Origin of the sequence: Streptomyces sp. NPDC086835 (assembly GCF_044745705.1) — a bacterium.
Taxonomy (GTDB): Bacteria; Actinomycetota; Actinomycetes; order Streptomycetales; family Streptomycetaceae; genus Streptomyces.
This window is the reverse complement of the sequence record NZ_JBIVAU010000004.1, coordinates 348,070-405,740: the sequence shown is the minus strand read 5'-3', so window position 1 is coordinate 405,740 and position 57,671 is coordinate 348,070. Positions and strand designations below refer to the sequence as shown.

Here is a 57,671-nt window from a genome sequence, read left to right as displayed (position 1 = left end):
CGGCACCGGCTCCCAGCTGTCGCCGGTCACGGGGCCGCGCTGGCGCTGCTGGTCCACCCATTCCGCGTGATCGGTCTGCTCGACCAGCGCACGGCGGCCCGCCTCCTGCGGGGAGAGCTTCGGCGCGGGCTCGGGCTCGGCGTCCTCGGCCTGCTCCATGGGCCCGTCCCCCGGCTCGGCCTCGGCCGGCGTCGGCTGGTGGCGGCGCGGGCGGTTCTCGCGCAGCCGCTGCGCCGCGGCCTCCGCCCGCCGCCGGTCCATGGTGAACGCGAAGCGACGCCGCTCCTGGGCCCGCATCTGCATGATGTAGGCGCTGAGGAGCACGGCCGGCAGGGCGGGCGCCCACAGGAGCGCCAGTCCGCCGACCGCGGCGACCACCGCGCCGAGGGTGAAGGCGAGGAACAGGACGGTGGTCGTCCGTCTGCGCCGGGCAAGGACCTTGCTGCGCCGCGCGCGCTCGGCGGCCGCGGCACGGTCGGACCGGCGGCGTGGGGCGGGGCGCCGGGCGGGGGTCCGGCCGGCGGGCCGGTCCGTCTCCTGCTCGGTGTCCTCGGGCACGTCCCGGCGGACTTCGGTGCGGGGCGCGGCGAAGGCCCGGACGTCCACGGAACTCAAACGGTCCGTGTCAGCTTCCGGGTCCACGTCGTGCTCGGGCTGCTCAGCGGTGCGTTCCCGCAGCTCCTTGGCGTACCGGCGCTCCATCGCCGCTCGTCCGGACAGCAGCCGGATGGCGGTGGAGAAGCGTTCCGTCGGACGGGCTTCGTTCAGCTCGTCCTGCCTGCGGAGCCACATCGGCACCAAGTAGGCGGCCCAGGCCCCGACGATGACTGCGTAGATGAGGCCGCTGCTGCTCACGCAACACACCGTAGAGGGATTTGCACAAGGGCATCCGCCAATTGGCCCGGTGTGTCGCACGATCTGGCTGATATCACGGACTTTTTTTGTGATTGTTCAGATCGGTTCACGGCTACCACTGACCAATTTCGAACACCTATTTTATTTCCCGGGCGGTTCCGGGTCGTGCCTGGTGCCAGCGGTTGAGCAGCCCGTCCGGCACCTCCTCGGCCGTCAGGGCGAACACCAGGTGGTCCCGCCAGGCGCCGTCGATGTGGAGATAACGGGGCCGCAGGCCCTCTTCGCGGAATCCGAGTTTCTCCACCACGCGGCGGCTCGGTCCGTTCTCGGGCCGAATGCAGACCTCGATGCGGTGCAGACCGACCGAGCGGAAACAGTGGTCCACGGCCAGGGCGACAGCCGTCGGCATGACCCCGCGGCCGGCGATGCTCCGATCGACCCAGTAGCCGACATGACCGGAGCACATCGAGCCCCAGGTGATCCCGGCCACGGTCAGCTGCCCGACGAGCCTGCCCTGGTACTCGATCACGAACGGCAGCATCCGGCCCGCGTTCGCCTCCGCGCGCAGATGGCGGACCATCTGCCGGTACGTCGGCCGCTGGATGAGCGGCCCGCCCGGCGCCGGGGGCGGGATCGTCGCCTCCCAGGGACGCAGCCAGTCGCGGTTGCGCCGGTTGACCTCACGCCAGGTGCGCTGGTCACGCAGCTTTATGGGGCGGAGGGTGATGTCACCGTCCACCAGGACGACCGGCCAGCTGACGCTCATGACGGGCTGGGATGGTCGCCGCCGCGCAACTGGTCGACGGCATGGCGCAGGATCTGCTCCAGCACCGCGAGCCCGTCCCGCACGCCCCCGGTGGAGCCGGGGAGGTTGACGATCAGGGTGCGGCCGGCGACTCCGGCGACACCGCGCGAGAGCACGGCGGTGGGCACCTTCTCGCGCCCGTACGCGCGGATCGCCTCCGGGATGCCGGGGACCTCGTGGTCGAGGAGGGCGCGGGTCACCTCGGGCGTGCGGTCGGTGGGCGAGACGCCCGTGCCGCCCGTGGTGACGATGACGTCGTACCGGTCGGCCACTCCGTCGCGCAGCGCCTCGCCGACCGGGTCTCCGTCGGGGACGACCCGGGGGCCGTCCACGGCGAAGCCCATCGCGGTGAGCTTCTCGGCGATGAGCGGGCCGCCGGTGTCCTCGTACACCCCGGCCGCCGCCCGGTTGGAGGCGGTGACCACGAGCGCGCGGTACGGGGCCGTGGCGTGGGAGGCGGTCATGCCTGCGCTCCTTCTGCTCGCTCGTGTCCTCCGCGGGTCCAGTCGCCGGACTTGCCGCCCGTCTTCTCCTCGACGCGGATGTCGGTGATCACCGCCGCCTTGTCGACGGCCTTGACCATGTCCACGACCGTGAGAGCAGCGACGGAGACCGCCGTGAGCGCCTCCATCTCCACGCCCGTGCGGTCCGTCGTCTTCACGGTGGCGGCGATCTCGACCGCGTCGTCGGCGACCGACAGATCGAGCTTCACGCCGGAGACGGCGAGGGGGTGGCAGAGCGGGATCAGGTCGGGCGTGCGCTTCGCGCCCATGATCCCGGCGATCCGCGCCGTGGCGAGCGCGTCGCCCTTGGGGACACCCTCGCCGCGCAGCAGCTCCACGACGTACGGCGAGACCAGGACGCGGCCGGTGGCGCGCGCGGTGCGGGCGGTGACGTCCTTCCCGGATACGTCGACCATGCGGGCCGCCCCCGCCTCGTCGATGTGCGTCAGCCTGCCTTGCGTACTCATGTGCGCCTGTGCTCCCGGTCCGGTCCCGTGAGGGCCTGTGTGGTCAGACACGGTACCGCCACAGGGGCCCGGTCAGCCCAGGAGGACCACGCCGACCTCCGTGCCGGGCTCCACCGAGGTGTCGGACTCCGGGACGACGATCAGGCAGTCGGCATGGGCGAGCGCCGCGATCAGATGGGACCCCGAGCCGCCGACGGGGGTGACGCTGCCGGCCTCCGCGTCATACCTGCCGCGGAGGAACTGGCGCTTCCCGGCCGGGGAGCCGATCGCCTTGTCCGCCTTGAGCACGGCCCGTGCGGTGGGGCGGTGCACGTCCGGCAGACCCATGAGCGCGCGGATCGCGGGCCGGACGAACAACTCGAAGGAGACATAGGACGACACCGGGTTGCCGGGCAGGGCCAGCAGCGGCGTGTGCTCGGGGCCGATGGAGCCGAAGCCCTGCGGCTTGCCGGGCTGCATCGCGAGCTTGCGGAAGTCGATCCCGCTGCCGGGCTCGTCCTCGTCGCCGACCGAGGAGAGCGCCTCCTTGACCACGTCGTACGCTCCGACGCTGACGCCGCCCGTGGTGACCAGCAGATCGGCGCGGATGAGCTGGTCCTCGATGGTGGCGCGCAGGGTCTCCGCGTCGTCGGTGACCGCGCCCACACGGTAGGAGATCGCGCCCGCGTCCCGCGCGGCGGCGGCGAGCGCGAAGCTGTTGGAGTCGTAGATCCTGCCCTCGGTCAACTCCTCGCCGGGCTGGACCAGTTCGCTGCCGGTGGACAGGACCACCACGCGGGGCCGGGGGCGGACCCGCACGGTGCCGCGGCCGATCGCGGCGAGCAGGCCGATCTGGGGCGGGCCGAGGACCGTGCCCGCCGCGAGGGCCAGGTCACCGGCCTGCACGTCGCTGCCCCGGGCGCGCACATGCGCACGCTCCTCGACGGACCGGTGGACGCGGACCTCGCCGCTCGCGCCCGCCGGGTCCTCGCCGGCGGGGCGCATCGTCTTGGCCGCTCCCCCGCCGGTGCCGCCGTCGGTCCACTCCACGGGGACCACGGCCTGCGCGCCGGGCGGCAGCGGGGCTCCGGTCATGATGCGGGCGGCCTGGCCGGGGCCGACGGTGGGCAGGCCGCCGCTGCCGGCGGCCACGTCCCCGATGACGGTCAGGACGGAGGGGAACTCCTCCGTCGCGCCCGCGACATCGGCGACGCGGACCGCGTACCCGTCCATGGAGCTGTTGTCGAACGGTGGCAGCGCGACGGGGACGGTGACGTCCTCCACGAGGACACAGCCCTGGGCGTCCGGCAGCTGAAGCTCGATCGGGTCGAGCGGGCGGATCGCGGCGAGGATGTCCTCAAGGTGGTCGTCCACCGACCAGGTCGTGCTGCTCACGGTCCTACATCTCCTCGGTCACAAAACTGCGAAGCCAGTCCCGGAACTCCGGGCCCAGGTCCTCACGTTCGCACGCGAGTCTGACAATGGCACGCAGATAGTCGCCCCGGTCACCGGTGTCGTAGCGGCGGCCCTTGAAGATCACTCCGTGGACCGGGCCGCCGGAGCTCCCCTCCGTGGCGGCGGCCGACTGGTCCGCCTCCGTGAGCTTCTGGAGAGCGTCGGTGAGCTGGATCTCGCCGCCGCGGCCCGGCTCCGTCTCCCGCAGTACGCCGAAGACGGCGGGGTCGAGGACGTAGCGGCCGATGATCGCCAGGTTGCTGGGCGCGTCCGCGGTCTCCGGCTTCTCCACCAGGTCGGTGATCTTGACGACATCGCTGTCGCCGGTGGGCTTCACGGCGGCGCAGCCGTAGAGGTGGATCTGGGACGGGTCGACCTCCATCAGCGCGATGACGCTGCCGCCCTCGCGCTCCTGCACCTCGACCATGCGGGCGAGCAGGGGGTCGCGCGGGTCGATCAGGTCGTCGCCGAGAAGGACCGCGAAGGGCTGGTCGCCGACGTGCGGCTCGGCGCACAGCACGGCGTGGCCGAGCCCGCGCGGGTCGCCCTGGCGCACGTAGTGCATGGTCGCGAGGTCGCTGGACTCCTGGACCTTCGCGAGCCTGCCGGCGTCACCCTTGCGGGAGAGCGCCTCCTCGAGCTCGTAGTTGCGGTCGAAGTGGTCCTCGAGCGGGCGCTTGTTGCGTCCCGTGATCATCAGTACGTCGGAGAGGCCGGCCGCGACGGCCTCCTCGACCACGTACTGGATCGCCGGCTTGTCGACCACAGGCAGCATCTCTTTGGGCGTGGCTTTCGTGGCAGGCAGGAACCGGGTGCCGAGGCCTGCGGCTGGGATGACAGCCTTGCTGATCCTGGGGTGCGACTGAGTCATGCGGAGCACCATATCCGCTGAGTATGGGCGGAAGATGATACTCCGGTTAACTTCGTCCTCACAAAGACGTGTACAACACATTTACGGGTGGGCAATGAACGCCGACATGTCGGAAAAGAGCGTGCTGCGGGCCGAATTGCTCGGCGCACGACGGCTCCTGTCCACGAAGGACGTGACAGAGACCGCCGCGGTTCTCGCACGGCACGCTCTGCGTCTCCCCGAGCTCGCGGACGCCGGCACCATCGCCGCCTACGTGTCCGTCGGGCGCGAGCCCGGCACACGCGCGCTGCTCGACGCGCTGCTCTCCAGAGGAGTACGTGTCCTGCTGCCCGTGCTGCTGGGCGACAACGACCTGGACTGGGGGGTGTACCGGGGAGCGGACCACCTGGAGCGCGCCGGACGCGGACTCCTGGAGCCGGACGGGGAACGGCTCGGTCCGGAGGCGGTCCTCACGGCCGACGCCGTGCTGCTGCCCGGACTGGCCGTGGACGCCCGGGGCATGCGGCTCGGGCGCGGCGGCGGTTCGTACGACCGCGTCCTCGCCCGTCTCGCCGCCGCTGGCGCGGACCCGGCGCTCGTGGTGCTCCTGCACGCGAACGAGGTGGTCGAGCAGGTCCCGGTGGAACCGCACGACCACCCCGTTCACGCGGTGGTGACGCCCGACGGCGTCACCCGGTTCACGGCACGGAGAAGCCCGGAGGAACGAGGGTGAGCGTGTCGGCGGTGCCGGCCGACACCGCCTTCGGGCTGTAGGCCCAGTCCAGCAGCTCGCCGTCGGCCCACATGTCGGTCTGGTCGGTGTAGTGCGCGTTGTACGCGTGGCCCGAGGCGCCGGTGAGGTTGATCCACCGGGACTCGTCCCACTCGCCGACGTTGACCACCATCCGCATGGAGGGCACCCAGACGACCTCGTACCCGCCTGCCGCGTTCCAGCCTGTGGCGTTCACCGCGGCCTCGCCGCCGCCGAGGTTCCACGGGCCGCGGTTGAGCATGGTCTGCAGGAAGCCCGGGCCGTCCGTGCCCAGCGTCTGGTTCTTCAAGGTGAGCTGGTGCAGGCGGCCCCAGCTCCAGCTGGAGGCGTCCTTGCCGAGCCTGGCCGTCAGCTCCCAGCGGGCGTCCGCCATCGCACGGCCGAGCAGCTCGTCGCGGGTGTCGGTCGCCTGCTCCGTACGGGTCCTGGGCGACTGCCACCAGGTGTTGTCCTCGTCCTTCAGCAGCCGTCGCACCACCTCGAACCAGCGGTCGCCACCGTCGGGCTGGGCCGAGTCGGCGTCACGCCGGCCGCACTCGCGCACCCGCTCCTCGAGGTCGTCGTCCGGGGCCGTGCTGTCGGCGGGGCGGACGCTGAGGCACTCGCCCTCGACGCGCAGCTCCTTGGGGAGCTTGTTGCCGAACGCCAGCTTGAGGACGTTCCGCCACACCGCGTTGAAGTACGCGGCGGCGCCGGAGTCCGGTTCCTGGGTGTAGTCCCAGCCCTCGAGCAGCTTCTGTGCCTCGCGGACGTACGGGTCAGAGATGTCGATCTTCAGCAGGTAGGGCGTGAGCAGCTTCGCGATCTCGCTGCTGTTGTCCGTCTGCATGGTGCGCATGTCTTCGGTCGAGATCTTGCCGCCGCCCTGGATCTTCGACTCGATGAGGTCGTTGATCCGCTGGCTACGGGCGCCGTAGCCGTAGTCCTTGGTGATCAGGTACGGGTACTTCTCCGCGTCGATGACGGCCTGGTTGGCGGTGACGATGTAGCCGCGCTCGGGGTTGTACTCGTACGGCAGCTCGTCGAAGGGGATGTAGTCGGTCCACTTGTACGCCGGGTCCCAGCCGGGCGCGGGGGTGGAGCCGTCACCCTGGGCGCGGACCGGGATCCGGCCCGGGGCCTGGTAGCCGATGTTGCCCTTGGTGTCGGCGTAGACCAGGTTCTGCGAGGGGACCTCGAACTTCTGCGAGGCCTTGCGGAAGCTCTGGAAGTCCTTGGCCCGGTTGAGCTCGAAGACGGCGTCCATGGTCCTGCCCGGCTGGAGGGCGGTCCACTGCAGGGCGACTCCGTAGCCGGAGGCGCGGTCGGGCGCGGCGTTGGACACGGGCGCCTTCTGGCCGACCTTCTCCAGCTCTTCGCTGCGGTCGGAGACCAGGGGGCCGTGCCCGGTGGAGCGGACCGTGATCGTCTTGCTGGCGCCGCCCGCGACCTTGATGACCTCCTTGCGGGTGGTCAGCTGCTTCTCCTCGTCGCCGACGATGTAGCTGTCGCCGGTGAGCTTCTCCAGGTAGAGGTCGGTGACGTCGGCGCCGAGGTTGGTGAAGCCCCACGCGATGTCCTGGTTGTGGCCGATTATCACACCGGGCATGCCGGAGAAGGTGTAGCCCGCGACGTCGTAGCGGCACTTCGCGGAGGTCTCACGGCAGTGCAGGCCCATCTGGTACCAGAGCGAGGGCAGCTGGGGCGCGAGGTGCGGGTCGTTGGCCAGCAGGGGCTTGCCGGTGGTCGTGTACTTGCCGTCGACCACCCAGGAGTTGGACCCGATGCCGTTGCCGCTGGGGCCCAGAAGAGCGGGGACCGCGTCGAGGGCGTCGGAGAGCGCTGCCAGCTGAGAGCTCGCTCCGGAGGCCGCGTCCCCGGCACCGCCGGCGCTGCCGGTTCCCGTGCCGGTGCCGTCGCCGGTTCCGGTGCCGTCACCGAAGCCCGTGCCGTCGCCCGTGTTTCCGCCGGTGGAGCCGTCCTCGAGGTCGGAGGGCTTGGCCGCCGGGTCGAACTTCCCGGTGGCCTGGCTGATGCCGCCCTCCTGCACGATCGGCTTGTTGCGCTCGAACGGATAGGACGGGTAGAGGTCCTTGATCTGCTTCTCGCTCAGCCTGCTGGTCAGCAGGGAGCGGTCGATCTCGTCCTCCATGTTCCCGCGCAGGTCCCAGGCCATCGCCTTGAGCCAGGCCACCGAGTCGACCGGCGACCACGGCTCGGGCTTGTAGTTGTTGGTGAAGGACAGCGCCGCGTACTCGACCGAGATCTCCTCGGCGGAGCGCCCCTTGAGGTAGGCGTTGACGCCTTCCGAATAGGCCTGGAGGAACTTCTTCGTCTCCGCGGAGAGCTTGGTGTCGTACTCCTGCTGCGCGACGTGGCGCCAGCCGAGCGTGCGGAGGAAGGCGTCCGTCCCGACCTGTCCGGAGCCGAACATCTCCGAGAGCCGGCCGGAGGTCATGTGCCGGCGGACGTCCATCTCCCAGAAGCGGTCCTGCGCCTGGACGAATCCCTGGGCGCGGAAGAGGTCCTCGTCGGTGTCCGCGTAGATCTGCGGGATGCCGTGGTCGTCCCGCTTGACCTCGACCTTGCCGCCGAGCCCTTCGAGTTGGATCGACCCGGTGGTCTGCGGGAAGGAGGCACGCACCGTACTGATGCTCCAGTACGCCCCGTAGCCGACGCCCGCCACGAGGGCCAGCACCAGGACGAGCACGAGCAGACGGGCGCGTCGCCCCTTCTTCTTCTTGGGGGAAGAGGCGGTTGTGTTGGCGGGCATCGCTGTCCTTCGAGGGGCAGGGTGGTCCTGGGAATGCTGAGGCAACTCTAGGCGCAGCGCCCGACCCGCCCGGACGCGGTATCCACAAGGCACCCTCGTCCACAGACAAACAGATCATCCCACCGTCAAGGAAGCGTTAAAGATTAGGTAAGGTAACGAAGTGTCGCCCGCCGGTACGAAGAGCCGGCCGCGAGGCGCGAGGGGAAGGATCGGCCACTGACTGTCCACCAGCTCAACGAACTCCTGCTCATCTGCTCGCTCGTCCTGCTCGTCGCCGTGGCGGCTGTGCGCGTGTCCTCGCGCAGCGGGCTTCCCAGCCTGCTGCTGTATCTCGGCATCGGGATCGCCATCGGCCAGGACGGCCTGCTCGACGTCCAGTTCGACGACGCCGAACTGACGCAGGTGATCGGCTACGGCGCCCTCGTGGTGATCCTCGCCGAAGGTGGACTCGGCACGAAGTGGAAAGAGATCAGGCCCGCGCTGCCCGCGGCCGCCGCACTGGCGACGGTCGGTGTCGCGGTGAGCGTGGGCGTCACGGCCGCCGCCGCCCACTATCTGGTGGGGCTCCCGTGGCAGCAGGCCCTGATCGTCGGCGCGGTCGTCTCGTCGACCGACGCCGCCGCGGTCTTCTCGGTGCTGCGCAAGGTGCCGCTGCCTTCCCGGGTGACCGGAGCGCTCGAGGCGGAATCCGGCTTCAACGACGCCCCCGTCGTGATCCTGGTGGTGGCGTTCTCCACGACCGGGCCGATCGACGCCTGGTACATGCTAGTCGGTGAGATCGCGCTGGAGCTGGCGATCGGCGCGGTCGTCGGACTCGCGACCGGCTGGCTCGGCGCGTACGCCCTACGGCATGTGGCCCTGCCCGCCTCCGGCCTCTACCCGATCGCCGTCATGGCGATCGCGGTCATGGCGTACGCGGCCGGCGCCATGGCGCACGGCAGCGGCTTCCTCGCCGTCTATCTCGCCTCGATGGTCCTCGGCAACGCCAAACTGCCGCACTCCCCGGCCAATCGCGGTTTCGCCGAAGGGCTCGGCTGGCTGGCCCAGATCGGCATGTTCGTCCTGCTCGGCCTGCTGGTGACGCCGCACGAGCTGCTCCGCGACTTCTGGCCGGCGGTGATCGTCGGCCTGATGCTGACCGTGGTCGCGCGCCCGGTCGGAGTCTTCGTCAGCCTTCTGCCCTTCCGCATCCCGTGGCAGGAACAGGTGCTGATGTCGTGGGCCGGCCTCCGCGGCGCGGTGCCCATTATTTTCGCGACCATCCCCATGGTCTCGGGAGTCGAGGGCAACGACCGGATCTTCAACATCGTCTTCGTCCTGGTGGTCGTCTACACCCTGGTGCAGGGGCCCACCCTCCCCTGGCTCGCGAGGCGGCTGCGGCTCGGCGACACCTCGGAGGCCGCCGACCTCGGCATCGAGTCCGCGCCTCTGGAGCGGCTGCGCGGGCACCTGCTCTCGGTCGAGGTCCCCGAAGGATCCAAGATGCACGGCGTGGAGGTCGCGGAGCTGCGGCTGCCGTCCGGCTCCGCCGTCACCCTGGTCGTCCGCGACGGCAAGAGCTTCGTACCGCTGCCCTCGACGGTGCTGCGGCACGGCGACGAGCTTCTCGTGGTGGCGACCGACCCCGTGCGGGACGCCGCCGAGCGACGCCTGCGGGCGGTCGCCCAGGGCGGAAAGCTCGCGGGCTGGCTGGGCACAGGGGGCGGCACACGTCGCCGGCACCTGTGACCGGCGGGCCGGATCAGCGGGTCCAGCCGTTGATCGCTCCGTGAATCACAGGAATACATGAGGTGATCCCTGTCATTTCCCAGGACGTGACAGGGAAAGTCCCTGTACCATGAAGGCACACTGATCGACCAACTCTGCCTGACGCAGAGCTGGCGCGACCGTATGGCGGCCGCGGAGTCCCTCGCTGTGGGCCCCGGTATCTACCGCAGTTCCGCGCAAGAGGACAGCTCTCGGCGGCTCCCGACACCCAGGGGAGCGCTACCAGGCGGCAGAAAGGCAAGGACCGTGGAGTCCACGGTCGCTTCTGGCAAGCGTCCTGGTTACGGGCAACTGCTCCGTACCGCAGGGGCTTGGACATTCCTGCTTCCCGGGTTCGCCGCCCGGCAGCCCTTCGCGATGCTCACCATCGGCATCGTCCTGCTCGTCCAGCACACCACCGGCTCGTACGGCAGCGCAGGCGCCGTCGCAGCCGTCACCGGCGTATCCATGGCGCTGTTCGCGCCGCAGAGCGGCAAGCTCGCCGACCGCTTCGGCCAGCGCGCCGTGCTGGTGCCGGGCGTGCTCGTGCACACGGTTTCAGGCGCCGCGCTCACCACGCTGGCCCTCACCGGCGCCCCCCTGTGGGCGCTGTTCGCCGCGGCCGTGCCGACCGGCGCCTCCGTTCCTCAGGTCGGCCCGATGGTGCGGGCCCGCTGGGCGGCGCGCCTCCAGGGCTCGCCGCTGATGTCGACCGCCGCGGCCTTCGAGTCCGTGACGGACGAGTTCACGTTCGTGGTGGGACCTGTCCTCGCCACCGCGCTGTGCACCGGCGTCCACCCGGCGGCCGGTCTGATCGCCGAGTCCGCGCTCACCCTGGTCGGCGGACTGCTGTTCGCCGCCCAGCACCGCACCCAGCCGGCCCACGGCAACTCCCTCGCCGACGCCCAGGTCAAGCGCATCTCCGCGCTGTCCGTGCCCGGCGTGCGGGTCCTGGCGGTGGCCTTCCTCGGCATCGGTTCCGTCTTCGGGGGCATGCAGGTCTCGCTGACCGCGTTCACCGAGGAGATCGGGCAGCCCGGTATGAACGGGCTGCTGTACGGCCTCTTCGCCGCCGGCAACATGCTGGCCGGCGTCGCCGTCGGCGCCATCGCCTGGAAGACCGGGCCGCGCCGCAGGCTGGTGCTCGGTTACGCGGGCCTCACCCTCGCCGCGTCCGTCCTGTGGACGGCTCATTCCGTGGTGCTGCTCGGGGCGCTGGGCCTGATCGTCGGCCTCTTCATCGCCCCCGCGCTGATCACCGGCTATACCCTCGTCGACTCGCTCGTACCGGCCTCCGCCCGCACCGAGGCCTTCACCTGGCTGACGGGCGCGGTGGCGCTGGGCCAGGCGGCCGCCGTGACGGTGGCCGGACAGCTGGCCGACGAGTACGGCTCAAGCGCCGGATTCGCCGTGCCGCTGGTGGGCACCGCGCTCGCGCTGATCACCCTGGTGACACTGCGTTCGCGTCTCACGCCGCGTACCTCCGGACGGGTCGCGGCGCGTGGGATCGGTCACCGAGTGCCGGTGACAGTGGACTGATTCCGCGGAATACGTCACTATGGATCGTCGTTAGCACTCATCGAGTGAGAGTGCCAGGAGGAAGACAAGTGCCGACCTACCAGTACCAGTGCACCGAATGCGGCGAGGGCCTCGAGGCGGTGCAGAAGTTCACCGATGACGCCCTGACCGTATGCCCCAGCTGTGACGGACGCCTGAAGAAGGTGTTCTCAGCGGTCGGCATCGTCTTCAAGGGTTCTGGCTTCTACCGCAACGACAGCCGCGGCTCGTCGTCGAGCAGCTCGCCCGCGTCGACCTCCTCGTCGTCGACGGGCACGAAGTCCTCGTCGGACACGAAGGCGTCGTCCCCGGCCGCCTCCTCGACGGCTTCCTCCTCGTCCTCGAGCACGTCGAGCGCATCCGGCTCCGCAGCCTGATTCCTACGTTTCCGAGACCCCGCCCGGCACATGACCACGGCGGGGTTCTTGGCATGTGCGCCTGCGGCTACTGTGATCGTCATGGCGACCAAGTCGAACGCAAGCGAAGCGGCCGGACCGGCGGAGATCGGTGTGATCGGCGGCTCGGGTTTCTACTCCTTCCTGGAGGACGTCACCGAGATCGAGGTCGAGACCCCCTACGGTCCGCCCAGCGACTCCCTGTTCATCGGTGACGTCGCGGGCCGGCGGGTCGCCTTCCTTCCCCGTCACGGGCGCGGCCACCACCTGCCGCCGCACCGCATCAACTACCGCGCCAACCTCTGGGCGCTGCGTTCCGTCGGCGTCCGCCAGGTGCTCGCCCCGTGCGCGGTCGGGGGCCTGGTGCCCGAGTACGGCCCCGGCACGCTGCTCGTGCCCGACCAGTTCGTGGACCGGACGAAGGCGCGGGCGCAGACCTACTTCGACGGCCTGCCGCTTCCCGACCGGACCGTCCCCAACGTGGTGCACGTGTCGCCTGCCGATCCGTACTGCCCGCGGGGGCGCAGGACCGCGCTGGACGCGGCGCGCGGACGCGACTGGGAGCCGGTGGACGGCGGGACGCTGGTGGTCGTCGAGGGGCCCCGCTTCTCGACCCGGGCCGAGTCCCGGTGGCACGCGGCGATGGGCTGGTCGGTGGTCGGCATGACCGGGCACCCCGAGGCCGTACTCGCCCGGGAGCTCGAGCTCTGCTACACCTCGATCGCGCTGGTCACCGACCTGGACGCCGGCGCCGAAGCGGGCGAGGGCGTCTCGCACGAAGAGGTGCTGAAGGTGTTCGCGGCCAATGTCGACCGGCTGCGGACGGTCCTGTTCGACGCGGTCGCCGGTCTGCCGTCGAACGACGAGCGCGACTGCGCGTGCGGCAACGCGCTGGCGGGGATGGACCCGGGCATCACCCTGCCGTAGCGGGGCGGGGTCGCGGGGCGGGGCGCCCCCGTCGCCGGGCTGCGAGGTCGTGCCGCGGTGGCGGGCTGCGAGGTCGTGCCGCGGTGGCGGGCTGCGAAATCGCGTCGCCGGGGCGAGGCTGCTTGGTCGCAGGGCGGGTCGCTCGCGCTTGAGCACTCTTTCCGGTGAGCGACTTGTCCACATACGTCGCTCTGTCCACAGGCTTCGGCAGGCCTGCGCCGGAACGTGGATCGTGATGAGCGGTCGGTCACGGGCGCAGGGCCCGGGCCACTCCTCGCGACAGGCGGTGCGACATGTCCTTCGTGCACTCCTCCCCTCCCCCTTCTCCCGCGCCGGAGCCGTTGGGCGTGCCGCCCTTCGCCCCGCTTCGGGTCCGCGGCGGGGCGCAGCGGCTTCGCCGAGCGCTGTGGCGGCAGCGGCGAACCATGGCCGCGGGCCTGGCGGTGACGGCCGCGGCGCTCGCCGCGTCGACGGCCCGGGGAGCCGACGTCGCGGGCGGGCCGGGGCATCAGACGCAAGGCGGTCCGGGCACCGGTGTGCCGGCTGCCGCGTCCCCGGCACGCGAACCGCGTCCTGCCACCGAGCTCGTGTCCGCGCCCGTGCGCATCGCGGACGCGGCTACGGTGCGGCTCCTGCGGCCCGGGGACCGCGTCGACGTCATCGCGGCCGCCGACCCTCCCGCGGCAGGAAGCGAAGGGGCGGTTGCGGCGAAGGTCGTGGCATCCGGGGTCCGGGTGACCGAGGTCCCCGTCGGGAGCGAGGACTCCGGGGACGGCGGCGCCCTCGTCGTGCTGTCCGTACCGCGCGCCACGGCGGCGGAGCTGGCCGGCGCGGGGGCGACCTCCCGGCTGGTGGTGACGGTGTGCTGACTCGCACTGGCGTGGCCCCGGGTAACTCCATAGCGACTGTGGATTGGACAAGGAGGCCGGACGCTGCCGTAAGTTGCCGAGCCGTCCCCCTCCTGCACTACATGTATGAAGAGAGGCTCATTCGTGAGCGAGAAGAAGCCGAGCGTCCTCGAAGGCTTCAAAGCCTTCCTGCTCCGTGGCAACGTGATCGACCTGGCGGTCGCCGTCGTCATCGGTGCCGCTTTCACCAACATCGTGAACGCTGTGGTGAAGGGCGTGATCAACCCGCTGGTCGGGGCGTTCGGAACGAAGGACCTGGATGCCTACAGCTCCTGCCTGAAGGCGCCGTGCAAGGTCGGCCCCGACGGCGAGATGCAGGGCATCCAGATCATGTGGGGATCGGTGCTCGGCGCGACGCTGCAGTTCCTGATCACCGCTGCCGTCGTCTACTTCCTCATGGTGCTGCCCATGTCGAAGTACCTCGCCCGCCGCGTGGCGGCGCAGAAGGCGAAGGAGGGGGTGCAGGAGACCCGCGAGGTGACCGAGCTGGAGGTGCTGGAGCAGATCCGCGACGCCCTGGTGACACAGCGCCGTGCCGGCTCGACTGCCACCAGCAACGACTCCGGTCCTGCCGGCGCACCGGAACCCGGCGCCGGTCGCTGACGACGGCCCCTCGGGACTTGTCCGGCTCGGATGTCTCGTACGGCTCAGATGTGGTGCGGCGGCTTCTCGTCGAGGAAGCGCGCGAGATCAGCGGCGCTGTCACTGCTCGCGGGAGGCCGCTCGCCCCACCCACGGTCCGTATCGTCCGCCGATTGCTGGTCCAGCGGATCGTCGAAGATCAGCCTCGGCTCGGGTCGTTGCTGTCCGGGCTGCTTCGCATCACGCGGTCCGGGGGCGGGGGCGGTCCTCATACCTCCAGGGTACGGCCGAGGTACCCCCTGTCGTCACCTGATCGGCACCGGAATCGCGGAGACCGGGCGCCGGATTCGAGACCGGCTGGAGCCCCGGTCGAGTCTGCGCCGCGCGGCTGCGCGACCGCCGCCGCGCACGGCCCGCCCAACTAATCTGGCAGACATGGTCGTTATGAAGAGGACTGACGGGCCGACCGACGGCCTCACGGATGTGGCGGGTCTGCGGGTCGGTCACGCACAGGTCGCCGGAGACGGGGCGCTCAGCGGCACGACCGTCGTCCTCGCGCCGGAGGGCGGAGTGGTCGCGGCCGTGGACGTCAGGGGCGGTGGGCCCGGTACGCGGGAGACCGACGCGCTCGATCCGCGCAATGTCGTCCAGCGCATCGAGGCGGTCGTCCTGACCGGCGGCAGCGCGTTCGGGCTCGAGTCGGCCGCGGGGGTGATGGCGTGGCTCGAGGAACAGGGCCGGGGCGTACGGGTCGGCCCTGACCCCTCGCAGGTCGTGCCCGTCGTGCCGGCGGCGTGCGTCTTCGACCTGGGCCGCGGCGGCGACTGGTCCGCGCGGCCGGACGCCTCCACAGGCCGGGCCGCGGTGGAGGCGGCTGCCGCCACCGCGGAGGGCGTGCCGGTGGAGGCAGGTGCGGTCGGTGCCGGTACCGGCGCGGTGATCGGCCACTTCAAGGGCGGTGTCGGCACGGCGAGCACTGTCCTCGAGTCCGGCATCACCGTGGCGGCACTGGTCGTGGCGAACGCGGTGGGCTCGGCCGTCGACCCCGGGACCGGCGCACTGTACGGCGAATTGATCACTGAAGGCGTGGACCGCGCGGCGATTCCCTCCACCGCTGTGCACACCGCGGCGCAGCTGCGTCTGACCGAGGCGCGCGAGAAGAACGGGCCCCCGCCCCTGAACACCACCCTCGCCGTCGTGGCCACCGACGCCGACCTCACCCGCGCACAGGCGCACAAGCTCGCGGGGACGGCGCACGACGGCATCGCGCGCGCCGTGCGGCCCGTGCACCTCCTCAACGACGGCGACACGGTGTTCGCGCTGGCCACGGGCTCGGTGGCGCTCGCCGCAGGCAATCCGCTCGCGCTGAACGACGTTCTCGCCGCGGGCGCCGACATGGTGACGCGGGCGATCGTGCACGCCGTGAGATCCGCCGCGAGCGTCGACGGACCGGGCGGCAGCTTTCCGTCGTACGGGGAGTTGTACGGCATCGACTGACGTATCGGACAGCCGAGTTGGGGGCGCGCGGGAACTTCTGCCACGCGCCCCTTCGTTTTACCCAACCCTGAAGCGCACTGTCCGACCGAAGCGCTACTTTTAGCAATCACCAAGTGACTTGTGGCGACGGCCTGGAGACCCCTCTTGAACGATCCGAACGATCCCTACGAGACAACCGAGACGCACCTCGAGCGACTCCTGGGTCGGGCGCTCAACTCCTTCGAGCTGCCCGACGCCACGGTCGAGCGGCTCGGCTGCGCACTGGCGCACGCCAGTTCACTCCACTCCTCGCACCACAGCGCGTCGCTGCACCGGACCACGTACCGCCACGCCTATCTGCTCGGTGACGGCAGTTCGCTCGTGCTGTGGGAGCTCGTGCACAACACCGGCCGCGACGGCACGGAGCAGCACGAGCTCTACACGGAGGAGTCCGAGGCACGGCTGGCGGCGTCGCGACTGCCCGCCGGCTTCCCCGGGTTCGCCGGTACGGGGGGCGCCGCCGGGCCGGGCAGCGCGCTCGAGCAGGAGCTCGGTATCGACCTGGACGCAGATCTGGAGCTGCTCGCCGCCCTGATGGCGCCGCCGCCTGCCCCGCTGCCCCCGATGTACGTTCCGGACGACTCGGCCGACCACGCCCGCCGGGTGCTGCGCCGCGCGGAGAACGCCGACCGGCCGGGTGACGAGACGGCCCGTCTGCTGCGCAGCGCCTTCGCCCACCACATCACCCAGGTCTTCGGGCGCCAGTTCCGGGTCGCCGGCAAGGACGCGGGCTTCACGCTCTACGAGCACGCCTTCCTGCTGCTCGACGGCACGGAGCGGAGCCTGTGGGAGGTCGAGCACACGGCGACGCCGGACGGGCGCCACATGTGCGAGGTCTACGAGGCGGAGCAGGACGCCCGCGAGGCCATGGAGCTCCGGGCGCGCGTCCGCTAGCCGTCTTCGGTCCGGGCGGCCTGTGCCCGGCCGTGCTGCGCGCGAACGCCGGGTGCCCGCGCCGCGGTGATCGCGGCGCGGGCACCCGGCGGGCCCGTCAGCGTGAGAGAACCGGTTCCGTCTCCGGCTTCGCGAGCGGTCCCGTCGCGTCTTCCGCCAAAACTCCGGCCCCGTCGTCCGTCACGACGCCCTCCGTCAGGACCTCCTCCGCGGCGACGTCCTCCGTCGCGCCGCCCTCCACGTGCTGCTTCGGCCGGGCCGGCAGGGCGAACATCACCAGGAAGATGACGCCGAGCACTGCCGCGACCCACCACAGCGAGTTCTCGAAGGCCTGGGCGAAGGCGCTGCCGACGGGGACGGGCGCGAGCTGCTCCTCGTCTATCGAGCCGAAGAAGACCAGCGACACGAGGCCGAGGCCGAGCGCGGTGCCCATCTGCCCGGTCGTGTTGATCAGCCCGGACGCCGATCCGGCGTGCTCGCGCGGGACTTCGGAGAGCACCGCGTCGGTCAGCGGCGCGACGATCAGGCCCATGCCGACACCCATGACGACCAGCGGCAGGATCATCTGCCAGGGCTGGACGGCCATGCCGTAACGGTCGGCCTCCCAGATGTAGACGAGCAGCCCGGCGGCCATGGTGGCCGCGCCCGCCTGAAGCACCTTGCGGCCGAAGCGCGGCACCAGCAGCTGAACGGACATACCGGCTGCCGCGGAGACGGCGATGGAGAACGGAACTCCGGTCAGGCCGGCCTTCAGCGGGCTCCAGCCGAGCCCGGTCTGCATGTACAGCGTCCAGACGAGGAAGAAGATGCCCATCACGATGCCGAAGGTGAGCTGTACGGCGATACCGGCGGCGAAGCTCTTCACCTTGAACAGCGAGAGTTCGACCAGCGGCGAGCCGTCCTTGCGCGTCTTGTACTTCTCGTACGCCATGAAGGCGGCGAAGACGAGCAGGCTGCCGGCCATGCAGAGGTGGCCCCACAGCGGCCAGTTGAGCTCGCGGCCCCGCGTGAGCGGGTAGATCAGCATCAGCAGAGCGAGCGTGACCAGCACGACGCCGACGAGGTCGAGCTTGAGGGCCTTCGGCGCACGGGACTCGAGGATGTACTTCCGCCCGAGGATCAGTCCCGCGATGCCGACCGGCAGGTTGATCAGGAAGATCGGCCGCCATTCGAGGCCGAACAGGTTCCACTGCGTGAGCAGTGCGCCGAGCAGCGGGCCGGACACCGCGCCCAGTCCGACGACGGCGCCGAACAGACCGAAGACCTTGCCGCGTTCGTGCGCCGGGAAGGTGACGTGCACGATCGCGAGCACCTGCGGCACCATCATCGCGGCGGCCGAGCCCTGCAGCAGCCGTGAGGCGACGAGCATCTCCTCGTTGGCGGCGAACCCGCAGAGGGCGGAGGCGAGCGTGAAGCCGGTGATGCCGATGAGGAACAGCCGCTTGCGGCCGTAGATGTCACCGAGCCGACCGCCCGTGATCAGGCCGGCGGCGAAGGCCAGCGCGTATCCGGCGGTGATCCACTGGATCGCTCCGAACGACGCGCCGAGATCCCGCTCGATGCTGGGGATCGCGATGTTGACGATGGTGACGTCGACCAGATCCATGAAGGCGGCGGTCATGACGATCGCCAGCGCGATCCAGCGGCGGCGGTCATGGCGATCGTCCGACGCGACCTCGGTTACGGCTGCCGTTTCGGCTACGGCGGGCTGCTGTGAACTCATGAGGAGGAATCTAGGGGGGATATAGGTCAGAACATGTCCTAGATGGCGGGCATCCTGAGAAACATGACGGACACTCCGGCACGACTTCTGAATCTGCTGTCGCTCCTCCAGACGCCGCGGGAATGGCCCGGCAGCGAGCTGGCCGAGCGCCTCGACGTCAGCGCGCGCACGATCCGGCGCGACATCGACCGGCTGCGTGACCTCGGATACCCGGTCGAGGCCACCAAGGGCGCGGTCGGCGGATACCGGCTGGTCGCCGGCGCTGCGATGCCGCCGTTGCTGCTGGACGACGAGGAGGCCGTGGCGATCGCGGTGGGGCTGCGGGCCGGGGCGGGCCACGCGATCGAAGGCATCGAGGAGGCGTCCGTACGGGCGCTGGCCAAGCTCGAGCAGGTGCTGCCGTCCCGGCTGCGCCACCGGGTCACCACACTCCAGGCGGCGACCCTGCCCCTCACCAGGGGCGACGGCGCGACGATCGATCCGCAGACCCTGACGGTCATCGCGGGCACAGTCACCGCGCGCGAGCGGCTCCGCTTCTGCTACCGGGCAGGGGACGGCGCCGAGACGCGGCGGCAGGTGGAGCCGTACCGCCTCGTCTCGACGGGCCGGCGGTGGTACCTGGTGGCGTACGACATCGGGCGGGACGACTGGCGGACGTTCCGCGTCGACCGGGTGACGGAGCCGTTCGCGACAGGGGCCCGGTTCACGCCGCGCGAGATGCCCGCCGGGGACGCGGCGGAGCTGCTGAGCCACTCGATGTCGCGCCACCAGCAGGAGCACGAGGTCGATGTGAGTTTCGAGGCCCCGGCGTCGTTCGTGGCGGCCCGGTTGCCGGAGCACCTTGGCGCGCCCTCGCCGACGGGCGAGAGCACATGCCGGCTGCGGGCGAGGTCGGCGGACTCGGTCGAGTGGATGGCACTGCGTCTGGCGCTCGTGGACTGCGAGTTCACCGTCCACGGCCCGCAACCGCTGCGCGAGTACATGACGGACCTGGCGACGCGGCTCGCCCGGGCCACAGGCTGAGGGGCACCGCCAACCCGGCGCGCCGCTTGCGCGCACCGGTCATGGGCGGGGCCGGCCCGGGGGCGGGCCGTCTCTCAGCCCCCGGGCCCCTAGGCGGCCGGCTCGAAGCCCGTGTCGCGGGCCATCCGCTTGAGCTCGAGCAGCGCGTGCTTCTCGATCTGGCGGATCCGCTCCCGCGTCAGGCCGTGTTCCTTGCCGACCTCGGTCAGGGTCCGCTCCCTGCCGTCCTCGATCCCGTACCGCATACGGATGATCGACGCGGTGCGGTGGTCCAGCTTGCCGATCAGGTCTTCCAGCTCCTCGCTGCGCAGCAGAGTGAGCACCGACTGCTCCGGCGACACGGCGGACGTGTCCTCCAGCAGGTCACCGAACTGGGTCTCGCCGGCGTCGTCCACCGACATGTTCAGGCTGACCGGGTCACGGGCCCAGTCGAGGACGTCGATGACCCGCTCGGACGTCGAGCCGAGCTCCTCGGCGATCTCCGACGGCTCGGGGTCCCGGCCGTTCTCCCGGTTGAACTCGCGCTGGACGCGACGGATGCGGCCCAGTTCCTCGACCAGGTGGACGGGGAGCCGGATGGTGCGGGACTGATCGGCTATGGACCGGGTGATCGCCTGACGGATCCACCAGGTCGCGTACGTGGAGAACTTGAATCCCTTGGCGTAGTCGAACTTCTCGACAGCGCGGACCAGGCCTGCGTTCCCTTCCTGGATCAGGTCGAGCAGCGGCAGCCCGCTGCGGGGATAACGCCGGGCGACGGCCACGACGAGACGCAGATTCGAGCGGATGAAGATGTCCTTGGCACGCTCACCGGCCTCGGCCAGCGCCTCCAGCTCCTCCCGCGTGGCTCCGCCTGCTTCGCTGTCTACTTCCTTGTCGAGGATCTGACGGGCGTAGACGCCCGCCTCGATGGTCTGGGACAGCTCGACTTCCTTGGCGGCGTCGAGCAGCGGCGTACGCGCAATCTCGTCGAGGTACATGCCGACCAGGTCGCGATCGGCGATCTCCCCGCCCACGGCGCGAACACTGCTTGCCCTGTCGGTCGCCCCGCCGGAGTCGGACTGACGACGGGCGACGGCACGGGTTGCCATGCGAGCTCCCTTGCTGAGTTGGTCGCGACACCCTCCCGGGTGCCCTGCATCCGAAGGAAACAACGACTGGAATCCGGACAGAATTCCCATCAGGTGCATCGATTTCCGCGATCATGCAGTACCCTGTCGGGCCGACTGAGGAGGACGGATGCTGCCGGAACAGGCGGAGGTGCAGGTCAGGGCGGGCGCGGAAGCCGACCTCAAGGCCCTCACAGACATCTACAACCATTACGTCCGTGAGACCTCGATCACGTTCGACACCGCGGTTTTCACCCCTGAGCAGCGCCGCTCATGGCTGCACTCCCACCCTGAAGACGGCCCGCACCGCCTTCTGGTTGCTCAGGATGTCCGGTTTGCCGGACCGAATCCTCCGGACGACCCGACGGACGGGATCCTGGGCTACGCCACCAGCAGCCCCTTCCGCCCCAAGGCGGCCTACTCCACGTCGGTCGAGGTCAGCGTCTACTGCGCACCGCAGGCCGCCGGACGCGGTATCGGCACCCTGCTCTACAAGGCGCTCTTCGAGGCCCTGGCGGAGGAGGACGTGCACCGTGCCTACGCGGGCGTCGCCCTGCCGAACGACGCGTCCGTCCGGCTGCACACCCGTTTCGGGTTCCGACACATCGGCACGTACGGAGAGGTCGGGCGGAAGTTCGGCCGGTACTGGGACGTGGCCTGGTTCGAGAAGCACCTGGACTGAGCCCGGCCGGCCTGGAGCAGACGTCAGCCGAACTGCACGGACCGCTTCGCCAGCCCCATCCAGAAGCCGTCGATCACGCTCCGGCCGTTGCCGATCTCCGCCTCCGACGCCCCGATGGTGACGAAAAGTGGCGCGAAGTGCTCGGTCCGCGGGTGGGCCAGCCGCCCGGCGGGGGCCTTGTTCTCGAAGTCGAGCAGCGCGTCGACGTCGGCGTCCGCCAGGGCCCGCCGCCCCCAGTCGTCGAACTCTGTGGACCAGCCGGGCGTTCCGTCGTGCCGCAGCGCCGCGAGGTTGTGTGTGAAGAAGCCGCTGCCGACGATCAACACACCCTCGTCCCGCAGCGGGGCGAGCCTGCGCCCGATCTCGAGCAGCTTCTGCGGGTCGAGCGTGGGCATGGAGATCTGCAGCACGGGGATGTCCGCGTCCGGATACATCTCCACCAGCGGGACGTACGCGCCGTGATCCAGCCCCCGGTCGGGGATGTCCTGCACCGGCGTACCGGCGCGGCGGAGCAGTTTGCGTACGGAGTCGGCGAGTTCGGGAGCGCCGGGCGCGTCGTAGCGGACGCGGTAGTAGTGCTCGGGGAAGCCCCAGAAGTCGTAGACCAGGGGCATCGTCCGGGTCGCGCCGAGGGCGAGGGGCGCCTCCTCCCAGTGGGCGGAGACCATCAGGATCGCCTCGGGCCTGGGCAGCGCGTCGGACCAGGCGGCGAGCTGGCCCGGCCACAGCGGGTCGTCGGCCAGGGGCGGGGCGCCGTGGGAGAGGTAGAGCGCGGGCATGCGCGGCGCGCCGGAGGTGAGGGGTGCGGGGGTGGCGTTCATGACTGGCGGCTCCCGGTCGACTGAACCCGGTCTGCTGACCCGGCGTACTGGAAGCTTGAACTTTCAAGCTGATTCCACCCTAGACCCAGTTAGTTCAACTTTCAAGAACCGGGTCGTAGAGTGGATACATGAACAGGGCACTCAATGGTGAGGGCGGTCAGGAACCACGCTGGCTGAGCGACGAGGAGCAGCGAGTGTGGCGCTCCTACCTCCATGCCACCACCCTCCTCGAGGACCACCTCGACCGCCAGCTGCAGCGCGACGCGGGCATGCCGCACATCTACTACGGACTGCTCGTCCAGCTCTCCCAGGCGCCTCGCCGCCGCAAGCGGATGACCCAGCTGGCCATCGACGCCAAGATCACCCGGTCCCGGCTCTCGCACGCGATAGCCCGGCTGGAGAAGAACGGCTGGGTCCGGCGGGAGGACTGCCCCTCGGACAAGCGCGGGCAGAACGCCGTACTGACGGAGGAAGGCTTCGAGGTCCTCCGGCGTACCGCGCCGGGCCACGTCGAAGCCGTGCGCCAGGCGATGTTCGACCGGCTCACACCGGAACAGGTGGAGCAGCTGGGCGACATCATGCAGGTCATGGCGGAGGGGCTGCAGCCCCAGGACACCGGAGCTGACCTGCCCTGGCTCAGATGACCGACGCGGCGCAGGGCCCCGCCCGACGCCCTGCCCGGATCCGCGCGGCGCAGGGCCCCGCCCGACTCCGGTGACCCCGCACAGCGCAGGGCCCCGTCCGGGTGCATCGCACCCGGACGGGGCCCTTCTTCACGCGCGTACCGCCTGGTCCTCCCGCGGCCCGGCTCCGTGACTCAGTGCGCGATGACGGGAACCTTGAGCTCGTCGTCCGCGCCGGTGCCCTCACCGGAGCCCGCCGCGACCGGACCGGCCCCGGGACGCCCGCTGTTGATGAGCGTGAACGCGATCGCCGCGGCGACCGCCAGGATGCCGACCGCCCACCAGATCGCCGACGAGAAGCCGTGCACCATGCCCTGGAGCTCCAGCAGCTTCGGGTCCCTCGCGCCGGCGGCGTGCGAGGCGATGTACGAGGTCGTGGCGGAGGCCGCGATGGTGTTCAGCAGAGCCGTACCGATCGCGCCGCCCACCTGCTGGGAGGTGTTGACCATCGCAGAGGCGACGCCGGCGTCCGCCGGGTCCACACCGTGCGTGGACAGGGACATCGCCGGCATGAACGCCGTACCCATGCCGAGGCCGAGCAGCAGCTGGGCCGGCAGGATCAGGCCCGCGTAGGAGCTGTCGATCTCCAGCTGCGTCAGGAGCAGCATGCCGATCGCCGCCATGACGAAACCGGGGCCCATCAGCAGGCGCGGCGCCACCCGGGTCATCAGCCGGGCGCCGATCTGGGTCGAGCCGGTGATCATGCCCGCGATCATCGGCAGGAAGGCGAAGCCCGTCATGACGGGCGAGTAGCCCTTCACGACCTGCAGGTAGAACGTCAGGAAGAGGAAGAGCCCGAACATCGCGATGATGGCGAGGCCCAGCGACAGGTAGACACCGCCGCGGTTGCGCTCGGTCAGGACCCGCAGGGGCAGCAGCGGCGACTTGACCTTCGCCTCGGTGGCGACGAACGCGGCGAGCAGCACGACGGAGGCGACGAACATGCCCACGGTCAGGCCGTCGGCCCAGCCGGCGGACTCGGCGCGGGTGAAGCCGTACACGAGCGCCACCAGACCGAGCGTGGACAGCACGACACCGGGGATGTCCAGCGGCGAGCGGTTGCGCGCACCCGCCGGCTCACGGATCACCAGGTACGCGCCGACGGCGGCGACGATCGCGAAGGGGATGTTGACGTAGAACGTCCAGCGCCAGTTCAGGTACTCGGTGAGGAAGCCGCCGAGGATCAGGCCGACGGCGCCACCGCCACCGGCGATCGCACCGTAGATGCCGAAGGCCTTGGCGCGCTCCTTGGCGTCGGTGAACATCACGGCGAGCAGCGACAGCGCGGCGGGCGCGAGCAGCGCGCCGAACACGCCCTGCAGGGCGCGGGCGCCGAGCATCATCGCCTCACCGGTCGCCGCGCCGCCGAGCGCGGAGGCGGCGGCGAAGCCGAGCAGTCCGACGATGAAGGTGCGCCTGCGTCCCCACAGGTCGGCGATGCGTCCGCCGAAGAGCAGCAGTCCGCCGAAGGCGAGGGCGTAGGCCGTGATGACCCACTGCCGGTTGGCGTCGGAGATCCCGAGGTCCTGCTGGGCGGTGGGGAGCGCGATGTTCACGATCGTCGCGTCGAGCACCACCATCAGCTGGGCGAGGGCTATGAAGACCAGAGCTTTCCAGCGGCTCGGGTCGGAGAGTCCCGGGCCGGACAGTCTCGGCTCGGAGGATGAAATGTCGGCTGTTTTCGGCATGCGTCTGGCCACCTAATGGGTAACGGGAGGTGACGCGCGGCCGGGTGACGGAAGGTCACCCGGTGCGCGAAAAAGGGCTCAGGAGTGCGGGAGGGCAGAGGAACTCACGGCGTCACGTGGTGCGCAGGTCCTCCAGGGTCGCGGGCGTCCCGGGCAGTTCGGAGCGCGCGGGCGCCTCGAGTCCGTCCAGGAACAGCTGAAGATGACGATGGACGAACCGGTCCATGTTCGGGCACGCGGTGCCCGGCAGTGGCCGGGTGAGCTGGGAGAGCGCCACCATCAGGTCGCCCACGGCGACGTCGGTGCGCATCCGGCCGGCCGCCTGTGCCGCCTCGACGAGGCCGCGCACGGCCGCGTCGAGTCGTTCGCGGCCGGCGTGCAGGTCGGGGTGGTCGGCGTCGAAGGCGCCGGAGAGCATGGGGCACAGGGCCCCGATCCGTTCGTCGGCCGCCACGTGGACGAAGCGGCGCAGCGCCGCGAAGGCGTCGGCCTCCTCGGCCGCCGCGGCGTCCGCCTGCTCCGTGGTGCGGGACAGGACGAGGAGGACGACCTCGCGGATCAGCACCGCGCGGTCGGGGAAGTGGCGGTAGAGCGTGGCGTTTCCGATGCCCGCACGGCGGGCGATCTCGTCGAGCGGGACTTCCGGCCCGAACTCGACGAACATCTCGCGCGCGGCCGACACGATCCGCTCACGATTGCGCAGGGCGTCCGCCCGGGGGCGCGACGTGCGGCGCGTTTCGGCGGCGATGCTCACGACTCCACTTCCTTCCGTGTTCCTCGTCCGCGGGACCGGCGGGGTTGCCGGGTGCCGGGGTCGGGGCCTGTCAGCCTCTGCCGGCGGTCCGGACTTCGGCGCTGAAGTCCCGTGGCGCCCAGTGGCCCCCAACCGGGGACCGCGTCCCCGTTTCGGCGGAGACACGGGTTCAAACGGGGAAACGATCCCCGGTTATTTCCCCTCCGCACTGTGACCTGAGCCACATATGCCTTCCGCTGGGAAAACCCCACGATCGGACCACCCGGCGCGCGCCCCGCCACCGCCCGACACAGGCTGTTCGAAGTGAGCGCAGCCAGGGCCCGGCCTGCTGCCGCGGACCCCGAAGGCGATCGCATGGAGCAGACCCGCCACCGGATACGCAGACGCGGCAGGCTCGCCGGACTCGCCGCCTTCGCGGCCCTGACGCTGGCCGCCCTCACCACGGCGAGCTCGACGGTCCCGCGCCCCGACCGGGTGTATGCCGGGCCGAGCTCGGCGCCCGACGCCGTGGGCCTCGGACCCTGCCGTATCCCGTCGGGCATCGGCGTCCAGATGTCCGAGGGCCTGCCCACCCCCGCGGGCTACACCCGCTCCACCGGCGTGGTCCGCGCGCTCAACCTGATGATCGACTTCCCGGACGCGAAGGGCAGCGGTTCCGCCCTCGACCGGCTCGCGGAGTTCTTCCCGCAGACCTCGCAGTGGTTCGCCACCAGCTCGTACGGCCGGCTGAGCTACCGGCCCCACGCCCCCGTGACCGACTGGCTGCGGATGCCGATGTCGTTCGCCGCCTACGGGATAGAGCGCGGCTCACCGTACGAACCGGGGTACCGGCAGCTGGTCGAGGACCTGGTCTCCGTCGCCGACCCGAAGGTGGACTTCACCCAGTACGACCTCGTCAACGTCCTGGTGACCCCCAACGCCGGCCCGTCCGCGCTGGACACCGTGCTCTCGGTGACCTTCTCGGGCAACGAGGCGGCACCGGTCGCCGACGGCGTGCCGCTCGCCAACACGTCCTTCGTCTACAGCCGCCAGGACGACGGTTCCGGGTCGTACTCGGAGACCGGCTACCGCGTCCTGCCGCACGAGAACGGCCATGTCTTCGGGCTGCCCGACCTCTACACCGCGAGCGGCGGCGGCGCGGTCGGCCACTGGGACATCATGTCCGAGGACTGGGGTGCCAACAACGACCTGCTCGGCTGGCACAAGTGGAAGCTCGGCTGGCTGGACAACAGCCAGATCGGGTGCGCCGCCACTCCCGGCACGACCGAGTACACCCTCACCCCGCTCGCCACCCGCGGCGGCTCCAAAATGGTGGTCGTGCCGCTGGACGAGAGCAGCGGCTACGCGGCCGAGGTGCGCACCCGGGCCGGGAACGACGACCACGTGTGCGAGCCGGGCGTGCTCATCTATCGCGTCAAGTCCGACGTCGACACCGGGCAGGGCCCGGTGACCGTCTCCGACAGCGACCGCGACAGCGGCGGCTGCACCCGGGGCGCCAACATCCACGCCGAACTGTCCGACGCCCCCTACCGGCCGGGCCAGACCTTCACCGACCGCGAGAACGGCATACGCATCTCGGTGGTCGACGAGGACGAGAACGGTGTGTACCGGGTGCGGATCACCCGCTCCGGAGCGACTCCCTGAGAACCCTCTTGAGAATCTTGCCCGTCGGGTTGCGCGGGATCGGCTCGTCCCGCAGCAGGACATGCGCGGGAACCTTGAAGGCGGCCAGCTTCCGGCCGACATGCTCCCTCAGCTCCTCGGCGGTGACCGTGGCGCCTGTACGCAACCGGACCACGGCCGCGACCTCCTCCCCCAGCACCGGGTGCGGCACGCCCAGCACAGCCGCGTCGGCGACCTCGGGGTGGCCGTGCAGCACGGCCTCGATTTCGACGCAGTACACGTTCTCGCCGCCCCGGACCACCATGTCCTTGATCCGGTCGACGATGCTGACGCGGCCCTCGCGCACCGTCGCGAGGTCCCCGGTCCTCAACCAGCCGTCCTGGAAGGCGGCCGCGCCCGCCGGCTCGTCGCGCCAGTAGCCGCGTACGAGCGACTGCCCGCGCAGCCACAGCTCGCCGACCTCACCCTCCGGCAGCGGCTCGCCGTCCGCTCCGGCGATCCGCACCTCGGTCGCGGGCGAGGGCCTTCCCACACTGGTCGGGTCGCCGCGGTAGCCGTCCCCGGAGTTGGCGAGCACACCGCCGCAGGTCTCGGTCAGTCCGTAACCGCTGCGGGGCTCGATCCGGTGCCCGTAGCGGGCGGTCAGCCGGGTGACCAGGTCGGGCGGGGCGGCCGCGCCGCCCGTGCTGAGGTGGCTGAGCGTCGCCAGGTCCGAGCCGGTGCGTTCGGCGGCGTCGAGAAGCTGGAGCGCCGTCGTCGGCACGCCGGAGTAATGCGTGACGCCGTGCTCCTCGATCAGCGTGAGCGCCTTCTCCGCGTCCCACTTCCGCATCAGTACGAGCGTGCCGCCGACGCCCATCATCGAGTACAGCGTGGTGAACGCGGCCACATGGAAGAACGGGAAGGTCATCAGGACGACCGGCGCGGGCCCCTGCCCGGGCAGCACACCGCGCGCCAGCAACGCGGCCGCCGCGTGGTAGCGGGGGTGCAGGGCCGCGCCGGCCTGCGCGAGGTGCGTGGCGACGGCGCCCTTGGGGCGGCCGGTGGTTCCCGACGTGTAGATGATCGTCGCGTCGTCCTCAGCGGCGACGTCGACGGCGGGCGGCGCGGCGAACGGGTCCGGCGCCGGCAGGTCCTCGTACCGCTCGACGCCTGAGGCACCCGCGCCGGCCGGCCCGTCGCGGTGCTCGTCGTCGTGACCGTCCTGAGGTCCGTCGTCGCGACCGTCGCGGGGCCCGTCCTGGTGGAAGACGACGCAGCGCGCGCCGTTCCGCTTCCGCCACTCCTCGACGCGCGGCAGCCGCTCGCCGTCCACGAGCAGTACGCGCGGCGTGCAGTCGTCCAGCGCGTAGGTCAGCTCCTCCTCGGTCCACCAGGCGTTGAGCGGGACGGCGACGAGGCCGGCGAGCTGCGCCGCCCAGAAGGCGATCTGCCACTCCGGATGGTTGCGCATCGCGACGGCCGCCCGGTCCCCGGGCCGCAGCCCGTAGACGTCCACGAACCGCCGGGCCAGGGCGGAGGCGGCGGCGAAGAACTCGCCGTACGTGTACGTCCCGCTCTCCGCCACGAGGAACGGCCGGTCCCCGAACGCCCACGTCGCCTCGACGAACTCCAGCAAGGTGCGGGGCCCGTTCGCGTAGATCAGTCCGCCGTCCTCGCCCCGTACGACTTCGAAGGGAGCACCGGGAGCGGTGAGGGCGGCTTCGGGGTACGAGTGCGACACGGGCGGCCTTCCTAAGCGCATGCTCAGTACGCCCGCGACGCTATGCCGCTCCTCGGACCCCGTCAAGCGCCGGCCGCCTGCCCGGCCCACCCCCCCTGACCGACCCCGCCCGGTCCTTGACCGACCCCGCCCGGTCCCGCCGCCGACCGGCTTTCCACCTCCCGACGTACTGTCGTAACCCGGTCTTAATCGTGCATGCGAGCGAGCGGGGTCAAGACCCTAGGCAGCCACGTGAATGGCCGGTACTTTGCGCCCCTGCCCGCCGCGACATGCGGCGCGGCGGTGGCTCATCGAGGGGGTACTTTGCGCGACTTCAGCCTTCCGCCGCTGGTGGAGACCCTGGCGACGGGAAGCCTTGCCGACTCGGTGTACGACGTGGCCGAGCGCACCCCGAAGCTGTTACAGCTGTCCCGGCGCGTCAGCGGCCCCGGCGGCGACGAGTGGGTCCCGGTGACCGCGTCCGAATTCCGCGACGAGGTGGTGGGGTTGGCGAAAGGCCTGCTGGCCGAGGGCATACGGTTCGGTGAGCGGGTCGCCGTGATGTCCCGGACCCGCTACGAGTGGACCCTGTTCAGCTATGCGCTGTGGTCGATAGGCGCCCAGGTCGTACCCGTCTACCCCACGTCCTCGGCGGACCAGGTTCGTTGGATCCTGTCGAACACACAGGTGGTGGCCATCGTGGTCGAGCACGAGGACCACGCCATGACGGTGGGAGCGGCCTGCGACGGACTGCCGCTGCTCCGCTCGATGTGGCAGCTGGACGCGGGCTGCGTCGAGCGGCTGACCGAGCGGGGCCGGCAGGTGCCGGCGGCCATGGTGCACCGTCACCGCCGGGCGGTGGGACCGCGGTCGGTCGCCGCCATCACGTACACGTCGGGCACCACCGGCCGGCCCAGGGGCTGTGTGATCACCCACGCCAACCTCGCGGCCGAGTGCGACACCCTGTACACGGGCTGGAAAAGCATCCTCGCCGAGCCGGGCGAGCAGCCGAGCATCCTCGCCTTCCTGCCGCTGGCGCACATCTACGGGCTGATGGTGCAGGTGGCCTGCATGCGCAGCGGCGTCCGGATGGGACACCAGCCCGACCTCTCGCCCGACGCGCTGCTGCCCGCCCTCGCGTCCTTCCGGCCGACCTACGTCTTCGCCGTGCCGTACATCTTCGAGAAGATCTTCGACAAGGCTCGCCGGGCGGCCGAGCAGGCCGGGCGGGGGGAACTGTTCGACAAGGCCGTCGACACGGCGGTGCGCTACGCCGAGGAGGTGCAGCGGCGGGACACCGGAGAGGGGCCCGGGCCGGGACGGACGCTCAAGGCCAGGCGCGCGCTCTACGACCACCTGGTGTACCGGCGGCTGCGGGCCGTACTGGGTGGCCGCGTCCGGCACGCCACATCCGGCGGCTCGACCCTCGACCGGGAACTCGGCCTGTTCTTCGACGGTGCCGGGATCACCCTCCACGACGGGTACGGGCTCACGGAGACCACCGCCGCGGTGACCAGCCAGCCACCGGGCCGCCCCCGGTTCGGCACCGTGGGCAGGCCGCTGCCCGGCTGCTCCGTGCACATCGCCGAGGACGGGGAGATCTGGGTCCGCGGCGACGTCGTCTTCGCCGGCTACCACAACGACCCGGTGGCCACCGGGTCCGTCCTGCGCGACGGCTGGCTCGCGACGGGCGACGTGGGCCGGCTCGACGACGGCTACCTCGTGATCACGGGACGCAAGAAGGACATCATCGTCACCAGCGGCGGGAAGAGCGTCAGCCCCCGGATCCTGGAGGACCGGCTGCGCCGGCACCCCCTGATCTCCCAGTGCCTCGTGGTCGGCGACAACCGGCCCTTCATCGCGGCCCTGATCACCCTGGACCCGGAGGCGTCGATGCACTGGTACCAACTGCGCGGGAAACAGCTGACGTTCCCCCACGGCGCAACGGTCGACAAGGAACTGCACGCGGAGATCCAGCGGGCCGTGACCATGGCGAACAGCGCGGTGTCCCGGGCCGAGTCGATCCGCGCGTTCCGGATCCTCCCGCACGAGTTCACCATCGACGACGGCCTGATGACACCATCGCTCAAGCTGCGACGTGGCGCGATCGTGAAGGCGTACGCGGCGGACATCGAGGAGCTGTACTCGTCAGGCTGATCCCGGGGTGGTCGCGGGGGCGGGGCGGGGGCTGCCTCACAGCCGACCCCGGGGCGGGCGGGGGCGCGGGTTGCTTTCTGTCCGGCCCGCCTCCGGGGGCGGACCCGCCATGCTCCCGTGGCACGCCGGAACGCCGCTGACCTGCGGAAACGAGAATGTTGCCAGTGCGTATCCCTTATCCGCTAGGCTAGTCGCCGGATCTCTGCTGAGATCCATGCCTTCGTAGCTCAGGGGATAGAGCACCGCTCTCCTAAAGCGGGTGTCGCAGGTTCGAATCCTGCCGGGGGCACAGCACTAAGGGCCAGTTCAGAGGGTTGATCCCCTCGAACTGGCCCTTTGCCATGATCGCGGCCGTGCCACACACGTGCCACTAGGACTCCGCGCCGTCCTGTCTAGAGCGGATCATGACTCCCAGCCGATCGGCAATGGCACGGTCCCGGTCGGCGGTCATGTGCTGATAGATCAGCGCGGCCCGCGCGGTGCTGTGGCCCACTCGGACACATTGCGGGCAGGGGACACACCTGCCCAAGTAGCCGGCAAGCGTACGGCCCCCTGATCACGCACGACCCCAGACCAGGCAGGACACCGGCCAAAGCCCCTCCACCGACCTGACGTCGCGCACTCCTCCCACGGCTGGGCGCCGATCAACGGGTCCGCCATAGCGACGATCTGTGAGCCGGAGGGCCGAGGAGCGGCGCCGAGGGCAGGATCAGGCTGCGCGCGATAGTGCGCCAATAGGTTGATGTTTCCGCAAGGCTGCCAGGGCTGGCGCTTCTGCGCACCGATGATGCCGAGGGGAAACCCGAAACGCTTCCCATCAGTTCATCGGTTCCAAGGAGCAGCGTATGAGCCATAGGAACAAGACAAAGTCGGCGCTGGGCCCGCTTCCCCGACTGCGGACAGCCATCGGCGCAATGGCGTCGCTCGCCCTCGTGCTCGCGGGGATGTCGACCCCTGCATTGGCTGCGGCACAGAGCCTTGAGAAGAACACGGACCAGAGCGTCGCCACCGCCTCGGATGGATACGGGTACGGGTGCAAGGACAAGTTGGGCAAGCCGAACAAACAGATGCCCCATCTCCAGTGGCTGGACCGCGGCTACGGCGAGGACGAGTGCAAGCAAGGCCCTCCCGGGCCTCCCGGTCCTCCCGGTCCTCCCGGCCCCCCTGGCCCGCAGGGCGACCCCGGCCCCCAAGGTGATCCCGGCCCCCCCGGCGGCTTGAGTGGGGTGGAGGTCATTACTGTGTCAGAGGAAATTCAACCAGGGACGAACATTCAATTCATCGAAATCCCTTGCCCTATGGGGAAGGTTGCAACCGGCGGAGGGTACTTTCTAGGACTGGAGACAACCTGGACGGTCTGGAGCGATGGTCCGGGCTCTGCCAATCCCCCAATTCGCTGGATCGTGGAGGTCCAAAACACCGGTGCGGCAGCTGGCACTGTTACGGGCCAGGTCATCTGCGCCAACCCCGCCTAGGTGGGGGCGTACAGCAGCGGAGTACAGCAACGCCGCCGCCCGCAGCTGACCATCAGCGCACCCGAGAAGACGACTGACCACCCCAGGACACCTCAGCGACCACCCCGCCGATAGTTCGCATCAAGGGGATCAGTCCGTGCCACAGCCGTGCCAGAAGGAGCGGGGAACCACGGGGAATCGGGGTGGCTGACGGCTGCTCAGGCCGCCAACAGCCGTCGCAAGGTCTCGCAGGTCAGCAGCACGCGGCCCCACCTCGCTCCTGAAGCGGGTGTCGCAGGTTCGAATCCTGCCGGGGGCACCAGCTCAAAGGGGCCTCACCTACCAATTTTGGTAGGTGAGGCCCCTTTGACATCCACGCCTGACATCAACGGCAGCGGTCACTCACGGCTCGGCCGCCTCTTGAGCAGCCGGTCCATGTGGCTGATCGCCTCGCGCTGTGTGTCCTGGACGACGTGCGTGTAGACGTCCATGGTGATGCTGATCTGGCTGTGCCCGAGGATCTCCATCACGACGCGAGGAGCGACGCCTGCCGCCGTGAGCAGGGTGGCGCAGCCGTGCCGGGCATCGTGCAGCCGGATGATGCGGAGGCCGGCGGACTGGGCGACGCGGCTGAAGGAGCGGTATAGGTTGCGTGGCTCGACCGGCCGGCCGGTCCGGGTGGCGAAGACGTAGCCGCCCGGGATCGGGCTGCCCGACGAAGGCGCTGAGAGGCCTCTGCGTCACTCTTGGCCTATTGCCTGTTCCGGTCGTATTCCGGTTGCCCTTCTACCATTCCGTGGCGATCGAGTGACACGGGCTTCGCGGCCGTGATCAAGCCGCCCCTCGACGCGTTTCTGTGTGCGCAGGCATCCCGCGTGAGCCGAGCTCCCCGTCCTTCGCGGCCGGAGCCGTATCACGGCAGACCTACACCACAGGAGAACCTACCTTGGCCATCCACACGCTCAGGCGGCGCTTCGCCGCCGTCGGCACCGTCCTGGGGCTGGGCGTCGTCCTGCCGTTCGCCGTAGGGGTCACCCCCGCCTACGCGCAGGCCCAGCTGAGCATCACGAAGACCCACGTGGGGGACTTCCCCCGAGGCGGGCAGGGGATCTTCACCATCACGGTGAGCAACCCCGGCGACGAGCCGACCAACCCTGCCGGGACGCGGATGACGGACACCTTCCCCGCAGGGCTTACAGCCACATCGATCGAGATCACCCAGAACACCACCGGCAGCGCGGTTGGGTGTTTTCTGAACGATCCACGCACCAGGCTTGAGTGCGAAACCACGGGCCCCATCGACCCTGGAGGCGCCTACACGGTCGAAGTGACCATGAGCGTGGCCCAGGACGCTCCCTGCACGGTCACCAACACCGCCACCGTGATCGATATCCAAGGCGGCCTCAGCGCCTCAGCAAGTGACACCGTCAACATCCCCGGCCCCAACTGCAACGGCGGGAACGGCGGGAACGGCGGCGGAGTGTCCATCCTCCCCATCAACATCATCAACAACACCAACAGCAACAACATCAACAACAACACCAACAACAACAAAATCATCAAGAGCCCCGGCGCCAGCAACAACAACATCAACACCAACACCAACACCAACACCAACAGCCAGAACCTCCCGGTCAACGCGCCCTGAGAGACCGCCCGCCCCTGCCTCCACCGCCGGTCGGGGGCAGGAGCCTGCAGCGGCCGCCTCTCCGGCGAAGCCGGTGACCTTGCTCGGGGCCACCCAGCCACACCCCCGAGGTGTCCGGGCAGCCGTCGTGCCCGGCCCGCGTACTCCTGAGGGCGCACCGGCCGCTGCCCTGCCCTGAGTCGAGGGCCTGGGCCTGTCGGGCTGACATCACCAGGTGACATCAACGGCTGCGAACGAAGGTGCACCGAAGCGGCCACGGCCGGATCGGCGAGCGGCCTGCGGTCCCCGTTTCTGCGCGCCGCGCCGCGCTGCGATCGAACTCCTGAAGCGGGTGTCGCAGGTTCGAATCCTGCCGGGGACACCTGTCAAAGGCCCCGGACCGATCATGGTCCGGGGCCTTTGACGTCACCATCCCACGACTCCTCCGCGCGCAGCTCGGCAGCGGCCTGGCGCATCCGGTGCCGGCGAAGCGGCGCGATGCACATCGCCGGGATCGGCACGGCCCGACGACGGCGGCCCTTGGGGTCGTCGTCGTAGAGGACGCCGCGCCGACGCTGAGTCTGCCGGCGGACGTAGAGCACGCGCTTGTCCAGGTCGACGTCGACCCGGCGGAGACCGACGATCTCCCCCCGCCGGAGGCCCATGGTGAGCGGCTCGCTCCGCTCGCCGCGCGACGATCCGTAGGGTGCTGGATCTGTGCGGGGTGGCCAACGGGGAGCGGGATAACGGGAGTTCGACTCTCAGCGGCGCCGGAAAAGTTAATATCGCCTGAGCCTCGGCGGGGGAGGGCATTGTGGCAGGCGCATCCGATGATCATTCCACTGCCAAGTTATTGGCGCTCATCGGCGGAATCGCATCCGTGCTGTCGATCCTGACCTGGCTGGGCGTGAGCAACGCGACGGAGCTGAAGGACCTGTTGGCCGACTCGCCCTCATCCAGTTCCAGCCCAGCCCCGTCCACGTCTTCGCCGACCGTCGACATCCCCGATGACCCTGACATCAGTGAGGGGGACGCTGAGGAGGCCGACCCCGAGCCGTCGGCACCCACTCCGGATCCCACCGAAGAGGCGTTCAAAGCCATCTCGGCCGGCGACTGCCTGGCGGTCTACGACACGGGCCGCGGGGGCACCACGAGCATCGACTGGAGCGTCGATGTGCCGCCGGACCCCGTGTCCTGCGCCGGCGCGCAGGCGCAGGTCCAGGTGACCGCCACCGACACGGCATGCCCCACCAGCCACGGGAAGTCGTACTGGAGCTACCGGTCCGCCACCACCGGCAACACCACGAAGCTCTGCCTCACCCGCATCTACCACGCCGCCTACTGCATGCTCGGCCAGCAGTCCGGCTACTCGATCTCCCTCGGCATGATGACGGCCGTGGCCTGCCGACGCGAGCCGGTGCCCGCCCCGTACAACCAGATCATGCACATCACAGGCGTCTACCGCGCCCCGGCGGGCGCCGACGCGAACAACTGCCGCCGGGCGGCAGGCGACCAGACGCGCTACTGGGCCTACCTGGTGGACGACGGCGCCACGCTGCTGTGCACCACGATCTACCAGGGCGGCTGACCGACGACTCAGCTTCGGCAAACCACCTCGAAGATCGCCCTGGAGTGCGGAACCCTCACCTCGACCTGATCCGGGGCCCAGGCTCCTGGCGGGGGCCGTCTCTGGGCCGTCCGAGGCCGATCGAGACCGGTCAACGATGACCAATGACGACCGGTCATGGGCCGTCGCGCCAGCCCCGCACCAGCGAAAACGTAGGTCGCCAAGTTCCTTGGCAAGACCCAGGGCAAGAAGAAGGAAGCTCGCACCCACAGGCCCCCTGTCCGCAGTTCTTCCGCCGGCAGGGGACCTGTCGCCGTACCGGAGCTCCCAGCGCCCGCAGCCTGTGGTCAGCTGATCACCTCCCGGACGCCGCAGCTCTGCACCACTACCGCACCAGATCGAGCGGGCAACAGCGGGGAATCACGGTGAAAGCCGACGGCACCTGCGAGAGTGCAGGTCAGTTATCAACGCAGGTCAGCGCCCGATTCAGCCTCGAATGACCGCAGCTTCCCAAGCTCAGAGCACACCGCACGCCTTGACGCTCTTGGCCCCTCCTGATCGGCTGTACCTATGGCCACGGACCCGAGCGAGTACGACAAGGTGATGCCGATCGTGGCAGCCCATCTGGCGAAGGTCGAGCGGGCAGTCGGCCGGACCCGCACCTCTCACGCGCGGCAGCCGTATGCGACGGTCCGGCAAGCTCTCATCGAAGCGCTGCGCGTTGAAGATGCCCAACCCGTCCCGCCTCAGGTCGTGGACGAGTTCGCTCGGCGGATCTCTGAGGACCCGGGCATGCTCCCGTTCTGACATCCACATCTGCCATCAACGACGGTGGACAGCGGCAGGCCGGGAGGGCCTAACAACCACCAGGACTCCGCGCCGCCCTGTCTCCGGCGGATCGCGACTCCTGGCCGATCGGCGATGGCACGGTCCCGGAGGGCCGGACGCGCCGCCGCCCCGCGGGTTCTCCTGGTGGAGGACCGGCGGGGCGGGGGTGTGAGGCGTTGATGGGTCAGGAGACGTGGTTGTACGCGGGGCCTTCGGTCAGGGCCGGGCTGGAGACCCGGCCGGCGAAGGGCTTCCTGTAGTCGCCGGTTCCGGCGTAGAAGTAACCGGTGTTGCCCGGGCCGTACGCGTACAGGTCGGGGCGGCCGTCATTGTTGGCGTCGCCGATGCCGATGGTGTCGGTGTACGCGTTCCAGCCGCCGCCGATCTGCTTGCGGGCAGCGAAGGTGCCGTCGCCCTTGCCGAGGTAGAGCCAGAGCACACCGGCCTTGTCCCGGGCGACGAGGTCACCGGCGGCGGCACCACCGATGTTGCCGGTGGCGGTGATCTGGTTGTAGACGCCCCAGCCGCCGTTGCCGATCTTCTGCCGCTTGGCGAAGGGGGCGCTGAGGTTGCCGGTGTTCTTGTAGAGCCACAGGGCACCGGCCTTGTCGGTGGCGACCAGGTCGGCCCGGCCGTCACCGTTCAGGTCGCTGCCGCCGGTGATCTGGGTGTACGTGTTCCAGCCGCCGCCTATGGACTTCCGGGCCGCGAACGACGCCCCGTGGCCGTTGCCGGTCACGTCGTACAGCCAGAGGACGCCGCCCTTGTCCCGGGCGACGAAGTCGGCGGAACCGGCGCCGATGCCGCCGACGGTCTCGATCCGGTCGTAGGCCTGCCAGCCGCCACCGATCCGGTTGGGCTCGTAGAACGCCACGAGGGTCTTCTTGGTGGCGTCGTACTTGGTGTCTGCCCGCCACAGCACGCCCTGGGCATCACGGGCCAGCAGGTCGGGGGTGCCGTTCCAGTTGACGTCGTGCGGGGTGGAGAGGCCCTTGGCGGCCGTGAAACTGCCGGAGGCCTCCACGGCCGGGCCGACGCCGTTCTGCGGAGTGGCCGTGAACGACCAGTCGTACGTCCCGACCTCGGCGTCCTTGCCCATCTGGGATTCGGCCGCGATCTGAGCCCAGGTGATGCCGAAGACGTTGTCGCCGTAGTAGTAGGGGCTGCCGGCGGACTCGCTGTGGAGGTGCAGCTTCTTCGAGAAGGACTTGCCGGTCGCGCGGTGGGTGATCCTCAGGTCGACGTCGGCGTTCTCCCGGGACAGCTGCCACTTGAGGGGGATCGGGGCGACGAGGTCGAACGTGTGCGGGATCTGCGGACCGAGGTGGAGGAGCTTCGTCGGCTGCCCGGTGGAGGCGACCAGTTCGGCGGCCGGCTTGCCGTCCGCGCCGAGTGCGATCCGGTAGAGACCCTCACCCTGCTCGACGGTGCCACCGCGCACGAGCAGCGTGCCGTCGGGGCCCGGCTTTACCGTGTTCACGTAGTCGAGGAGCTTGAACGACTCGCCCGAGGTCAGGGACTTCGTCGTGAAGGGGATCAGTGGTCGCGTGTCACCCGTGCCGTCTCCCGCGAGGGTCGCCGGAGTCCCGTACATCGCCCACGAGCCCAGCAGGCCGACGGCCATGCGCTCGCCCTCGTAGAGATCGAAGTCGAGCACGGACTCGACGCCGGTGGCACGGTCGACGGTGTAGTACTTCCCCTCGTCCCCCGTCCAGGCCAGGTGCGTGGCGGAGAGCGCGCTGTACTCCCCTTGGCCGCTGTAGGAGCCGGCGGTCTCGTGGGTGGAGACCACCTTGGCGGCGGCGAGGTCCACCACGGCGTACTCGGTCCGCCACGTCGCGGGGGTCCCGCTCCGCAGGTAGTAGTCCACGAGGGCCGAGCCGTCACGCGCAGGGGTGGAGGTGATGGTCGAAGCCCCGGACGGGATGCCGTCGACCTTCCGCTGCGTGACGGTGTCGCCGGCGCGGGTGACGAGACGCAGCTCCACGGAACCGTCCGCCTTCGTCACCTCCGCCAGGACCGTGTCCCGGGAAACGGCCCTCACATAGACGCCGTTCAGCGGGCGGAGGTCGATCGTGACGGTCCTGCCGCCGTCGGCCATGTCGTGGAGCTTCACGACCAGGGAACGGCGGAGGGTCTGCCCCTGTCCGGTCATGACCACGTCCGACGCGGTGGAATCGGCCACCGCGGCGTCGATCGTGGTGGCCGAACCATCCGCGAACCGGGTCCACTTGAAGACCGGACGCGTGCCGCCCTCCCACCCCTGGGTCAGGAATCCGGTCTTTCCGGCCGCGCGGAACGAGAACGCGTTCGTCGGGTACGCGACAGGAGCGTTCTGCGTTCCCGCCTCGGCCGCCACGGCGGCGGACAGGGGGGCGGCGGCGGCCGGGAGGGACAGGGCGCCCGCACCGAGCGTGACAGCGAGGACGGTGGTGATCGCGGCGGATACACCCCGACGGGTCGTGCTTGCGGAGCTCAAGGATTCCTCCTGGGAAATCGAATCGACGCGTGATCCTGCTGGCGCCGTCCCATGAGACTTCCGTTCGGACGGGAGGGTTGTAGGCGTGCGAAGGCCTGCACAGAACTCACCGAGCTGCACGGGGACCCGGGTCAGCAACTCCTGACATCAACGGCATCGGTCAGGGATGGCCGGGCAGTCAACAGCGTCGTGACGCCTGCAGAGACAACAGGCGAGCTCCCGTACAACCCTGAGTTCAGATCAGGAGTCCAAGAGGTCGGTGCCCGCCGGGGTGCGTACCGCCCGGCTTCGTTCCAGCGGGCCTTCAGCCGCGGGCACAAAGTCCTCGTTGCAGAACATTCATCGCATCGGGCGTACAACCGTCCGATCTCTCACAGGTCTTACGGGTGTGGCGTTCGCCGCCGTACCGACACGTCCTTCTCCGAGGAGGCCCCACCCCATGTCACGCGCCCGCGTCCGCACCTCCCGGTTCCGGCTGACCGCCGGCGTCGCCGTCGCCCTGGCCGCCACGCTCGCCGGCCCGGCCACCGTCGCGACGGCAGCCCCCGCCGGTGCGGCCGCGGTCGCGCAGCAGGGGGCCGGGGACGCGGTCTTCCCGTTCCCCACCGGCGTCGTCACGACCGCCGGGCCCACCGGGTTCCTCGCCGACCGGACGGACGACGTCGTCTGGACGCGGTACGCGGACGGCTCCGGCACCACGTTCCCGAAGAGTGCCGCGGTCACCTACCGAGGCGCCGCCGGAGCCGACATCGTCGTGGCGAGCGAAGGAACCCGCCACACCGTCCACGACATGGCCAACGGCGGCGACCCGGTCGTCATCGACGTCCCCTACAAGCTGCACGAGGTCAACGGCTCGACGCTCGTGATGGTCGACACGGCCACCGACGAGCTCCACCTCGTCAGCCGGACGCCCGGCGGCGAGGTCGTCGACCGCAAGGTGACCGGGATGCCGGCCGGAGTCCCCTGGGAGTTCTACGGCTCCACCCCCGGCACGGTCGCCGTGCAGACCTCAGCGCCGGACCACGGCTTCCGTCTCGCCGTGGTCGACGTGGCCACGGCCGCCGCCGTCGAGACGTACGACGTCGGCAACTACAGCGGCTTCGCGCAGGTCACGCCCGACCGCGTGCTCTGGGAGTCGCCGTACGGCCAGACCACGATCGTGGACCGGAAGACCAAGCAGGCCGAGACCCTCCCCTACCGGGCGCAGATCGCCCTGGGCGGCGACTGGCTGGCGATCACGGGCGGCGACAAGGTCGTGGTCGACGGGGTCACGTACCCGAACAAGCCGATCGTCCTCAAGTCGCTGAAGGACGGCCGGAAGGTCCCGCTCCTCGACCTCGCGAGTCGCGTGGCCCCGGTCGGCGACGGCACGCTCCTGGTGTCCGGCGGCACCTTCGCACAGGGCCGAGGCCTCTTCCGTATCTCGCTCGACGCGAGCGGCACCCCGGTGGCCACCATGATCGGGGACGGGCAGAGCCCCCTGGAAATGGTCCTGGAGCGGGTGAACATTCCGAGCGTGTACCGCTTCGACGGCACAGACAAGCACGTGACCTGGGAGGCCAACCAGCAGGACCTGGGCGTCGCGCTGGACCTGACGCACGTGGCCACCGGCCGCAACGTGTCGCTCTGGAGCTACTACGACACCTTCATCCGCTGGGACGGATACCTCGACCAGGTGATCGGCGCCTACAACGGCGCGTACACGTGGAAGATGACCGCCTACCCTGGGTCCGGGGTCGGCCCCGCCGCCGTGAAGACCGGTACGACCACGGTGGACCGTGGCACCGCGCCACGCGACTTCAACGACAACGCCCACGCGGACGCGCTCGTCCGCGACAGCTCGGGCAACCTCTCCGCCTACGACCTCAGCCAGCTACGCGCCATGGGCAACAGCCCCGACTGCCATGAAGAGGGCTGTCCGCCGGTCGTCCGCGACCCGAAGCCGGACGTGCTGGGCACCGGCTGGAACACGTACACGCTGATGGCTTCCCCCGGAAACGCGGCAGGTTCGGCCTCGGACGACGTCGTCGGCCGGGACCGCGACGGTGTGCTGTGGCTCCACCGGAGCGACAAGCAGAAGCTCCTGCCCCGCACGAAGGTCGGCGGCGGCTGGAACATCTACAACAAGATCACCGGTGGGTCCGACCTGAACGGCGACGGCCGGGGCGACCTTCTCGCCACCGACAAGGCCGGCGTGCTGTGGTTCTACGCCTCGACCGGCAACGCCACGGCCCCCTTCAAGGCCCGCACGAAGATCGGCGGCGGCTGGGGCGTCTACAACCTCCTCACCGCCCCGGGCAACATCGCGGGCGCCTTTGGCGGCGACCTCCTCGCCCGCGACACCGCCGGCACCCTGTGGCTCTACCTGGGCAAGGGCGACGGCACCTTCACCGCCCGCCGCAAGATCGGCGGCGGCTGGCAGAAGTACAGCCACGTCATCCCGGCGGGCAGGAACGGCAAGGGCGTGGCCGACCTCTACGCCGTCGGACCTTCCGGCTCCGCGCTCTACTACGGCCGCGACAGCACGACCCGGCCCTTCGAAGCGGCCTACGCGCTGCCCCTGCGCAGCGACTCCACCCGCTTCAGGACCTTCTTCTGATCGCCGGCATGGGGCGGTGTCGAGCGCACTGTCCCCACTGATGCGCCGCCGCGGCGACCAACGGGGCCTGGCGAGGGCCGCGGTGTCGCGGATCGAGCGGTGCAGCGAGCGTACGGAGTGGAGCCTGCTGGGAAGTTGAGGGGACAGCAGCTCGGGGCGGGCGTTCGCGCACCGCGTGCAGATCGATGTCCGGCTTCTTGGCGATCGTCCTCGCCGACCTCCAGCAACGGCACCAGCACCAGCAGTTGAAACGTCGACAACCCCGCGAGGATCACCAGGTCGGGCCGGCTGCCGGGCGAGGGCGGCCGACCCGACCTGCGTGGCGCGCGGCCGGGCCCGGGTCGTCGGATACTGAGAGGTAGGAAGGCGGGGAGTCCCACACGCCTCCTCGCTCGTCGCACCCTGCCAGGGGGTAACCATGAGTGACCATCATGGAAATGGCGATCACGCCGGTCACGGCAACGGCCACGGCGACCCGACCGGCACGACCGGCGGTCACGGAATGCTGGTGTTCGGACACGACGTGATCTACTTTTCACATCTGCCGATGTTCGACAAACCGCACAACTACCAGGCGCTGCTCGAAGTGGGTCTGGACGAGGACGTGCGTGAGGCACTTCGATCGCACCGCCACGTGTTCCCCGAGGAGCCGTACGACACGTTCGATCCCGTCCCCTTCCCCATGGCCGAGCTCGATCCGGCGGGAAGCGGCCCGAGGCTGACCTCCATCACGGGAAAGATCTTCTGCGGCCACTTCGAGCGCAGGGCGAAGGGAACGCGACCGCTCGCCGAGAACGTCGACGTGCGCATCGAACGCTTCGTGCGGTTCAGCGAGTTCGATGTGGACGCGCGTGCGACCGGCGACGGCACGCTGGAATACCTGTGCTTCGGACACGGCAGCCAGCTGTACCTCGCGCACGCGATCAGCGCCTCGCCCAGCTTCGACCAGCTTCTCGAGGTCCATGCCGTTCCCGGTACGGCGACGAGCCGTATGGGTGAGCCGCTGCCGGACGACACGGCCACGATGGACAAGTTCTTCAGGGAGCACTTCACCACGGCCGCCCCGTGCCACATCGGCGGGCGGAGCGACGACCCGGACCGCCGGCTGGCTGCCCAGGAGGTGGCCGACGGATCGTTCTTCGCCACGTCCCCGCCCAGCGGTTTCCGCGGCTTCGACGTTCAGCTCGAAGCCGATCGGGAGGTCTATCTCGAAGTCCGCGAACTGGCGGGCCCGATGCACTGACCGCACCCGCCGGGCCAGCGACCGGCACGGCCGCCTCTTGGGGAACGGCGAGTTCGTCGTACCGCGTCGCCACCGCCCTGCGCAAAGGCCCCGGACCGATCAGGGTCCGGGGCCTTTGGCTGCACGGTTCGCCGCAGTCACCCCCCGTCGGACCGGGGCTGAAACGCGGTCAGTCGTTCGAACCGACCTGTCAGACGACGGCCGTGTGCGTCAGCGCGGCGTCGGGCAGGCTGGACCCCTCCCGAGCGCCGAACGGGGTGGTCGAGCTTCCCGTGCCCTTGTACAGATACGTGCCGTTGGAACCGTACGCGAACAGGTCCGGGCGCCCGTCGCGGTTCGCGTCCCCGACGCCGACGAGGTACTTGTACGTGTTCCAGCCGCCGCCGATCCTCACGCGGCCGGAGAAGGTGCCGTCGCCCTTGCCCTGGTAGAGCCACAGGACGCCGTCCTTGTCGCGCGCGACGAGGTCTCCGGCCGCGCCGCCGGCGATGTTGCCGGTGGCCTCGATGACGGTGAACTGCTGCCAGCCGCTGAGGCCGATCTTCTTCCGGGCGTCAAACGGTGCGCTGGTGCTGCCGGTTCCCTTGTAGAGCCACAGCGCACCGGCGGTGTCCGTGGCCACGAGGTCGGGCCTGCCGTCGCCGGTGAGGTCGCTGCCGCCGGCGAGGTGCCGGTAGACCTGCCAGCCGGACCCGATCCTGGTCCGGGTGGCGAAGGTGCCGTCACCGCGCCCCTGGTAGAGCCACAGGACACCGTCCTTGTCGCGCGCGACCAGGTCCCCGGCCGCGCCGCCGGCCAGGTTCCCGGCGGCCTCGATCTGGTTGTGCATGTTCCAGCCGCTGCCGATGACCTTCTGCTCCGCTGCCGACAGCTGGCCGTCGTTGATCCAGGGGTTGTAGTAGCTGTCGGCACGCATCAACTGACCGGCGCTGTCACGCAGGAGCAGGTCCGGGGAGCCGTTGTCGTTGTAGTCGTGCGGGGCGGCCTTGCGCGTGACCTTGAACGTGCCGCCCTGCTTCATCTCCGGCCCGATGCCGTTGAGGGGCTTGGCGCTGATCTCCCAGGTGTAGTCGCCGTTGTAGGCGCTCTCGGAGATGGAGCCGTCGTTGTTGAGGTCGCCCAGCCAGTCGTAGCGCACGACTGCGTTCTCCGGCTGGATGAAGCCCGCGACCGTGGTCCTGCCGGTCCGTACGTGCCGCAGGGTGACCGTGGCCGTCGCGTTGTACCGGGACAGCGTCCACTCGAGCGGCGCCCGGCCGCGGTTCTGGTCGAGGTCGATCACGGCGGGGATCTTGCTGCCGACCAGGGCGACCTTGGTGGACTCCCCGCTGCTCGCGACGAGCGTGGCGGTCGGGGCGGCGCCGTCGGCCCCGGGAGCGATCCGGTAGAGGCCTTCGCCGTCCGCGACCGTGCCGCCGCGGACGACCTGGGTGCCGTCGGGTGCGACGGCGGCCGTGAGGGTGTGGTCCAGGAGCTTGTGGGTGGTGGTCCCGTCCTTGAGGCTGCGCGCGGTGAGGGCGTACAGCGGATCCACCTCGAGGTCGGTGAGGCCGCTGCGCGTGCCGTACGTCACCCAGTCGCCGACCAGACCGACCTCGACGTCGCGCCGCCACGCGTCGCCGACCTGGAAGCGCTGGGAAGCCTTGGTGGCGCGGTCGACGGCCACGACCGTGACGTTGTAGTCCGCGTCGTACTCGACCCAGGCGAGGTGGGTCGCCGAGACGGCGATGTCGCCCTTCGCGGCGGCCGCGGGAAGCTCGTACGTCTCCGTCACGGCGTTCGTGGCGAGGTCGAGCATGGCCACGTACTTCTTGGCCGTCGCACCCGTGCCGGTGGAGTAGGTCAGCAGGGCGTGCTCGGCCGTGCCTGCCTTGACGATGACGCTCGTGGCGTCCCCCGGAAGACCGGCCGTCATCTTGGCCGCCCCGCTGGTCGTGGTGTGCATGTGGAGGAGCCTGGCCCCCTCCACGTTGAGCGTGGTGGTGAACAGGGCCTTGCCGGCGGCTCCGGCATACGCGGTGTCACCGCCGACGGTGATCGAGCGCAGGTTCACTCCGGTCGCCATGTCGGTGAGCCTGGCCCCGGAGGCCCAGCCGAAGGCCACGACGTCCCCCGAGCCGGTGCTCTCGATCCTGGCAGCCCAGTCGATGTCCGTGGCGGGGGAGCCGTCCGCCCGGACCCAGTGCGCGGTGTACGTGGGGCCGCCCTCGTCCATGGGCGGGACCTCGGTGGAGGTGAGGAAGCCCGTGGCGGTCGCGCCGAAGATGGTGCTCTTGGCCGGGAACGGGACGACGCCCGTCGTGGACGCCGCCTCCGCCCCGATCGTGCCCTCGGCGGCCGGGACTGCGTTCGCCGGAACGGTCAGCGCGGTCGCGCCGACGGTGACGGCGAGCACAGTGACGACAGCGGCGGCGAGCCGCCGACGGGCGGGACGTGCGTGGATCAAGGTGGGTTCCTCCAGACCAGGCGCAACAGGCGTTGCCGATGGTCGGACTGTTGATCGCTGAAGAAGGTTGTACGGGCCCCGGTGCCGGTACGAGGCCCGAAGGAGCGGCGGGCCGGCCCTGACGCGTGTCGCGAGGGGTGCGCCCGGTACGCATCGGGCTGCGGTCGGCTGGGCCCGGGCTTTGAGATCCTCGGGTTCATGAGCACACCTCCCGACGGTCTGCCCGTCTATCGCGTTCTGACCGGTCCCGACGACGCGGCGTTCTGCCGGCGTGTCAGTGAGGCCCTCGCCCTTGGGTACCGGCTGCATGAAGGGCCGGCCGTCACGTTCGACGGGGACCGGGTCGTCGTGGCGCAGGCCGTGGTCTGGCCGACCGAGCCGTAGGAGGGGCGTAGGCCCGGGCGAACGGCCGCGGCGTAAAGCCGGGGCGAGGGGGCGCGGGAAGGCCCCGTCACCACTCGCACTCGTCGCGGTCCCAGCGCCCCCCGCCCGGATGGTCGCGGTCGTCGCGGCAGTCGTCGCGGTCGCGCCAGGTCTCGGACGGGCTGGGGGTGGGGGTGGAGGTGGGCGTCGGCGTGGCGGCCGTGGTGGTGCGGGACGACGGCGACGAGGAGAACAGGACCGACGCCGGGGCCGGGGAGGAGACCGGCGAAGAGGCCGGGGAGGAGGCGGGGGACGAGGCAGGGCGCGCCCCCGCGGCGGACGAAGGGTCCGGGGCGCTCGGGGTGGACGACGTGACGTCCGTCGGGGTGATCAGGTTGGGGCGTCCGCCGACCTCGATGTCGGCCACGGGCGCGGGCTCCCCCACGGTTTCGCCGCTGTCGTCCCCGACCATCAGCGCCGCGCCGCCGAGCAGCGCGCCCGCCCCGAGTACGGCGCAGAGGCCGAGCAGCACCTTGGGGCGTGACGGGGCCCGGTGACGGCCTGGTGTCCGAGCGCCGGGCAACGCGCACGCTTCGCACGCGCGTCCGTCGGGTCTGCATCCCTCACAAAGCATGACGGACACTATGCAGCACTGCTGTACCCGCCCGCAGGCAAGGGGTCTCTTCGTTCCGCGAGGGGCTCACGCGCGGCACTCCGCCCGCATCTGCGCCGCCGCGTGGTGCGCTCCGCCGCCGTCGTCGTCGCCTTGGTCCTCGCCTCTGTCGACGAGTTGGACGGTCAGCTTCTGGTCGTGGACCGGCACCTTCTCGACGACGAGGCCACTGCCCCGCAGTTCGGTCTGGTCGATCTCGAAGACCTTGACCACACTGCCCGGATCGTCCGGGTCGGACAGCACGTTGTACGTGGTGGGCCGGCCCGCCACGTCCCGGTCGCGTCCGCTGTCGGGTACGACGACGGCGACCGAGCAGGTGTCGTAGCCGCTGCCGACGTACCAGGACCAGGTCGCCCGCCCGCCACCGTCCTTGGTGCTCCTGCCGGACATGGGGACCGCCGTGAATCGGCCGTCGCAGCCGTCGCCGCGGTGGCCTCCGGAGCTGACGGTGTACCAGCCGTCGTCGCCGTCGCTGAAGCGGTTCTCCTCGCGGTAGAGGCCGCCTCCCGTGCAACCGGGCCCGGCCCAGGCGGAGTACGCGGGCCCTCGGGCCTCCTCGGGCGGCCGGACCTTCGTGGGTGGTTTCGGGGTGGCACGCACGGGCGGCGGGGAGGAAGCGTCACTCGGCGGGTCCGCCGGGGCGATGCGCTGCGGTGCGCCGCCCAGATCGCCGATGTCGTCGCCCGCGCCTCCGGCCGGGCCGTCGCCGGGTGCCTCCGAGGCCTGCGAGGTGTTCCCGTACAGATCCGCGGCAGAGACGGTCAGGGCGGCCACCGCCACCACGACGGCCCCTGTCAGCAGGAGTTTGTTCCTGCGGGAGAGCAGAAGCAGGCGTCCCCGCAGGGCCCGTCCCGTCGACCGTCCGGGGCGGGGATCCCCGGCCCACTCGTGCCTGGCCGTCCCACCGGCCGTCCCGCACTCCCGGCAGGTCGTACCGGGGAGCGCCTGTGTGCCGTCGCCACCGCATTGTTCGCACGCCATGTATTCGCACCTGCACCAGTGGACCGACCGATCGGTATGCCGAGCGCGTCCACTATGCACGAGCAGCGGAAGGTGAGGTAGGTGTTAACGCGGGTAAGGGCGAAAGGATCTAGCGGAGTTCCTCAGGGCACGGGGTCCCGCGGGGAAGCTGGTACGGGGCGGCGAGCCGATAGGTGCCCGGCCGCGGGGCGAGGAGCTCGGTCCACTCGTCGCCCTCCGTGTCCTCCTCCGCCTTCAGCAGACAGCCGTTGGTGTTGACGAAAGTTCTGGGTCCGTCCTCGCGCGCCTTTGACTCCGGCGTCTCCTGCGGGCCTTCGACACCCTTGCCCTCGTCGTCCACGAGGCTCAGCCACGGCGAGTAGGGGACGCGGATCAGCACCCGGCCCGCGTTCTTCACATGGATGGTCAGCTCGCCCGCACCCGCGTGGTCCACGGTCGCCGGCGGTTCCGCCATCGGCGTCGGGTTCTCGACCGCGAACAGCTGCCAGTTGGCGTCGCCCCAGATACGGGTCAGATACGGCTGGCCCGCGCGTACGAGCTCCGCCTCCTGCTTGGCCCCGCTCGAGTCCGGCGCCCCCTTAGGCAGCACCACGTAGTGCACGGCCCACCGGTCGAGCCACGCGCGGTAGTTCGCGGAGGTGAGGACGTTCTCCTTGTCGTAGAAGAGCGGGTTGCGCTTCATGTCGGCCTGGCGGTTCCAGCCGCGGGCCAGGTTGACGTACGGGGCGAGGGCCGACGCCTCCCGGTGGCTGCTCGCCGGCACGACCTCGACCCGGCCGCGCTCGGCGTTCACCTCCTGGAGCCGGTTGACCAGCGGCGCCAGCTCGCGGTTCCAGGAAGCCGTCGGGGCCGTACGGACGATGTCGTCCACGCCCTTGTAACCGATCCAGGCGTTCAGTCCGACGACGGCGATGACGACGGCGTACCACTTACGGGAACGCGGCACGGTGTACGGCAGGGCGGCGAGCAGCACCACGCCCGCGAAGAGCATCGGCAGCCTGGAGACGTTGGACCCGATCTGCGAGTCGATCGCCCAGGTCAGCAGCGTGCCGACGGCGTAGACCGCGGCGCCGGTGCGGACGGTGCGCCACTCCTTCGGTACGAGCAGGAACACGAGGACGCCGTAGACGAACGGGAGCGACGTCGACCAGATCGACATGGGCTGTGTGCCGGAGAACGGGAACAGCCACGCGGACAGCGCCACGACGAGCACCGGCGTGAGGCCGATCGCGTAGGCCCCGGGACGGCGGCCGCCCAGGAACAGCGCCGCGGCCACCACGCCGAGGAACAGGCCCGCGACGGGGCTTGCCGCGGTGGCGAGACCGGCGAGCGGCGCGGCGACGGCGGCCTTCGCCCAGCGGTTGTGACGCAGGCGGTGCGGCCAGCAGAAGACGGCGCCGACCGCGCCGAGCGCGAACATCATGCCGAGGCCGAAGGTGACCCGGCCGGACAGCGCGTTGCACAGGAACGCGAAGACGCCCACGAGGGAACACGCCACCGGATTGCGCACGGCACGCACCCGGACCAGCATCAGCGCGGTCAGGGTGGCCGACACGGTACCGGCGAGCATCATGGTCGTCCGCACGCCGAGGAGTGACATCAGGTACGGGGAGACCACGCTGTACGAGACGGGGTGCATGCCGCCGTACCAGGCGAGGTTGTACGCCGAGTCGGGGTGGCGGCCGACGAACTCGGCCCAGGCGTCCTGGGCCGCGATGTCGCCGCCGCTGTTGGCGAAGAAGAAGAACCAGAGCAGGTGCACGAAGGCGGCCGCGGCCGTCGCGAGGGCGACGGGATGACGTGAGAGGCGGTCGCGTACGCCCGCGAACCGCGTGGGAGCGGAGGCAGGTGCGGGGGCAGGGGCGGGTGCGGGTGCGGAGGTGAAGGTGGCGGTGGAGCCCGACGCGAGGCGGGGCTCCGGCAACTTCGACTGCGACCGCGGACGGAGCGGTATTCGCGGACCGGTGCCGAGGGTGGTGCCGTCGGTGATGGTGGTCGTGTCGCCGGCGGACGCGGAGGCGTCGACGGCCGGCTGATCGCCGCTGGTCCCACCCGTGGTGGTGCCGTGGGTGCTGCTGCCGTCCGTCCGTGTCGGCTCAGCGGTGGTCACTGCGGCTCTCCCCGTCCTGTCCAGCTGTCCGCCGTCGTCCTCCCGGCCGGCTGCGCCTCGATGCTCGCTGTTCGCTTCTCGTTCCTCAAGACGCTGCCCAGGCGCCCGGAGTTGCCCCGGGACGCTAGCACGCGGGCGCCCCGGTCTCCCGGGACGCCCGCGCGGCGGTCAGCCGAGGCGGGTGAGCTTGGCGCCGAAGCCCGGCTCGGAGAGGTCCCGCTGCAGGGCGACGGGTGCGCTGACCTTGCCGACGCCCTCGCCGACGGACACCTGGCCGACGACCGTTCCGGCCTTCGCCGCGTGCGGGACCGCGCTGCCGTTCTCCGCGATCTCGATCTTCACCTGGAGACCGGCCCAGCCGACGGCCTTCAGGTCCTTGGTGGCGACGAGGGGCGTACGGCCGCCGAGCCCGTCGTCGACGTGTCCGACGACGTCGCCCTTCTTGACCACCGTGGCCGAGGTGACGGCCTCCTGGGCAGGCGGGATCAGCGCGATGCTGTAGTCGATCGCCTTCTCCAGCTTCTGCCACAGCTGAGGAGCGTCCTGCACGCCCATCACTATCCCGACGATGCGCCGGACCTCACCGTCGACGACGGCGTTCGCGGACCAGAGCAGGTTGCCGCCGGCCGGGGTGGACGAACCGGTCTTGATACCGCCGACGCCGTCCATCAGCAGGGCTTCGTCGTTGTTGTTGCGGATCTTTCCGTCGATGCCCGGGATCTCGATCTGCGTCGTGTTCACGATCTCCCTGAACACGTCGTTCTCCATGACCGCCTTGCCGAGCTTGATCTGGTCCAGCGGGGTGGAGACGGTGGTGGCCTTGAGACCGCTCGGGTCGGTGTAGGTGCTGTTCGTCATGCCGAGTTCCTTGGCGGCGTCGTTCATCTTCTTGACGAACGCCTCCTCGGAGCCGGCGTCCCAGCGCGCCAGCAGACGGGCCGCGTTGTTGCCCGAGGGGATCATCAGCAGCTGGAGCATCTGCTTCTCGGTGAACTGCTGGCCTTCCTTGATGGGAGCCGTCGACTCGCTCTTCGCCTTCGACTCCTCCTCGGCCTTCTTGTCGACCGTGATCTTCGGGCCGACCTGCTTGCCGGTGATCGGGTGGTCCCTGAGGATCACGTACGCCGTCATCGTCTTCGCGACGCTCGCGATGGGGGCGGGCTTCTGGGCACCGTACTGACCGAGGCTGCCGACGCCGACGACCTCGGCCGCGCCCTGGCCCTCCGCCGGCCACGGGAGTTCGAGCTTGCCGCCCTCGAAGGTGTGGGTCTCCTCCGCGGACAGCGAGAGCGTGGGGTCCGGAAGCGGACGTACGAGCTGTACGACCGCAAAGACGACCAGGAGGAGCAGGACCAGCGGCGTCCAGATCTTGACCCGCCGCACGACGGTGCGGACCGGCGTCTGGGGTGGCGGGGGCGTGTTCGTCAGCTCGGCGAGCAGGTCGAGCGGCGGCAGCGGCGGCATCGGCTGCTGCTTGGTCCGCTCGGCCTCGACAAGGGACGCGGGAGTCCCGGACGCGGCCGGGAGCGGCTGCGCCGGTCCGGCCGGTGCGGGGGCGGGGGCGGCCGGCGCGGGGGCCGCCGGCGCCGGTGCGGAAGCCGCAGCGGCCTTGGGAGTCTTGGACGCGGCGGACGCGGGACGTACGTCGTCGCGGCGCAGCGGCACGAAGGTGCTGGTGCGCTCGGCGTCCGTCTCCGGCTGCGACGCGGGCTCGGGCCGTGACTCCGGACGGGACTCCGGCTTCCCGGCGGGCGTGGCACGCGGGGGCATCTTGAGGGCGGTGGTGGGCTGATCGACGGCCGGACGCCGCAGCGCCTTGAACATGGTCGTCGGCTGGTCGACGCCGTGCCCGCCGGTCTCGGCAGGGGCGTCGACTTCGCCCTTTGCTTCCGCACCGGCCGGGGCTTCGGCTTCGCCGTCCTCGGTGTCCGGGCTCCCGCGTTCGGCGTCGTCCTCGTCCTCGTCCTGGCCGTCGCCGTCGGACGCGGCGGAATCGGATCGTTCCGCCGCCGGCGCTTCGGTGTCGTCCTCGGCCGTGGCTGTGTCTGTGGCTGCGTCAGAAGCCTTAGCGGCGGCCGCCTCGGCGTCGGCCGGATCGGCGTGGTCCGACGTGTCGCCGGCGTCCGCCGCGGTCGCGACAGCAGCGCCCTTTGCCGCGTCGGGAGTGGCCTCGCTGGACGGGTCCTTGGCGGGCTCGGCGGCCGTGGCGGACTCCACGGCGGCCTCTGCGACCGGCTCTGTGGCGGACGACGCCTCCTCCGGCACCTCCGCGCTCCCCTCGGCCTCCCCGGCCCTCTGGGCGCCCTCAGAGCCACCCTCCGAGCCGTCTGAGCCCTCGGAGGCCTCAGCACCGTCAGGGTCCTTCGAGCCGTCAGAGTCCCCAGAACCCTCGGGGTCCTTCGAGCCGTCCGAGTCCTTCGAACCGTCCTCCGGCTCGTCCGCCGTCGCCACCCACGCCGCAACCGCGGCGCGCAGGCGTGCGTCATTGCCCGAAGGGGCTGCGTCCGGCTCATTCGGCGTCGGCGTGGTCCTGAAGACGGCCGTCGCCTGGTCCACAGGGGCCGGGCGCTCCGTCGTCTCTTCCGTCGTCGTCGTGGAGGTGTCATGGCCGGAGCCCTGTCCCTGCGCGGCGTCGCGCCCGGGAGATGGCCGGCCGAACACGGTGAGACGCGGATCGCGCTCCTCCTGAGTCGTCTCCCCCGACGACTTCCGCTGCTCCGACTTGTCGGGGGACTCGCCCGCCACCGTGCCTCCTCCATGAGTCATGTGCCATGCGCCATGCGTATGTCTTCACGAACACCCGGAACCGGCGGCCCGCCGACGGCCCGTGGTGTCCGAACCATCTACCAGTGTCCTGTGTGAGCGCTTGGCTCCCGTGCTAGACGAGAACGACATACCTATCGGTTCCCTAACAAAGCACCCAGGCGCCCTCGACAGACCAATGTGAGAGGGGTCACCCTGTCATTCATCCACGCGGGGAGGCATGGATGGGCAGGAGCCGCAGAACACTTCCGGAGGAGCTTCTGCTGCTCGCTCTGGACCCGGCAACGGGTACCACAGCGCAGCCGCAGTCGCTCGACCTCGGCCTGGCCGGGGCACAGCTAGTAGAGCTGGCTCTGGCAGGACGGATAGCCCCGGACGGGGATCGTATCGCCGTGGTGATGCCACGGCCGACAGGAGATCCGACGCTGGACTCCGCACTGGAACTGCTGCGCAGACGCGGCAGTCCGGTTCGGGCGGTCCACTGGATCGGCGGGCCCCGACTGGGGCTGCGCCAGATTTACCTCTCGCATCTGGAGCGGTGCGGCATGGTGCATGCCGTCGCGGGCCAGATGTGCGGAGTTCTGCCGACGACTCGCTACCAGGCGACGGACACGGCGATCAGCCGGGACATCAGGGCCCGGCTGGACAGTGCGATCCGCACCGGTGTACCGCCGGACCCGCGGACCGCGGCGCTCGCCGCACTGGCCCACGCGGTCGGACTCGGCAAGCACCTGTACCCGGGCAACGAAGGGCGTTCCTCGCGGTCCCGTCTGCGGGACCTCATCAGGCACGACCCGATGGGCGGCCTCGTCGCACACGCGGTGATGGACGTCCAGAACGGTGCGGCCGCCCAGCCGCGCCGTGCCCAGCCGACGGCCCCCGCAGGCCGCCAGCCGGGGCCCGTACCGATGCAGCCACGCCGCAGCAGCATGGCGGCACGTGTCGTCGCGCACTGAGCACGGCACCGCACCACCGCACCACCCGACACCCCGGTGCAGCACCGCGGAACCGGAGCGCTGAGGCGCCATGCACGGAACCGCGGTGCGGCACGGCAGGACCGCCGCACCGTCGTCCCCAACGGCCGGTTCGGGAGCCGCAAGAAGAACGCGCGGGGCAGCCAGGAAGGCTGCCCCGCGCGTTCGTATGTGTAGCCGCAGCGTTCGCGCGTGTAGCCATTTGGCAGCGCAGCGACCACCATTGGTGGCAATCTGCTCAGCAGTAGATACGCACAGCTACGCAGTCGGAGGTGCAGTACCCGTGGCGTCCAACGTCAATCCCACCGTCAGGAGACGCCGATTGGGGCAGGAGCTGCGCCGGCTCCGGGAGCTGAAGGGCATGACGGCGGAGGAGGTCGCGGAGCGCCTGCTCGTCTCCCAGTCGAAGATCAGCCGTCTGGAGAACGGCCGCCGCTCCATCAGCCAGCGCGATGTCCGCGATCTGTGCGGGGTCTACGAGGTCGAGGACCACCGGATCGTCGACTCGCTGATGCAGATGGCCAAGGACTCCCGCCAGCAGGGCTGGTGGCACGCCTTCGGCGACATCCCGTACAGCGTCTACATCGGCCTGGAGACCGACGCGGCCAGTCTGCGGGTGTACGAGCCGCAGGTCGTTCCCGGTCTGCTGCAGACGCGGCAGTACGCGGAGGCCCTCATCTCCGGTGCGCTGCCGGAGAGCGGCACCACCGACATCGAGAAGCGCGTCAGTGTCCGTCTGCGCCGTCAGGAGCGGATCAGGGACGCGGAGCACCCGCTGCGGATGTGGGCGGTCATCGACGAGGCCGCGCTGCGCCGCCAGGTCGGCGGGCGGCAGCTGATGCGCGAGCAGCTCGAGCACCTGGTGGAGCTGTCGCAGCAGCCCCATGTCACCGTGCAGGTGCTGCCGTTCGAGATGGGCGCGCACCCGGGCGTCAACGGTCAGTACGCGATCCTGGAGTTCCCGGACACGTCCGACTCGAGCGTCGTCTACATCGAGGGCGTGACGAGCGACCTGTACCTCGAGAAGGCCAACGACGTGCAGAAGTACAGCGTCATGTACGAGCACCTGCGCGCGCAGGCCCTGAACGTGGAGCAGACGCGTCAGTTCATCGCGTCCATCGCCAAGGAATACACCGAGGGAGACGCCGCCTGACCGAGGCGGCGGAACGGTACACCAGAGGCACCGTACGACGGAAGAGTCGCATGGAATATGCCATCCGGTCGAGTGAACGCCCGTCTCGCTCAACCCTGTCGGCGAGTAGCGTCGATCACGCCAGCAAGACGTTGGCTCGGATCACACCACTTGCCGGAAGCGGAGCGAACATGGCAATCCTTCAGGGCGCGACGGAGAGCTGGACGAAGTCCTCGTACTCCACGGGAAACGGCGCTTGCGTAGAGGTCAAGTCACCTGTAGTCCAGGCGATCTCCGTACGGGACTCGAAAGTCCCCGCAGGCCCGACGATCACCTTCGTCCCCGAATCGTGGAACGCGTTCGTGAACGAAGTGGGCGACGGCGCGTTCGACCTCGGCTGAGCGCGTCACCGCCCGCAGTACGAGCAACGCGAAGACACGAGCGGCACGCCGCACAAGGCAGTACCGAGAGCCCTCTCGACTGGATCGCCGTCCCGGCCGAGGGGGCTCGGCCATACCCCGGACCGCGCCGGCAGCGTGCCTCAGCGCAGCTGGTCGACATAGCGGTCGGTCCCGGGGACGGTCGGCACGAAAGGCGCCACCAGCTCCACCCGGCCCAGCCCCGACTCCGCCACCGCCGTGTCCAGCCCGGTGAACGTGTCCTCCCACCGGTCCCTCGGGTCCTCCTCGAGGAACCACAGCAGCGTCAGCCGGCTGTCCACGCCCTCCACCTGCTTCACATAGGTCATCCGGTCCCCCGGCAGCGGTGTGGGCCGGAAGACCGTCACCATGGCCGCGCACGAGCCCGCCAGCCTCCTCGGCAGATGCTTCGCGCGCAGCCACCGCAGCAGTTCGGTCCGCTGCGCGGGGCCGTCGGCATCGACGACCTCCAGCACCAGACCGGCGTACGGATGGTCCAGCGCGTGCTGGTCGCGCGGGCCCGCGGCGCCGTCGCGGTAGACGGTGGCCTCATGGTCCTGGAAGGCCGTGAAGACGTGCGTACGCCGCTGGTGGACGCGGCCGTCACGGCCCAGGCGCTTGTTGATGGCGACGGTCCATCTCATGTGGTCGTCGTAGCGGCCCTCGGTGATCCAGTACGTCGAGAGGTAGCACCCGGCCGTCACCGGCTGAGCCACCGCCGACTTCTCCGGGTAGCGCAGCAGTTGCAGGTCCCGGGTCGCCACCCAGCGCCGGCCGGCGCTGATCCAGGGCATCGCCATCGCGCCCGCGTAGTAGTGGTCGTCCTCGTACCAGCGGTTGTACGCGTACTCGTGCCCCGGATGCGGCTCGACCATCGTGATCAGCGCGTGGCCGGGACGAACCCCGTACGGGCCGACGGACGCCAGCTCCGCGTACATCTCGCTGCGCGTCTCCTCACCGCGTGTGCCGCCGTCTCCGCTGCCGTCGCTGGGCCTGTCCTCGCTCATGGCGCTCCCCTTCCTTCCTGGGCCGGGCCGACCTACTCTGACGCTCCGTCAGATAATGCGCCAGCCTCGGGAGGCACCGGGATGCTGCTTCGGGACAAGAACGTCGTCGTGTCGGGCGTCGGCGCCGGGCTCGGGTTCCAGGTCGCGGCCGCGGTGGTCGAGGAAGGCGGCAGCGCCGTACTCGGCGCGCGCACGGAGGCGAACCTCGCGAAGTCGGCCGGCGGGATCGACCCCGGCGGCACCCGCACCGCGTACCGGGCCACCGACATCACCGACGAGACCCAGTGCGAGGCGCTGGCCGCGCTCGCCATGGAGCGCTTCGGGCGGATCGACGCCGTGGTGCACGTCGCCGCCCTGGACAGTTCCTTCGGCGGCCTTCAGGACGCGGACTTCACCACCTGGCAGCGCGTCCTGGACGTGAATCTGCTCGGCACGCTGCGGATGACACGCGCGTGCCTGCCGGGGCTGCGGGAGCGGGGAGGCTCCGTCGTGTTCATCGGCACGCAGTCGGCTCTCGCCGCGCCCTCACAGGTGCGGCAGGCCGCGTACGCGGCGTCCAAGGGGGCGCTGACGTCCGCGATGTACTCCCTGGCCCGGGAGCTCGGCCCGGACCGTGTCCGGGTGAACACGGTGCTGCCCGGCTGGATGTGGGGGCCGCCGGTGCAGGCGTACGTCCGGTTCACCGCCGACGCCGAGAACGTGGCGGAGGACGAGGTGCTCGGGCGGCTCACCGAGCGGACCGCCCTGCCCGACCTGGCCACGGACCGGGACGTCGCCCAGGCGGCGGTCTTCCTTGCCTCCGACCGCGCCCGGTCGATCACCGGCCAGTCGCTTCTCGTCAACGCCGGTGAGCTGATGCGGTAGTTCGAGGACTGGGACCTCACCTCTTCCTGGCCGCACGGGACCCGCATCCCGTGCGGTCTCCTCTGTCTGTCGGACCTCGACGAAGTGCCCGCTCATCGTGTGGCCCGCCTCTCGTCCGCGACAACGCCCCTCAAGGTCAAGAACAAGTAAAAATCGTTCGTCTTGCTGATCCCCGTTCACACTCATGACCATCAGAGGCCTTGACCACCGCCCGCGGCAGCCTGTTCAATCCGGGAAGTCCCCAACTCCCGCATGGGGGCGCCGCTCAACGGACGCAAAGACGAAGCGCGCTCCTCGTTCACAAGGCGGACCCCTCTGGAGGGGACATGAACAGTCTCGACTGGGCCGTGCTCATCGGCTACTTCGGCGTGATGGTCGCGATCGGCGTCTGGTCCCACAAACGCGTGGACAACGTCAGCGACTTCTTCACCGCCGGCGGCAAGATGCCCTGGTGGCTGTCCGGCATCTCGCACCACATGTCGGGCTACAGCGCGGTGATGTTCACCGGCTACGCGGCCATCGCCTACACCTACGGCGTCACCTCGTACGTCACCTGGTCCTTCCCCATCGCGATCGGCATCGCGATCGGCGCCAAGGTGTTCGCGCCGCGGCTCAACCGGGTGCGGTCGCGACTGCATGTCGCCTCGCCGCTCGAATACCTCAAGAACCGCTACAACCTGCCGACGCAGCAGGCGCTCGCCTGGTCCGGCGTGCTGCTGAAGATCGTCGACGTCGGCGCGAAGTGGGCGGCCATCGCCACGCTCCTCTCCGTCTTCACCGGCGTCTCCCTCAACATGGGCATCCTGATCACCGGTGCGGTCACCGCCGTCTACTGCACCGTCGGCGGCCTGTGGGCCGATGCCCTCACCGAACTGGGCCAGTTCGTCATCCAGTTCGTCGCCGGTATCGCGATGCTCGTCGCCGTCATGGCCGAGCTGGGCGGCTTCAGCAGCCTGTGGACCGTGTGGGACGAGCCCGAGCTGAAGGGCCACGCCGCGCCGCTCGCGGGCCCGTACATGATGGTGTTCCTGATCGCGTACCTCTTCATCAAGACCTTCGAGTACAACGGCGGCATGTGGAACCAGGCCCAGCGCTACATGGCCACCGACTCCGCGAAGTCCGCGCAGCGCTCGGGCATCCTGTCCGCGGTGCTGTGGCTCGTCTGGCCCGCTGTCCTGTTCTTCCCCATGTGGG

46 protein-coding genes, 2 tRNA genes and 2 pseudogenes (2 of these 50 only partly in view) are annotated in these 57,671 nt (G+C 70.3%); 27 read left to right on the top strand and 23 right to left on the bottom strand.

Features of this window, described 5'->3' with window-relative positions:
• From glpR to galU, 6 genes are all read right to left on the bottom strand, one after another.
• A protein-coding gene (glpR, locus tag ACIPJI_RS16960) for a gephyrin-like molybdotransferase receptor GlpR (RefSeq protein WP_402246995.1) crosses the window boundary here: on the bottom strand, positions 1-855 show its 5' portion. 264 nt of this gene lie to the left of the window's left edge; only the first 855 of its 1,119 coding nucleotides appear in the window; its start codon is at positions 853-855; its stop codon lies beyond the left edge, outside the window.
• 136 nt (positions 856-991) lie between these two features.
• The gene (locus ACIPJI_RS16955; protein ID WP_356618506.1) at positions 992-1,621 is read right to left on the bottom strand and encodes a GNAT family protein; all 630 of its coding nucleotides are present in this window, start codon (positions 1,619-1,621) and stop codon (positions 992-994) included.
• Positions 1,618-2,124, bottom strand: a complete 507-nt coding sequence (locus ACIPJI_RS16950; protein ID WP_307706879.1) for a molybdenum cofactor biosynthesis protein B — start codon at positions 2,122-2,124, stop codon at positions 1,618-1,620. The genes ACIPJI_RS16955 and ACIPJI_RS16950 overlap by 4 nt, the downstream gene beginning before the upstream one ends.
• A complete protein-coding gene (moaC, locus tag ACIPJI_RS16945; protein WP_402246993.1) occupies positions 2,121-2,630 on the bottom strand; it encodes a cyclic pyranopterin monophosphate synthase MoaC in 510 nt (169 codons plus the stop codon). The genes ACIPJI_RS16950 and moaC overlap by 4 nt, the downstream gene beginning before the upstream one ends.
• A gap of 72 nt (positions 2,631-2,702) precedes the next feature.
• Complete coding sequence (glp, locus tag ACIPJI_RS16940; RefSeq protein WP_402246991.1) at positions 2,703-4,004, bottom strand: gephyrin-like molybdotransferase Glp; 1,302 nt, start codon at positions 4,002-4,004, stop codon at positions 2,703-2,705.
• Positions 4,005-4,008: 4 nt separating this feature from the next.
• Positions 4,009-4,935 carry a UTP--glucose-1-phosphate uridylyltransferase GalU gene (gene galU, locus ACIPJI_RS16935; protein ID WP_307706882.1) on the bottom strand — a complete coding sequence of 309 codons (927 nt, stop codon included), beginning with the start codon at positions 4,933-4,935 and terminating at the stop codon, positions 4,009-4,011.
• 94 nt (positions 4,936-5,029) lie between these two features.
• On the opposite strand from galU, the gene ACIPJI_RS16930 reads away from it, so the two are divergent.
• Positions 5,030-5,647: a 5-formyltetrahydrofolate cyclo-ligase gene (locus tag ACIPJI_RS16930; RefSeq protein ID WP_402246989.1), complete on the top strand. Its 618-nt coding sequence runs from the start codon at positions 5,030-5,032 to the stop codon at positions 5,645-5,647.
• Here the strand turns inward: ACIPJI_RS16930 and ACIPJI_RS16925 are convergent.
• The gene (locus tag ACIPJI_RS16925; RefSeq protein WP_402246987.1) at positions 5,613-8,438 is read right to left on the bottom strand and encodes a penicillin acylase family protein; all 2,826 of its coding nucleotides are present in this window, start codon (positions 8,436-8,438) and stop codon (positions 5,613-5,615) included. The two genes, ACIPJI_RS16930 and ACIPJI_RS16925, sit on opposite strands and share 35 nt — an antisense overlap.
• Before the next feature lie 216 nt (positions 8,439-8,654).
• Between ACIPJI_RS16925 and ACIPJI_RS16920 the strand changes: the two genes are divergently transcribed.
• From ACIPJI_RS16920 to ACIPJI_RS16895, 6 genes are all read left to right on the top strand, one after another.
• Positions 8,655-10,166, top strand: coding sequence for a potassium/proton antiporter (locus tag ACIPJI_RS16920; protein WP_356619024.1), 1,512 nt, complete (start codon positions 8,655-8,657; stop codon positions 10,164-10,166).
• A gap of 285 nt (positions 10,167-10,451) precedes the next feature.
• Positions 10,452-11,723: an MFS transporter gene (locus ACIPJI_RS16915; protein WP_402246985.1), complete on the top strand. Its 1,272-nt coding sequence runs from the start codon at positions 10,452-10,454 to the stop codon at positions 11,721-11,723.
• Positions 11,724-11,791: 68 nt separating this feature from the next.
• The gene (locus ACIPJI_RS16910; protein WP_356618517.1) at positions 11,792-12,118 is read left to right on the top strand and encodes an FmdB family zinc ribbon protein; all 327 of its coding nucleotides are present in this window, start codon (positions 11,792-11,794) and stop codon (positions 12,116-12,118) included.
• A gap of 81 nt (positions 12,119-12,199) precedes the next feature.
• Positions 12,200-13,063, top strand: coding sequence for an S-methyl-5'-thioadenosine phosphorylase (locus ACIPJI_RS16905; RefSeq protein ID WP_307706887.1), 864 nt, complete (start codon positions 12,200-12,202; stop codon positions 13,061-13,063).
• 425 nt (positions 13,064-13,488) lie between these two features.
• Complete coding sequence (locus tag ACIPJI_RS16900) at positions 13,489-13,932, top strand: hypothetical protein (RefSeq protein WP_402246982.1); 444 nt, start codon at positions 13,489-13,491, stop codon at positions 13,930-13,932.
• A gap of 123 nt (positions 13,933-14,055) precedes the next feature.
• Positions 14,056-14,574, top strand: a complete 519-nt coding sequence (locus tag ACIPJI_RS16895; protein ID WP_307710390.1) for an MscL family protein — start codon at positions 14,056-14,058, stop codon at positions 14,572-14,574.
• A gap of 44 nt (positions 14,575-14,618) precedes the next feature.
• Here ACIPJI_RS16895 and ACIPJI_RS16890 read toward each other — a convergent pair whose 3' ends face one another.
• Positions 14,619-14,825, bottom strand: coding sequence for a hypothetical protein (locus tag ACIPJI_RS16890; protein ID WP_005316407.1), 207 nt, complete (start codon positions 14,823-14,825; stop codon positions 14,619-14,621).
• Between the two features lie 172 nt (positions 14,826-14,997).
• Here ACIPJI_RS16890 and ACIPJI_RS16885 point away from each other — a divergent pair, with 172 nt between their 5' ends.
• Complete coding sequence (locus ACIPJI_RS16885; protein WP_356619026.1) at positions 14,998-16,050, top strand: P1 family peptidase; 1,053 nt, start codon at positions 14,998-15,000, stop codon at positions 16,048-16,050.
• A gap of 144 nt (positions 16,051-16,194) precedes the next feature.
• Entirely contained in the window at positions 16,195-16,983 is a 789-nt protein-coding gene (locus tag ACIPJI_RS16880; RefSeq protein ID WP_402246980.1) for a DUF6227 family protein, read from the top strand.
• Between the two features lie 97 nt (positions 16,984-17,080).
• On the opposite strand, the gene ACIPJI_RS16875 is transcribed toward ACIPJI_RS16880, so the two are convergent.
• Positions 17,081-18,706 (bottom strand): MFS transporter, encoded by a 1,626-nt coding sequence (locus ACIPJI_RS16875; protein ID WP_402246978.1) that lies wholly within the window; start codon positions 18,704-18,706, stop codon positions 17,081-17,083.
• Positions 18,707-18,769: 63 nt separating this feature from the next.
• Here ACIPJI_RS16875 and ACIPJI_RS16870 point away from each other — a divergent pair, with 63 nt between their 5' ends.
• Positions 18,770-19,729, top strand: a complete 960-nt coding sequence (locus tag ACIPJI_RS16870; protein WP_307706891.1) for a YafY family protein — start codon at positions 18,770-18,772, stop codon at positions 19,727-19,729.
• An 89-nt stretch (positions 19,730-19,818) separates the two neighbouring features.
• Here ACIPJI_RS16870 and ACIPJI_RS16865 read toward each other — a convergent pair whose 3' ends face one another.
• Complete coding sequence (locus tag ACIPJI_RS16865) at positions 19,819-20,820, bottom strand: sigma-70 family RNA polymerase sigma factor (RefSeq protein WP_356618524.1); 1,002 nt, start codon at positions 20,818-20,820, stop codon at positions 19,819-19,821.
• 148 nt (positions 20,821-20,968) lie between these two features.
• Between ACIPJI_RS16865 and ACIPJI_RS16860 the strand changes: the two genes are divergently transcribed.
• Positions 20,969-21,520 (top strand): GNAT family N-acetyltransferase, encoded by a 552-nt coding sequence (locus tag ACIPJI_RS16860; protein ID WP_307706893.1) that lies wholly within the window; start codon positions 20,969-20,971, stop codon positions 21,518-21,520.
• Between the two features lie 23 nt (positions 21,521-21,543).
• Here the strand turns inward: ACIPJI_RS16860 and ACIPJI_RS16855 are convergent, their stop codons facing one another.
• Positions 21,544-22,341, bottom strand: coding sequence for a dioxygenase (locus tag ACIPJI_RS16855; RefSeq protein ID WP_402246976.1), 798 nt, complete (start codon positions 22,339-22,341; stop codon positions 21,544-21,546).
• 128 nt (positions 22,342-22,469) lie between these two features.
• Here ACIPJI_RS16855 and ACIPJI_RS16850 point away from each other — a divergent pair, with 128 nt between their 5' ends.
• Positions 22,470-22,985 (top strand): MarR family transcriptional regulator, encoded by a 516-nt coding sequence (locus tag ACIPJI_RS16850; RefSeq protein ID WP_356618530.1) that lies wholly within the window; start codon positions 22,470-22,472, stop codon positions 22,983-22,985.
• A 173-nt stretch (positions 22,986-23,158) separates the two neighbouring features.
• On the opposite strand, the gene ACIPJI_RS16845 is transcribed toward ACIPJI_RS16850, so the two are convergent.
• Both ACIPJI_RS16845 and ACIPJI_RS16840 read right to left on the bottom strand, forming a co-directional pair.
• Entirely contained in the window at positions 23,159-24,712 is a 1,554-nt protein-coding gene (locus tag ACIPJI_RS16845; RefSeq protein WP_402246974.1) for an MFS transporter, read from the bottom strand.
• A 112-nt stretch (positions 24,713-24,824) separates the two neighbouring features.
• Positions 24,825-25,466 (bottom strand): TetR/AcrR family transcriptional regulator, encoded by a 642-nt coding sequence (locus tag ACIPJI_RS16840; RefSeq protein WP_402246972.1) that lies wholly within the window; start codon positions 25,464-25,466, stop codon positions 24,825-24,827.
• A gap of 354 nt (positions 25,467-25,820) precedes the next feature.
• Here ACIPJI_RS16840 and ACIPJI_RS16835 point away from each other — a divergent pair, with 354 nt between their 5' ends.
• Positions 25,821-27,110 (top strand): M6 family metalloprotease domain-containing protein, encoded by a 1,290-nt coding sequence (locus tag ACIPJI_RS16835; RefSeq protein WP_356618534.1) that lies wholly within the window; start codon positions 25,821-25,823, stop codon positions 27,108-27,110.
• On the opposite strand, the gene ACIPJI_RS16830 is transcribed toward ACIPJI_RS16835, so the two are convergent.
• Positions 27,085-28,833: a class I adenylate-forming enzyme family protein gene (locus tag ACIPJI_RS16830; protein WP_402246970.1), complete on the bottom strand. Its 1,749-nt coding sequence runs from the start codon at positions 28,831-28,833 to the stop codon at positions 27,085-27,087. The genes ACIPJI_RS16835 and ACIPJI_RS16830 overlap by 26 nt on opposite strands.
• A gap of 282 nt (positions 28,834-29,115) precedes the next feature.
• Here ACIPJI_RS16830 and ACIPJI_RS16825 point away from each other — a divergent pair, with 282 nt between their 5' ends.
• Both ACIPJI_RS16825 and ACIPJI_RS16820 read left to right on the top strand, forming a co-directional pair.
• Complete coding sequence (locus tag ACIPJI_RS16825) at positions 29,116-30,948, top strand: AMP-dependent synthetase/ligase (RefSeq protein ID WP_402246968.1); 1,833 nt, start codon at positions 29,116-29,118, stop codon at positions 30,946-30,948.
• 216 nt (positions 30,949-31,164) lie between these two features.
• Positions 31,165-31,237: transfer RNA gene (locus ACIPJI_RS16820), tRNA-Arg, on the top strand.
• A 1,563-nt stretch (positions 31,238-32,800) separates the two neighbouring features.
• Here the strand turns inward: ACIPJI_RS16820 and ACIPJI_RS16815 are convergent.
• Positions 32,801-33,097, bottom strand: a pseudogene (locus tag ACIPJI_RS16815) (tyrosine-type recombinase/integrase); the annotation flags it as partial.
• A gap of 251 nt (positions 33,098-33,348) precedes the next feature.
• Between ACIPJI_RS16815 and ACIPJI_RS16810 the strand changes: the two are divergent.
• Together ACIPJI_RS16810 and ACIPJI_RS16805 are read left to right on the top strand one after the other, a co-directional pair.
• On the top strand, positions 33,349-34,050 hold the full coding sequence (locus tag ACIPJI_RS16810) for a hypothetical protein (RefSeq protein WP_402246967.1): 702 nt from the start codon (positions 33,349-33,351) through the stop codon (positions 34,048-34,050).
• Between the two features lie 281 nt (positions 34,051-34,331).
• Positions 34,332-34,411: transfer RNA gene (locus ACIPJI_RS16805), tRNA-OTHER, on the top strand.
• Between the two features lie 52 nt (positions 34,412-34,463).
• Here the strand turns inward: ACIPJI_RS16805 and ACIPJI_RS16800 are convergent.
• A pseudogene (locus ACIPJI_RS16800) lies at positions 34,464-34,700 on the bottom strand (site-specific integrase); the annotation flags it as partial.
• A 209-nt stretch (positions 34,701-34,909) separates the two neighbouring features.
• Between ACIPJI_RS16800 and ACIPJI_RS16795 the strand changes: the two are divergent.
• Together ACIPJI_RS16795 and ACIPJI_RS16790 are read left to right on the top strand one after the other, a co-directional pair.
• The gene (locus ACIPJI_RS16795) at positions 34,910-35,617 is read left to right on the top strand and encodes a hypothetical protein (RefSeq protein ID WP_402246965.1); all 708 of its coding nucleotides are present in this window, start codon (positions 34,910-34,912) and stop codon (positions 35,615-35,617) included.
• Between the two features lie 549 nt (positions 35,618-36,166).
• A complete protein-coding gene (locus tag ACIPJI_RS16790; RefSeq protein WP_356618544.1) occupies positions 36,167-36,403 on the top strand; it encodes a hypothetical protein in 237 nt (78 codons plus the stop codon).
• Between the two features lie 205 nt (positions 36,404-36,608).
• On the opposite strand, the gene ACIPJI_RS16785 is transcribed toward ACIPJI_RS16790, so the two are convergent.
• Positions 36,609-38,903 (bottom strand): FG-GAP repeat domain-containing protein, encoded by a 2,295-nt coding sequence (locus tag ACIPJI_RS16785; protein WP_402246963.1) that lies wholly within the window; start codon positions 38,901-38,903, stop codon positions 36,609-36,611.
• 439 nt (positions 38,904-39,342) lie between these two features.
• Here ACIPJI_RS16785 and ACIPJI_RS16780 point away from each other — a divergent pair, with 439 nt between their 5' ends.
• Positions 39,343-41,502: a hypothetical protein gene (locus ACIPJI_RS16780; RefSeq protein WP_402246961.1), complete on the top strand. Its 2,160-nt coding sequence runs from the start codon at positions 39,343-39,345 to the stop codon at positions 41,500-41,502.
• A 418-nt stretch (positions 41,503-41,920) separates the two neighbouring features.
• Complete coding sequence (locus ACIPJI_RS16775; RefSeq protein WP_402246959.1) at positions 41,921-42,745, top strand: hypothetical protein; 825 nt, start codon at positions 41,921-41,923, stop codon at positions 42,743-42,745.
• Positions 42,746-42,935: 190 nt separating this feature from the next.
• On the opposite strand, the gene ACIPJI_RS16770 is transcribed toward ACIPJI_RS16775, so the two are convergent.
• Complete coding sequence (locus ACIPJI_RS16770; RefSeq protein WP_402246957.1) at positions 42,936-45,191, bottom strand: FG-GAP repeat domain-containing protein; 2,256 nt, start codon at positions 45,189-45,191, stop codon at positions 42,936-42,938.
• A 198-nt stretch (positions 45,192-45,389) separates the two neighbouring features.
• Here ACIPJI_RS16770 and ACIPJI_RS16765 point away from each other — a divergent pair, with 198 nt between their 5' ends.
• Positions 45,390-45,575 (top strand): DUF1737 domain-containing protein, encoded by a 186-nt coding sequence (locus ACIPJI_RS16765; RefSeq protein WP_189469008.1) that lies wholly within the window; start codon positions 45,390-45,392, stop codon positions 45,573-45,575.
• Positions 45,576-45,642: 67 nt separating this feature from the next.
• Here ACIPJI_RS16765 and ACIPJI_RS16760 read toward each other — a convergent pair whose 3' ends face one another.
• The 4 genes from ACIPJI_RS16760 to ACIPJI_RS16745 form a co-directional block, all read right to left on the bottom strand.
• Complete coding sequence (locus tag ACIPJI_RS16760; protein WP_402246955.1) at positions 45,643-46,086, bottom strand: hypothetical protein; 444 nt, start codon at positions 46,084-46,086, stop codon at positions 45,643-45,645.
• A 168-nt stretch (positions 46,087-46,254) separates the two neighbouring features.
• The gene (locus ACIPJI_RS16755; protein WP_307706917.1) at positions 46,255-47,208 is read right to left on the bottom strand and encodes an adhesin; all 954 of its coding nucleotides are present in this window, start codon (positions 47,206-47,208) and stop codon (positions 46,255-46,257) included.
• Positions 47,209-47,317: 109 nt separating this feature from the next.
• Positions 47,318-49,318: an MFS transporter gene (locus tag ACIPJI_RS16750; RefSeq protein WP_402246953.1), complete on the bottom strand. Its 2,001-nt coding sequence runs from the start codon at positions 49,316-49,318 to the stop codon at positions 47,318-47,320.
• 168 nt (positions 49,319-49,486) lie between these two features.
• Positions 49,487-52,084 carry a serine hydrolase gene (locus ACIPJI_RS16745; RefSeq protein ID WP_402246951.1) on the bottom strand — a complete coding sequence of 866 codons (2,598 nt, stop codon included), beginning with the start codon at positions 52,082-52,084 and terminating at the stop codon, positions 49,487-49,489.
• A gap of 221 nt (positions 52,085-52,305) precedes the next feature.
• Between ACIPJI_RS16745 and ACIPJI_RS16740 the strand changes: the two genes are divergently transcribed.
• The 3 genes from ACIPJI_RS16740 to ACIPJI_RS16730 all read left to right on the top strand — a co-directional run bounded on the left by ACIPJI_RS16740 (position 52,306) and on the right by ACIPJI_RS16730 (position 54,588).
• Complete coding sequence (locus tag ACIPJI_RS16740; protein ID WP_307706919.1) at positions 52,306-53,037, top strand: GPP34 family phosphoprotein; 732 nt, start codon at positions 52,306-52,308, stop codon at positions 53,035-53,037.
• Positions 53,038-53,338: 301 nt separating this feature from the next.
• The gene (locus ACIPJI_RS16735) at positions 53,339-54,208 is read left to right on the top strand and encodes a helix-turn-helix transcriptional regulator (RefSeq protein WP_159690975.1); all 870 of its coding nucleotides are present in this window, start codon (positions 53,339-53,341) and stop codon (positions 54,206-54,208) included.
• Positions 54,209-54,378: 170 nt separating this feature from the next.
• Positions 54,379-54,588, top strand: a complete 210-nt coding sequence (locus tag ACIPJI_RS16730) for a DUF397 domain-containing protein (protein ID WP_356618562.1) — start codon at positions 54,379-54,381, stop codon at positions 54,586-54,588.
• Between the two features lie 140 nt (positions 54,589-54,728).
• Here the strand turns inward: ACIPJI_RS16730 and ACIPJI_RS16725 are convergent, their stop codons facing one another.
• Positions 54,729-55,613, bottom strand: a complete 885-nt coding sequence (locus tag ACIPJI_RS16725) for a hypothetical protein (protein ID WP_402246948.1) — start codon at positions 55,611-55,613, stop codon at positions 54,729-54,731.
• A gap of 81 nt (positions 55,614-55,694) precedes the next feature.
• Between ACIPJI_RS16725 and ACIPJI_RS16720 the strand changes: the two genes are divergently transcribed.
• Positions 55,695-56,477, top strand: coding sequence for an SDR family oxidoreductase (locus ACIPJI_RS16720; RefSeq protein ID WP_402246946.1), 783 nt, complete (start codon positions 55,695-55,697; stop codon positions 56,475-56,477).
• Positions 56,478-56,803: 326 nt separating this feature from the next.
• Positions 56,804-57,671, top strand: partial view of a sodium:solute symporter family protein gene (locus ACIPJI_RS16715; protein WP_356618569.1) — the 5' portion only. The gene runs 716 nt beyond the window's last position; 868 of the gene's 1,584 nt are visible here — the first part of the coding sequence; it begins with the start codon at positions 56,804-56,806; its stop codon lies off the right edge, out of view.

Coding starts and splice junctions, on each gene's coding strand:
- ACIPJI_RS16725 (WP_402246948.1), bottom strand. CDS start 55,613: ATGAGCGAGGACAGGCCCAGCGACGGCAGCGGAGACGGCGGCACACGC.
- ACIPJI_RS16830 (WP_402246970.1), bottom strand. CDS start 28,833: ATGCGCTTAGGAAGGCCGCCCGTGTCGCACTCGTACCCCGAAGCCGCC.
- ACIPJI_RS16870 (WP_307706891.1), top strand. CDS start 18,770: ATGACGGACACTCCGGCACGACTTCTGAATCTGCTGTCGCTCCTCCAG.
- ACIPJI_RS16740 (WP_307706919.1), top strand. CDS start 52,306: ATGGGCAGGAGCCGCAGAACACTTCCGGAGGAGCTTCTGCTGCTCGCT.
- ACIPJI_RS16775 (WP_402246959.1), top strand. CDS start 41,921: ATGAGTGACCATCATGGAAATGGCGATCACGCCGGTCACGGCAACGGC.
- ACIPJI_RS16865 (WP_356618524.1), bottom strand. CDS start 20,820: ATGGCAACCCGTGCCGTCGCCCGTCGTCAGTCCGACTCCGGCGGGGCG.
- ACIPJI_RS16905 (WP_307706887.1), top strand. CDS start 12,200: ATGGCGACCAAGTCGAACGCAAGCGAAGCGGCCGGACCGGCGGAGATC.
- ACIPJI_RS16730 (WP_356618562.1), top strand. CDS start 54,379: ATGGCAATCCTTCAGGGCGCGACGGAGAGCTGGACGAAGTCCTCGTAC.
- ACIPJI_RS16765 (WP_189469008.1), top strand. CDS start 45,390: ATGAGCACACCTCCCGACGGTCTGCCCGTCTATCGCGTTCTGACCGGT.
- ACIPJI_RS16860 (WP_307706893.1), top strand. CDS start 20,969: ATGCTGCCGGAACAGGCGGAGGTGCAGGTCAGGGCGGGCGCGGAAGCC.
- ACIPJI_RS16885 (WP_356619026.1), top strand. CDS start 14,998: ATGAAGAGGACTGACGGGCCGACCGACGGCCTCACGGATGTGGCGGGT.
- ACIPJI_RS16845 (WP_402246974.1), bottom strand. CDS start 24,712: ATGCCGAAAACAGCCGACATTTCATCCTCCGAGCCGAGACTGTCCGGC.
- ACIPJI_RS16950 (WP_307706879.1), bottom strand. CDS start 2,124: ATGACCGCCTCCCACGCCACGGCCCCGTACCGCGCGCTCGTGGTCACC.
- ACIPJI_RS16855 (WP_402246976.1), bottom strand. CDS start 22,341: ATGAACGCCACCCCCGCACCCCTCACCTCCGGCGCGCCGCGCATGCCC.
- ACIPJI_RS16720 (WP_402246946.1), top strand. CDS start 55,695: ATGCTGCTTCGGGACAAGAACGTCGTCGTGTCGGGCGTCGGCGCCGGG.
- ACIPJI_RS16900 (WP_402246982.1), top strand. CDS start 13,489: ATGGCCGCGGGCCTGGCGGTGACGGCCGCGGCGCTCGCCGCGTCGACG.
- ACIPJI_RS16790 (WP_356618544.1), top strand. CDS start 36,167: ATGGCCACGGACCCGAGCGAGTACGACAAGGTGATGCCGATCGTGGCA.
- ACIPJI_RS16955 (WP_356618506.1), bottom strand. CDS start 1,621: ATGAGCGTCAGCTGGCCGGTCGTCCTGGTGGACGGTGACATCACCCTC.
- ACIPJI_RS16930 (WP_402246989.1), top strand. CDS start 5,030: ATGAACGCCGACATGTCGGAAAAGAGCGTGCTGCGGGCCGAATTGCTC.
- ACIPJI_RS16875 (WP_402246978.1), bottom strand. CDS start 18,706: ATGAGTTCACAGCAGCCCGCCGTAGCCGAAACGGCAGCCGTAACCGAG.
- galU (WP_307706882.1), bottom strand. CDS start 4,935: ATGACTCAGTCGCACCCCAGGATCAGCAAGGCTGTCATCCCAGCCGCA.
- ACIPJI_RS16890 (WP_005316407.1), bottom strand. CDS start 14,825: ATGAGGACCGCCCCCGCCCCCGGACCGCGTGATGCGAAGCAGCCCGGA.
- ACIPJI_RS16755 (WP_307706917.1), bottom strand. CDS start 47,208: ATGGCGTGCGAACAATGCGGTGGCGACGGCACACAGGCGCTCCCCGGT.
- ACIPJI_RS16745 (WP_402246951.1), bottom strand. CDS start 52,084: ATGACTCATGGAGGAGGCACGGTGGCGGGCGAGTCCCCCGACAAGTCG.
- ACIPJI_RS16835 (WP_356618534.1), top strand. CDS start 25,821: ATGGAGCAGACCCGCCACCGGATACGCAGACGCGGCAGGCTCGCCGGA.
- ACIPJI_RS16925 (WP_402246987.1), bottom strand. CDS start 8,438: ATGCCCGCCAACACAACCGCCTCTTCCCCCAAGAAGAAGAAGGGGCGA.
- ACIPJI_RS16850 (WP_356618530.1), top strand. CDS start 22,470: ATGAACAGGGCACTCAATGGTGAGGGCGGTCAGGAACCACGCTGGCTG.
- moaC (WP_402246993.1), bottom strand. CDS start 2,630: ATGAGTACGCAAGGCAGGCTGACGCACATCGACGAGGCGGGGGCGGCC.
- ACIPJI_RS16780 (WP_402246961.1), top strand. CDS start 39,343: ATGTCACGCGCCCGCGTCCGCACCTCCCGGTTCCGGCTGACCGCCGGC.